This window comes from Bradyrhizobium sp. Kon69, assembly GCF_055807515.1.
Window position 1 is genome coordinate 1 of the sequence record NZ_JBVVOS010000046.1, and the last position, 44,666, is coordinate 44,666.

At 61.4% G+C, this 44,666-nt stretch carries 34 protein-coding genes, 8 pseudogenes and 1 other annotated feature; of the genes and pseudogenes, 25 read left to right on the forward strand and 17 right to left on the reverse strand.

Annotation, left to right across the window (positions count from 1 at the left end):
* The first annotated feature begins 149 nt into the window (after positions 1-149).
* From AC0L3U_RS36320 to AC0L3U_RS36335, 4 genes and pseudogenes are all read left to right on the forward strand, one after another.
* Positions 150-1,214, forward strand: a complete 1,065-nt coding sequence (locus tag AC0L3U_RS36320; RefSeq protein WP_259219173.1) for an IS110 family RNA-guided transposase — start codon at positions 150-152, stop codon at positions 1,212-1,214.
* A gap of 601 nt (positions 1,215-1,815) precedes the next feature.
* Positions 1,816-3,008, forward strand: a pseudogene (locus AC0L3U_RS36325) (IS256 family transposase).
* A 559-nt stretch (positions 3,009-3,567) separates the two neighbouring features.
* The gene (locus AC0L3U_RS36330) at positions 3,568-4,827 is read left to right on the forward strand and encodes a pectate lyase family protein (RefSeq protein WP_259219174.1); all 1,260 of its coding nucleotides are present in this window, start codon (positions 3,568-3,570) and stop codon (positions 4,825-4,827) included.
* Between the two features lie 433 nt (positions 4,828-5,260).
* Positions 5,261-6,190 carry a TauD/TfdA dioxygenase family protein gene (locus AC0L3U_RS36335; RefSeq protein WP_259219364.1) on the forward strand — a complete coding sequence of 310 codons (930 nt, stop codon included), beginning with the start codon at positions 5,261-5,263 and terminating at the stop codon, positions 6,188-6,190.
* 639 nt (positions 6,191-6,829) lie between these two features.
* On the opposite strand, the gene AC0L3U_RS36340 is transcribed toward AC0L3U_RS36335, so the two are convergent.
* The 3 genes from AC0L3U_RS36340 to AC0L3U_RS36350 form a co-directional block, all read right to left on the reverse strand.
* The gene (locus AC0L3U_RS36340) at positions 6,830-8,185 is read right to left on the reverse strand and encodes a carbohydrate porin (RefSeq protein WP_259219175.1); all 1,356 of its coding nucleotides are present in this window, start codon (positions 8,183-8,185) and stop codon (positions 6,830-6,832) included.
* A gap of 1,624 nt (positions 8,186-9,809) precedes the next feature.
* Positions 9,810-11,162 carry an oxygen-independent coproporphyrinogen III oxidase gene (gene hemN / locus AC0L3U_RS36345; protein WP_259219176.1) on the reverse strand — a complete coding sequence of 451 codons (1,353 nt, stop codon included), beginning with the start codon at positions 11,160-11,162 and terminating at the stop codon, positions 9,810-9,812.
* A 1,436-nt stretch (positions 11,163-12,598) separates the two neighbouring features.
* The gene (locus tag AC0L3U_RS36350) at positions 12,599-13,129 is read right to left on the reverse strand and encodes a GcrA family cell cycle regulator (protein ID WP_310473301.1); all 531 of its coding nucleotides are present in this window, start codon (positions 13,127-13,129) and stop codon (positions 12,599-12,601) included.
* A gap of 205 nt (positions 13,130-13,334) precedes the next feature.
* Between AC0L3U_RS36350 and AC0L3U_RS36355 the strand changes: the two genes are divergently transcribed.
* Complete coding sequence (locus AC0L3U_RS36355) at positions 13,335-14,573, forward strand: cytochrome P450 (protein ID WP_259219177.1); 1,239 nt, start codon at positions 13,335-13,337, stop codon at positions 14,571-14,573.
* A gap of 1,020 nt (positions 14,574-15,593) precedes the next feature.
* Positions 15,594-15,706 (forward strand) — a sequence feature (AL1L pseudoknot).
* 47 nt (positions 15,707-15,753) lie between these two features.
* Here AC0L3U_RS36355 and AC0L3U_RS36360 read toward each other — a convergent pair.
* From AC0L3U_RS36360 to tnpA, 4 genes are read right to left on the reverse strand one after another with little or no spacing between them, the layout of a single operon-like run.
* A complete protein-coding gene (locus AC0L3U_RS36360) occupies positions 15,754-16,356 on the reverse strand; it encodes a plasmid pRiA4b ORF-3 family protein (protein WP_259219178.1) in 603 nt (200 codons plus the stop codon).
* Positions 16,353-17,918, reverse strand: coding sequence for an IS66 family transposase (gene tnpC / locus AC0L3U_RS36365; RefSeq protein ID WP_259219179.1), 1,566 nt, complete (start codon positions 17,916-17,918; stop codon positions 16,353-16,355). The genes AC0L3U_RS36360 and tnpC overlap by 4 nt, the downstream gene beginning before the upstream one ends.
* Before the next feature lie 50 nt (positions 17,919-17,968).
* Positions 17,969-18,322 (reverse strand): IS66 family insertion sequence element accessory protein TnpB, encoded by a 354-nt coding sequence (gene tnpB / locus AC0L3U_RS36370; protein WP_259219180.1) that lies wholly within the window; start codon positions 18,320-18,322, stop codon positions 17,969-17,971.
* Positions 18,316-18,738 carry an IS66-like element accessory protein TnpA gene (gene tnpA / locus AC0L3U_RS36375; RefSeq protein ID WP_259219181.1) on the reverse strand — a complete coding sequence of 141 codons (423 nt, stop codon included), beginning with the start codon at positions 18,736-18,738 and terminating at the stop codon, positions 18,316-18,318. Before tnpA ends, tnpB begins: the two co-directional genes overlap by 7 nt.
* Positions 18,739-18,840: 102 nt before the next feature.
* On the opposite strand from tnpA, the pseudogene AC0L3U_RS36380 reads away from it, so the two are divergent.
* Positions 18,841-19,053 (forward strand): annotated as a pseudogene (locus tag AC0L3U_RS36380) (helix-turn-helix domain-containing protein); the annotation flags it as partial.
* 329 nt (positions 19,054-19,382) lie between these two features.
* Entirely contained in the window at positions 19,383-19,598 is a 216-nt protein-coding gene (locus AC0L3U_RS36385; protein ID WP_259219182.1) for a hypothetical protein, read from the forward strand.
* Positions 19,599-20,123: 525 nt separating this feature from the next.
* Here the strand turns inward: AC0L3U_RS36385 and AC0L3U_RS36390 are convergent.
* Together AC0L3U_RS36390 and AC0L3U_RS36395 are read right to left on the reverse strand one after the other, a co-directional pair.
* On the reverse strand, positions 20,124-21,326 hold the full coding sequence (locus AC0L3U_RS36390; RefSeq protein WP_204513591.1) for a diaminopropionate ammonia-lyase: 1,203 nt from the start codon (positions 21,324-21,326) through the stop codon (positions 20,124-20,126).
* A 628-nt stretch (positions 21,327-21,954) separates the two neighbouring features.
* Positions 21,955-22,479: a LysE family translocator gene (locus AC0L3U_RS36395; protein WP_259219183.1), complete on the reverse strand. Its 525-nt coding sequence runs from the start codon at positions 22,477-22,479 to the stop codon at positions 21,955-21,957.
* A 515-nt stretch (positions 22,480-22,994) separates the two neighbouring features.
* Between AC0L3U_RS36395 and AC0L3U_RS36400 the strand changes: the two genes are divergently transcribed.
* Both AC0L3U_RS36400 and AC0L3U_RS36405 read left to right on the forward strand, forming a co-directional pair.
* Complete coding sequence (locus AC0L3U_RS36400; protein ID WP_085357752.1) at positions 22,995-23,213, forward strand: rubredoxin; 219 nt, start codon at positions 22,995-22,997, stop codon at positions 23,211-23,213.
* A gap of 62 nt (positions 23,214-23,275) precedes the next feature.
* Positions 23,276-23,920: an FMN-binding negative transcriptional regulator gene (locus AC0L3U_RS36405; RefSeq protein ID WP_204513592.1), complete on the forward strand. Its 645-nt coding sequence runs from the start codon at positions 23,276-23,278 to the stop codon at positions 23,918-23,920.
* 282 nt (positions 23,921-24,202) lie between these two features.
* Here the strand turns inward: AC0L3U_RS36405 and pdxR are convergent, their stop codons facing one another.
* Positions 24,203-25,735, reverse strand: a complete 1,533-nt coding sequence (gene pdxR / locus AC0L3U_RS36410) for a MocR-like pyridoxine biosynthesis transcription factor PdxR (RefSeq protein ID WP_204513593.1) — start codon at positions 25,733-25,735, stop codon at positions 24,203-24,205.
* An 810-nt stretch (positions 25,736-26,545) separates the two neighbouring features.
* A complete protein-coding gene (locus AC0L3U_RS36415; RefSeq protein ID WP_259219184.1) occupies positions 26,546-27,442 on the reverse strand; it encodes a LysR substrate-binding domain-containing protein in 897 nt (298 codons plus the stop codon).
* Positions 27,443-27,551: 109 nt separating this feature from the next.
* Between AC0L3U_RS36415 and AC0L3U_RS36420 the strand changes: the two genes are divergently transcribed.
* From AC0L3U_RS36420 to AC0L3U_RS36440, 5 genes and pseudogenes are all read left to right on the forward strand, one after another.
* A complete protein-coding gene (locus AC0L3U_RS36420) occupies positions 27,552-28,301 on the forward strand; it encodes an SDR family NAD(P)-dependent oxidoreductase (protein WP_259219185.1) in 750 nt (249 codons plus the stop codon).
* 25 nt (positions 28,302-28,326) lie between these two features.
* Positions 28,327-29,178, forward strand: coding sequence for a transketolase (locus AC0L3U_RS36425; protein ID WP_259219186.1), 852 nt, complete (start codon positions 28,327-28,329; stop codon positions 29,176-29,178).
* A complete protein-coding gene (locus tag AC0L3U_RS36430; RefSeq protein ID WP_259219366.1) occupies positions 29,175-30,185 on the forward strand; it encodes a transketolase family protein in 1,011 nt (336 codons plus the stop codon). The genes AC0L3U_RS36425 and AC0L3U_RS36430 overlap by 4 nt, the downstream gene beginning before the upstream one ends.
* 185 nt (positions 30,186-30,370) lie before the next feature.
* Positions 30,371-30,776: pseudogene (locus tag AC0L3U_RS36435) on the forward strand (TRAP transporter substrate-binding protein); the annotation flags it as partial.
* Positions 30,777-31,009: pseudogene (locus AC0L3U_RS36440) on the forward strand (4Fe-4S ferredoxin); the annotation flags it as partial. It abuts the pseudogene before it with no gap.
* 27 nt (positions 31,010-31,036) lie between these two features.
* On the opposite strand, the gene AC0L3U_RS36445 reads toward AC0L3U_RS36440, so the two are convergent.
* The 3 genes from AC0L3U_RS36445 to AC0L3U_RS36455 all read right to left on the reverse strand — a co-directional run bounded on the left by AC0L3U_RS36445 (position 31,037) and on the right by AC0L3U_RS36455 (position 31,986).
* Entirely contained in the window at positions 31,037-31,441 is a 405-nt protein-coding gene (locus AC0L3U_RS36445; protein WP_259219187.1) for a hypothetical protein, read from the reverse strand.
* A gap of 15 nt (positions 31,442-31,456) precedes the next feature.
* Positions 31,457-31,657 (reverse strand): hypothetical protein, encoded by a 201-nt coding sequence (locus AC0L3U_RS36450; protein ID WP_204513598.1) that lies wholly within the window; start codon positions 31,655-31,657, stop codon positions 31,457-31,459.
* Between the two features lie 245 nt (positions 31,658-31,902).
* The gene (locus AC0L3U_RS36455; protein WP_473284514.1) at positions 31,903-31,986 is read right to left on the reverse strand and encodes a hypothetical protein; all 84 of its coding nucleotides are present in this window, start codon (positions 31,984-31,986) and stop codon (positions 31,903-31,905) included.
* A 292-nt stretch (positions 31,987-32,278) separates the two neighbouring features.
* Between AC0L3U_RS36455 and AC0L3U_RS36460 the strand changes: the two are divergent.
* Positions 32,279-32,527, forward strand: a pseudogene (locus tag AC0L3U_RS36460) (cytochrome P450); the annotation flags it as partial.
* A 143-nt stretch (positions 32,528-32,670) separates the two neighbouring features.
* Here the strand turns inward: AC0L3U_RS36460 and AC0L3U_RS36465 are convergent.
* Entirely contained in the window at positions 32,671-33,012 is a 342-nt protein-coding gene (locus AC0L3U_RS36465) for a hypothetical protein (protein ID WP_473284997.1), read from the reverse strand.
* Positions 33,013-33,218: 206 nt separating this feature from the next.
* Here AC0L3U_RS36465 and AC0L3U_RS36470 point away from each other — a divergent pair, with 206 nt between their 5' ends.
* The 9 genes and pseudogenes from AC0L3U_RS36470 to AC0L3U_RS36510 all read left to right on the forward strand — a co-directional run.
* Positions 33,219-34,421 (forward strand): cytochrome P450, encoded by a 1,203-nt coding sequence (locus AC0L3U_RS36470; RefSeq protein ID WP_259219189.1) that lies wholly within the window; start codon positions 33,219-33,221, stop codon positions 34,419-34,421.
* 94 nt (positions 34,422-34,515) lie between these two features.
* Positions 34,516-35,805 (forward strand): cytochrome P450, encoded by a 1,290-nt coding sequence (locus tag AC0L3U_RS36475; protein ID WP_219682274.1) that lies wholly within the window; start codon positions 34,516-34,518, stop codon positions 35,803-35,805.
* A 1-nt stretch (position 35,806) separates the two neighbouring features.
* Positions 35,807-36,114, forward strand: a pseudogene (locus tag AC0L3U_RS36480) (ferredoxin).
* Positions 36,101-36,946 carry an SDR family oxidoreductase gene (locus AC0L3U_RS36485; RefSeq protein WP_310473303.1) on the forward strand — a complete coding sequence of 282 codons (846 nt, stop codon included), beginning with the start codon at positions 36,101-36,103 and terminating at the stop codon, positions 36,944-36,946. The pseudogene AC0L3U_RS36480 and the gene AC0L3U_RS36485 overlap by 14 nt, the downstream one beginning before the upstream one ends.
* Positions 36,946-38,289: a cytochrome P450 gene (locus AC0L3U_RS36490; RefSeq protein ID WP_219682276.1), complete on the forward strand. Its 1,344-nt coding sequence runs from the start codon at positions 36,946-36,948 to the stop codon at positions 38,287-38,289. Before AC0L3U_RS36485 ends, AC0L3U_RS36490 begins: the two co-directional genes overlap by 1 nt.
* A gap of 106 nt (positions 38,290-38,395) precedes the next feature.
* Entirely contained in the window at positions 38,396-39,394 is a 999-nt protein-coding gene (locus AC0L3U_RS36495; protein WP_259219368.1) for a polyprenyl synthetase family protein, read from the forward strand.
* 215 nt (positions 39,395-39,609) lie between these two features.
* On the forward strand, positions 39,610-41,160 hold the full coding sequence (locus AC0L3U_RS36500; RefSeq protein WP_259219190.1) for a hypothetical protein: 1,551 nt from the start codon (positions 39,610-39,612) through the stop codon (positions 41,158-41,160).
* Positions 41,157-42,059, forward strand: coding sequence for a terpene synthase family protein (locus tag AC0L3U_RS36505; RefSeq protein WP_259219191.1), 903 nt, complete (start codon positions 41,157-41,159; stop codon positions 42,057-42,059). Before AC0L3U_RS36500 ends, AC0L3U_RS36505 begins: the two co-directional genes overlap by 4 nt.
* Before the next feature lie 19 nt (positions 42,060-42,078).
* Positions 42,079-42,309, forward strand: a pseudogene (locus tag AC0L3U_RS36510) (type 2 isopentenyl-diphosphate Delta-isomerase); the annotation flags it as partial.
* Positions 42,310-42,637: 328 nt separating this feature from the next.
* Here AC0L3U_RS36510 and AC0L3U_RS36515 read toward each other — a convergent pair.
* Positions 42,638-42,925, reverse strand: a pseudogene (locus AC0L3U_RS36515) (aldehyde dehydrogenase family protein); the annotation flags it as partial.
* A gap of 434 nt (positions 42,926-43,359) precedes the next feature.
* Here AC0L3U_RS36515 and AC0L3U_RS36520 point away from each other — a divergent pair.
* Entirely contained in the window at positions 43,360-43,947 is a 588-nt protein-coding gene (locus tag AC0L3U_RS36520) for a GNAT family N-acetyltransferase (RefSeq protein WP_219682280.1), read from the forward strand.
* 485 nt (positions 43,948-44,432) lie between these two features.
* Here AC0L3U_RS36520 and AC0L3U_RS36525 read toward each other — a convergent pair.
* On the reverse strand, positions 44,433-44,666 hold a 234-nt coding region (locus AC0L3U_RS36525), incomplete at its 5' end, for an SbmA/BacA-like family transporter (protein WP_473364862.1).

Consider the following 44,666-nt stretch of genomic DNA (forward strand, 5'->3'; position numbering starts at 1 on the left):
GCACAAGAACTTCACGATGAGTCCTCGTGGAGATGAGAAACCGTGCGCTGTGTGCTTGACTGGGGACATCAGAATGGAATGGTCCGGCCGTGCTCCGGCCCTGCCAGCACGAGAAGCTGGCAAGGGGCGCCCAAGACAAGGAGCACGCCATGTCTCAGAAACTCGACGCTTCGCCCGCCGTCATCGGCATCGATATCGGCAAGAACTCGTTCCACATCATTGGCCAGAATCAGCGCGGCGGCATCGTGCTGCGGCAGAAGTGGTCGCGCGGCCAGGTGGAAACGCGGCTCGCCAACCTGCCGCCGTGCTTGATCGGCATGGAGGCCTGCGTCGGCGCGCATCACCTCAGTCGCAAGCTGCAAACGCTTGGCCACGACGCCCGCTTGATGCCGGCGAAATACGTGCGCCCCTATTCGAAGGGACAGAAGAATGACTTCCGAGATGCGGAAGCCATCGCCGAGGCGGTCCAACGCCCGACCATGAAGTTCGTCGCAACCAAGACCGCCGACCAGCACGACCTGCAGGCGCTGCACCGCGTGCGCGAGCGATTAGTCGGTCGGCGCACCGGCGTCATCAATCAGATCCGTGCGTTCCTGCTGGAGCGGGGCATCGCCGTGCGGCAAGGCCTGCGCTCCCTGCGGTCCGAGTTGCCGGGTATCCTCGCGACGCGCACCGATGTGCTCTCGCCTCGCATGTTGCGCATCATCGAGGATCTGGCGGGTGACTGGCGCCGGCTGGATGAGCGTATCGAGGACCTCTCCAGCGAGATCGAAGCATTGGCCCGTCAAGACAAAGGCTGCGAGCGACTGATGACGGTGCCCGGCATTGGCCCGATCATCTCGAGCGCGATGGTGGCTGCGATCGGCACTGGAGACGTGTTCTCGAAAGGCCGCGACTTCGGCGCCTGGCTTGGACTGGTGCCGAAGCAGATATCGACCGGCGACCGCACGATCCTCGGCAAGATATCAAGGCGCGGCAATCGCTACCTGCGCGCGCTGTTTGTGCAGGCCGCGTGGGTTGTGCTGGTCAAGGTCAAGGGCTGGGAGCGCTATGGCCTCAAATCTTGGATCGAAGCCGCCAAGAAACGATTGCACCACAACGTGCTAGCGATTGCGCTCGCCAACAAGCTCGCCCGGATCGCCTGGGCGGTTCTCAACAAGGGACGCGCCTTCGAGTGCGTCAACACGGAGGAGACGGCGTCCCGAGCTGCCTGATCCTCGCACCGTGCTCGGGGCCATCAAGGCGCGGCCTGACCGCGGTAGAGCAAGACGTCAGGACAGCACGACGGCCGGCCTTGACGGCCCTTGCGCGCGGCGCGTCTGCGCGCGCAGGCCGGGACAAAGGAACGACCGCCAGGCACGAACTAAGGAACAGCACGAAGTGAGGTGCGATCGATGACGTAACCAACATCCCTTACCCGCCGAGGTCTGCGAGAGGAATGAGACAACGATGGAGGATCGGTCTTCCCGGCGCATGCGAACACTGGTGACCCGAATGGCCCGTTCGAGGCCTGTCCGCTAATTAGCTCGAATGCGCGCTGATACCCATGATGGCCCGGAGCACAACACGCTCCAATCAGAGGCCGGATACATTGATGCAAGACCGCATCTGCCAGGTTGACGAAACCTCTTGCAACGCGCGGCCGGACCATACATTCGGGTCATGTCCCCGGTGGTGGTGTAGCTCGGTAGAGCAAAGCCGCCCGGACGCGCGCCCCCAATAGCGCCGTAGCGGGCGGGCGGCTTTGCGGTGGTCACCGGCAGTTCTCCGGTAGGATCGGGTTGCGACACACCAACGCAACCAGAGGAACCACCGATGACCGACGAGATGATGAACCTGCGCACGCTGGTAGAGAAGACCCCGACGCCGATCTGCTCCGCGAGATGATCGGCTTTGCCGCCCAGCGCCTGATAGAGCTGGAAGTGGGAGGCCAGACCGGGGCGGCCTATGGCGAGAAGAATCCCGAACGCCTGGCCCAGCGCAACGGTTACCGCGACCGGATCTGGGAGACCCGTGCCGGCGCCGTCGAGCTGCGCATCCCCAAGCTGCGTAAGGGCTCCTACTTCCCAGGGTTCCTGGAGCCGCGCCGCATGGCCGAGAAGGCGCTCACCGCCGTGGTGCAGGAGGCCTATGTGCAGGGCGTTTCGACCCGCTCGGTCGACGATCTGGTGCAGGCCATGGGCATGACCGACATCTCCAAGAGACAGGTGAGCCGACTGTGCGGCGAGATCGACGACAAGGTGAAGGCCTTCCTCGCCCGTCCGATCGAGGGCGACTGGCCGTATCTGTGGATCGACGCCACCTACGTGAAGGTGCGCCAGAATGGCCGCATCGTATCTGTCGCAGTGATCGTCGCGGTCGGCGTCAACAGCGACGGCCGGCGCGAGGTACTGGGGATGAACATCGGCCCCTCCGAGACCGAGACGTTCTGGACGGCGTTCCTGCGCAAGCTCGCCTGCCGCGGCCTGCGCGGCGTCAAGCTGGTCGTCTCCGACGCCCACGAGGGCATCAAGGCCACCGTAGCCAAGGTGCTCAATGCCAGCTGGCAGCGGTGCCGCGTCCACTTCATGCGCAACGCGCTGGCGCATGCCGGCAAGAGCGGGCGGCGGGTCGTCTCCGCGTTCATCGCCACAGCCTTTGCCCAGGACGATGCCGAGGCCGCCCGCACTCAATGGCGCAAGGTCGCCGACCAGCTCCGGCCAAAGCTGCCGAAACTCGCCGGCTTCCTCGACGAGGCCGAGACCGACGTGCTCGCCTATATGACCTTCCCACCGCAGCACCGCACCAAGCTGCACTCCACCAACCCGATCGAGCGCCTCAACGGCGAGATCAAGCGTCGGACCGAGGTGGTCGGCATCTTCCCCAACGAGGACGCCATCGTTCGCCTCATCGGCGCGATCCTGCTCGAACAGAATGATGAATGGGCCGTCCAGCGCGTCCGTTACATGACACTGGAAACGCCCTTGAGCGATGATCCGAGCGTCAGCCTCACGGCGATCGCCAGCTGACCGGCCCGGGTCTCGCCGGCGAACGCGGTGATACACCGCCAGCTACACCACGCCACGGGACACGATCTCTTTCGCCCAGGATATTTCGAATCTTCGTGTCAGGGGGATCTGTGTTGAACTGGGAAAATCGTTTCAGAATGGCCGCCGAACAGCCTAAACAATGCATCTCGCCGGCACCATGCAAGCGCTCGATCTGAGACAGCTCTGGGACGCCATGCGTGGACTTTTGTCCTCTATCAACGCTCGATTGGCCGTCGCATCTTGTTGAGATGCTGACGGCGCCTTACGGTGAGCTGTGGGAGTCCTGCTTTGATTCTGACGGGGCTCTCGAAGCATCGACCCCTGCTTTCATCGGCTGTGATTATCCAATGGCTACCCAGATCCACGCAGCTGGTAGGAAGCCTGGGACTGCACACTTCGGCTGTCGTGTAGCATGGCTCCGATATTCCGAGGCTGCCTTATTGAGGACGATCTGATGGCGTTAACGCCGCATGCTGATGGACTGTTCCAGTTCAGCCGGTCCTCGCGGATTTCCGCGTAACAGAGAGAGCATGTGACTGTGAACGACACGATGAAGCACATCAGGCGTTCGTTACGCGTGTTCGGCGGAATTGCTCTCGTCCTCGGCGTCTCGTCCGTGCTCGGACCTAACAATGTGCGATCCGAAGCCCTCAAAGGCTTTGGCGTTGGAGCGACGGGCGGCCTTGGAGGCGAGGTAGTTCAGGTCAGATCAGCCAAAGATCTGACGTATGAGCTGTGTCGTTCCTACAGCTTCGGGTACTGCAGTAACAATACCCCGCGTGAGATCCAGGTAATAGGAACTATAGACTTTACTGCCACGGAAGGGCGAGGCGAAGGGCAGGGTTGCCAATATGGCCGTGCTTGTTCGGCACCTTACAAGCGTGAATCCCTTCTTCTTATGGATGGCAACGACGCGCATTGCGATGGGAAGGAGAAGATGTTGGTCGGCTTCGACAGGGCCGGTAAGCGTCCGCTGGAAATCGGCTCAAACAAGACAGTGATCGGTGTTGGCCCGAACGCTACAATGAAAGGGAAGGGGCTGCGCCTGAATGCGGTCAGCAACGTCATTATTCGCAACCTGACCATCGGTGATATCAATAGCGGCGTGATATTTGCCGGCGATGCTATTGCAATTGCACGAGCCGACCTGGTTTGGATCGACCACAACCGGTTTCATAACGTCGGGCGGCAGATGATTGCCGGCGGCTTTGGCCCGACGACGAACATTACGATTTTCTGGAACGACTTCGATGGCAGCGATACCTATTCCTCCTATTGTAACGGAGAGCACTATTGGAATCTCCTGTTTCTCGGTGTCCCGCAGACGATTACCATCGTAAATAACTATTTCCATGAGATCTCGGGGCGGGCGCCGCACATTGACGGTGCGCAGGGCATTATTCATCTCGCTAACAATTACTTCCACAATACAAATGCGCAACAGAGCGGCGGATTTTTCCATGCGGTGGACGCTGGACCATCTGTGCAAGCACTGATCGAGGGTAATTACTTTGACAACATTGAAACACCTATAAAGACTGGTAGTGGACATATCTTTGGCTTCCTAGGCAAAGCCAGCGCGACCGTGCAGAGCATCTGCTTCAGCGTGCTCGGACGTCGGTGCATCGAGAACATCGCGATCCCAGTGCCGCGGATCAACGGCTTTCGCCTGGATCAAACCGTAATTCAATCGTTTGGAGCTCTTCCAAGGTCATCTATTCCTCTTCCATTTTCAGCGGAGGATGTTCCGGCAGTGATCACGGCCAGGGCAGGTCCCGGACACCTTGAGAACCGGTGATAGCTCGTTCGCAGACGCGGCTCGAGACTGGGCCGATTGCCGCAAATAGTTGGCCAGAAGGCGCGTACTGGACGAGAACGGCACGCATGCCGGACCTTGCACGCGGGCGGTATGGCCTTCTTCGGGTGCCGAGCTTTAGAATCCCTGTCGATTGTGCGCGCTATGCCTTTCGCCGCCGGCCTAGGCGCTCGTCTCAGATTGTTACGTCGGGTTTTGGTGGGGTCGGGTTGAAAAGGATGGGAGGCGGCATCGACTTCATGGCAAACTGTTCGAATTATCATCCGATCCGCGACCTGACGGACGTTCACAGCTCCGTTTTCCGTCTGGCATGGTGCTTGCTCAAGAGCACCCGTAGCGCGAGGTTCGCCTTCGAAACCGAGTGACACGCGCCCTCGTCCGCGTAAAGAATCCGCAAAACCTGGAAAAATTCGCGATGAATGAAACAGCTTCGAGCGAGAGTGGCATTCCACCGACCGACGTCGTCGAGCGCGCAGCGCGCATCGGTGTTGAAATCAGAAATATCAAGCTCTCGGGTGATTTGCCGAGCAAAACCGTCGCTGCGATCAACAGCTTGCTGCTCGAACACAAGGTGATCTTCTTCCGCGATCAGGCGCATCTTGACGACCCGGAGCAAGAGCGTTTTGCTGCTTGTTTGGGAAAGCTGGTGCCGCATCCGACACTCGGTGCGATCAATGGAACGACCTCGATCATCGAGCTTGATTCCGCGCGCGGAGGTAGCCGGGCGGATGTATGGCACGCCGATGGAACCTTTCTCGCGGCGTATCCCAAACTTGCGGTGCTGCGAGCCGTTGTGATCCCATCGTCGGGCGGCGATACGATTTGGTCGAACGCCGTGGCCGCCTACCTAGATTTGCCGCGGCCGCTCCAACGGCTTGCCGACGAACTCTGGACCGTTCACAGCAACGCCTTCGACTACGCTGGGACCTGCCGTGTTCGCGAAATCGACCAGAAGCATTTTGACGAAGTCTTTACCAAAACGATTTATGAGACAGAGCATCCGGTGGTCCGTGTACATCCCGACACCGGCGAGCGCGCGCTGGTGCTCGGCGATCTGGTGCAAAGGTTTGTCGATATTCCGAAACGCGACGGTCAGAAGCTGTTTGATCTATTCCAGTCCCATATCATGGCGCCCGAAAACACCGTACGCTGGAGCTGGAAAGAAGGCGACGTCGCGATCTGGGATAACCGCGCAACGCAGCATTATGCGGTCAATGATTACGGTGATCAGCATCGCGTGGTTCATCGTGCCACAATCGATGGTGACGCGCCCGTCAGCGTCGATGGCCGATGCAGTGTAACGCGCCTCAAGTCGACGAAATACCCCTCCACGACAGTTGCCTAGCAGCTCGGCAATTCATCGATAATGCACTGCTCTTATCGAATGTTCGCGCGAATAGATATTTGCGAAGAAAAGTTCACCGAGCAGAACGCCGCGCGCAATTGGATGGGAGGGGCTAACGCGCCGCAGACTCGCGAGCCGACCTCCTTGCTGAAGTGAGATGCTGAAAGCTCATCTCAAGCCAGCGGAAATTGATTCAGTATTCAAGTAGCGCAAGTCATCCGGCCGCGGCAGCTTGATTTGCCGCGGAGGATACGTGTCCGCCGACCTTGTGCATCGGCTTTCGGCCAGCGTCACAACCGTCGGGCAGAAATAGCGCGAGTCTGAGGCAGCGAAGCAATGTGGCTGCCGCAAGAGCAGCATTCGATTGAACAAATGAGCACCAGAGATCAATTCCGCGGCCGGAGGGTGTAGATCTTGCGCAATACGACGCGGCCTACCGCTCGTAGACGAAGCAGCAAGGCTCTAACCTACCATTCCCAACAGCATACTACCTTGGACATCACGGCTAAGTTTACGCGGTACCCGGCTTCGCGTCAGGAGCACAGCGATACCCAAATCGCCGTGATGAGTGGGCCCAAGCCGTTAAAAAGGACGATTGTGATATCGACTACATTGCCAATTCATGCGAGTCTCAAGGCCTTAAAAAAACACCGACGTAGATACCAATATATTCAGGGCGTGTCCCGTTTGTGGCGTGTAGGTAATGCTTGTCGGGTGATTGATGTACGTCAGCCCTACGGTAGTATATATCCCGGGCGCCAGATGGGCCGTATACAGTCCCGAAATTGCCGTGCTGTCGCGGTGCGCCAGCTGCTCTTTGGCCATTGCAGCGTCCACTGCGAAGTGGCTCCAGATGGTGTTGCTGACAACAAGACTCATCTGATCAGTGGGCCGGCCGTCAAATAGGCCTTTCGCATACAGGCGAAGCTCGTAATACTGACTAGCCCTATTCAGGTCAGGCGGAGCGTACATCGCAGAGAACCCGCCGTAGATTCCGCGAGATGCCGAGCTGTAGGCGGCAGACTGCCAGAATTGCTTGTCCGCAGCTACGTAGTAGACGGTGTTCGCCTTGGCTGTTGCTTGCGTCGGATGCCCTAGGTCCGTGTAGCTGCTGTTGTTGAAGCCCGCGCCAGCCCGCAACCACGTCTCCAGCACACCTGGAATAGGCTTGTTCCTATACGCAAGTTCATCAAGCAAAAGAATGCCTGCGTCGCGCGTGCTCCAGTTCAGGCCAGTGGGATTCTCGCTTACATGCGCATATTGACCAGCTGGACTGACCGAGCGCTGGATTGAGAACTTGTTATATAAGCGATCATCAAAATTGTACTTGAGGTTAAGAGCAGGCGTTGGCGCCCAATTGTTGCTTATGCCTGCTTGAAAAAGCATTTTCGACGAGGGTCCAAACACCTTGTCGCCGGCGCCCGCAAACTCATGTTGGTTCCTGAGATAGCCCACTTTGAGCTCGATTTTCCTGTCGAAGAAGGTTTGATAGTAAGAAAATGCATTGAGTCCCAGTCGGTCTGGCCCGGCGCTCTTCCATGTCCAGTATTGATGCTCGGCTCCGACCACGATCTGGCCATCGGAAATGCCGAACCTAGCGAGGTCATAGGTCACGATCATCGAGTTGACCGTACTAAATGTCGGATTCTGGCCAACGTATTGCTGATTGGCGATGGTGCTTCTGGAGGCATTGCCGAGCTCATCGTTGACAAACGTGTTTAGAGTCCAGCCAGCAAATCCAATCCCGAGGTCCGAAAGCTCGGATCTGACAGAAGCTACGTCCTGATTTATCGTGTCCGCAGCACCAGGAGCAGTGAACGCGCCACCTTTTTCGCGGAGGTTATCGAGTTTTGCGAATGGATCGGTCTGCGTTTGGATTCCGCTCTTGGCAGTCTCGATGGCACTGTCGCGCTTTGTCGTGGACGTAGCTGTTTTCGACAGGAAGCTCCCAGAAAGGCGCGCTGCTCCCTTGGGCCGCCCGCTTCGGAATGTCATGGCCGGATCCGAAATTGTTCTGCTTGTTGCCTCGTCGAGCTCATCGGGGCTGTGGCTTCTTGGGCCAGAGATCTCGCCACTCCGCGCGGCCGAACTGCTGGCGAGACTAGCTATCAGACAAAGGACAATACGACTTCCTGGCTTCGCAGTTGGTCCAGACATGAAAGCAACAACGCCAGCCGGGTGTGCTTGCATGAATAGCTGCGTTATAACGCAATGATGCATGGTGATTTTCGCGTCCGTCGATTTGAATAAAGTGCACTTCCACTGACGGCCTAGAGCGGATGTCAAATCTTGCCCCTCAATGCGGTGGGTGACGCTTGACACCAGGTGGCCTATCTATGTCAGCGAGACCGCTCAGCCTTGCGCGCTATCACCACAGCGGCGCCGCTTGGCCTACGTGTGGGTACACAGCGCAAAACGACCCAGTCGCTCGGTCGTTAATCGAAGGCGAGCTTCTGCTGCAGGGTGTCGACATTGGCGGGCTGGCTCGGTGTGCGCGTTCGCTAGCAAGAGATTGGTGGCCGATACACGGAGCCCAGCGACCTTGCGACAAACCTGCTGGCAAAACGAAAGAAAATAGTTTTGAACAGAGAGCAGCGGCAATAGCGGAGCTCGCACAACAACACGCCCGATCCAAGAAACGCCGCTCGCAGCTCGGCCGATGGGATGAAGCACAGGCAGGCAGCAGGGGCTAACATCCTTGACGGCCCGTAAGCTCGCCGCCACAAACTCTCGAGTGGCTCTCATGGGAAGATGGAGAACACGATTGGAGACAGTTTGGTACCTGGGGACGGCGAGACAAAACATCCATCAGCTCCATTGATCGATGAAATCTATATCGCGTGGCGACTTCTTATGCGGCCGAGCGAATTTCACCGCCACTGACTGGCATGTGTCCGTGGTCTCCATCAATTGCTAGGTTTGGTAGTTGACTGAGCGGGAGGTCGGCTGTCGCTGCGCGAATCGCAGCTAATGTGTCGCTCGACTCCACAGCGCCCCGGCGTTCACGGCCGATCGGTATGGCAGCGTCGACGGGTGAATTCTAGGCGTCGCTTCGATGCACGTCGCGCGAAGCTCTTACGGGGAAAGATCTTTTCGAGAACCGTGATCCCGCCGGATCTGGTTATAGTTGTTGCGCTCGACTATAGTTTGCGCCGTATCACGCAGTATTTCGGCTGCCACCGCTGGAGCCAAGGGTCAGATGTCCTTGTTCATCCCGACGGGCTCGATCAGGGTTTTCGATCCGGAAGCCCCTAAACGCCGAGATATCATCATCTCCGACGACATAAGATGATCCGTTCTCGATCTCCAGTTGGTTGGCGGCGTCGCGCAACCAGTCATCGTCCCCATCGACGTCCGTGGCTACACGGCTAATGGCGGTGATGGGATGAAACTTGTATGGTCATGCTGCTTGGGCGAGGAGCGTTGTTGTCGGAGTGTCCAATTCCCGGCAGCAGTGCGTCCAGCTCGTCTTCGCGCCGCGGGCCAGGGCGAGTCTCCGCCGCACAGCTTCGCACGGCGTCGTTGACCGATTTGGAGCTGGTTGTGAGTGTGCCAGGTGAGCGAACGCATTCCTCAGGCTTCCTGGCGCGTGCAGCAAAACGTGATGCATTTCATCCAATCATTGCGTTGGCTGGTCTGAACAGAGGGGGGCGCGAAGATAACAATCGAATGCGGCTGCCACAGCCCGAGTGAGAAAACGATGCTCCGGCCTCACGCGGATGAATCCCTTTTCCATTTCGACGATCCCATCCTCAGCGAGCATTGCCAAGCGTTCGCCTGAACCGAGGAAACCCACCGGCTCAAATCCATGAGCATCGCCAATTGCCGCCACGTCGACCTCGAAATCGCACATTAGCCGCTCAATGATCGCGGCCCGGACGCGGTCTTCAAGGCTGAGACAGTAGCCCCTTGACGTCGCCAGACGGCCGGCGTTGATTTGGCCGCTGTAGGACCCCGCTGTAACTTCGTTCTGGACGTAACCCTCGCCAAGCCGGCCGATCGCCGACGGTCCGAAGCCGATCACTTTATTGCAGGTGTCGGCCGAGTAACCGAGTGAATTCCGCCGCAGGCGACCGGCTTTCTGCGCCAGCGCGAGCTCATCGTCCGGCAAGGCGAAATGGTCGAGTCCGATCTGGCGGTAGCCAGCTGCAGTCAGTGTATTGGCCATCGCGGCTGCTTGTTCTGCACGGGCATGGCTGTCTGGCAGCGCTGCCTCGTCGATCAGGCGCTGATTCTTCTTGAAGGAAGGAACGTGCGCGTAGCCGAACACCGCAAGCCGGTCTGGTCGCATGGCCAGCGCCGTTGTCGCGGTCTGAACGCAGGACTGCACCGTCTGACTTGGCAGACCGTAGATGAGGTCGAAGTTGACGCGCATTATTCCATGCTGCCGCAGCGATTCGACAACGCGCTCGGTTTGTGCCTCACTCTGGACCCGGTTGATGGCTTTTTGGACAATTGGATCGAAGCTCTGGACGCCGAGGCTCGCGCGGTTCACGCCGGCAGCCGCCAACCCTTCGCATGTGGCGAGCGTGAACGTGCGCGGGTCGATCTCAACAGCAATGGCGGCCGTGTTCGAAATCGCAAAGCGGCGGCGCAGAAGCTCCATCAACCGCCGGAATTCCGTTGGCTCGATGAGGGTCGGCGTTCCACCGCCAAAGTGGACGTCGCTCACAGGCAGCGGTTGCGCAAGGTGCGCCGCGACCAAATCGATCTCCTTACGAAGAACCCCCAAAAAGTCGAGGATAGGAGAATGCCGGCGAGTGATGCTTCGAGCGAAGCCACAATACCAGCAAATCGATCGGCAGAACGGAATGTGGAAATAGAGCGACACCGATTGATCAAGCGGCAGATGCTGCAGCCATCTCTCACAGGCGTCGGCGCCGACTGCTTTGGAGAACTGGGCTACAGTTGGATAGATGGTGTACCACGGAAGGCGAGCATCGTAATACGTGCTTAAGATCGAGGTCTGCAAGGATTGTTATCCCATGTTTACGAAGTTTTCCGTCGCAAGCGAATTGTCTTGCATCCCTTTGCTTGCCAAGGGCGATCGGGACTGTCGCTAGGCAATTGGGAGCTTGCGTGACGGCCGATCTGCCGAAGAAACGCGCTGTCGGATAACAATCCGCTCCCCTCGGACACAGAGAGAACAAGTTCTGCAAGCGAGATACTCGGATCAACACGGCCACGGCGAGGTCCCCAATTCGTCCGCCTCGATAGTCTTATTCTTTGGCAACGAGACACCCACCAGGGCCGTTTATGCTGCTAGAGCTCGAACTGCTCCACGATTGACTCGTGCGAGGTTCAATGACCAACATTGATACGGTCCCGTATTCTCCATCAACTGACAAGGTTGGTAGTTGATTCTGCGTGCGTATTCCCCATCGGTCCAGGAATAATGCGTCCGCTTGGCTCCGTCCCGGTACGTAGTGAAATTCGCCAATGGAGGGATTGTCGGTGGGCGTCTTCATGGGTCCCTCGCAGAAGAAGTCCTTTCATGCGTCCGTTACTCGGCGGCAATATCGCTACGAGCGAAACGTTTCTATCGGCGGCTCTCGCGCAGCTGGCGTGAGGAAATGAGCCGGGTAGGTGAGCGAGAACGGATGGGTGCAATTGAACAGCCGGCCGCCTCAGAGGCGCCGCCGGTTTTGCACAGACGTCAAGGCACCTACGTTGGTGTTAGCCGTTTTCGTGTGTCTGTGCACCGCAGGAGCCGACCTTTTAAGCGACGTCAGGCAATATCTCGCGAGGGCAGCTCGTCAAGCCGCTCCAACGCTAAGCATGGCGTCGCCCGACCACAGGCCATTCTATACGAGGTTCTTTCGGGAGAACGGGCGAGCGATCGAATAGTGGAGCTATCTGGTACTCACCGCTTCACCTTCCTCCGTTTCATCTCCGCCGTCAGCTCAAACCTATCGAAGCCGGCGAGGAAACTCGCGCCTTCGTCTAAACCCGGAAGGTCCGATCACAGTCGGAGCACCACCGGGCTCACCCCCGGACACGTCGTACCTCGATGATTTGCCGAGTGTTCAGTCCCAGGCCAGCTCTCCACACGTCGGTCGCAGATATCGAAAGTGGTTGAGGATCAAGCGGCTTCACTCGGCTCGTGTAGTTCGTTGGGCGCGGCGTTGTGCCGAAAGTTCCGAACACCGGCGCAAACGAGGACGGCGGGCGCTTCCCCAAAAACGCGTACCCGAAAACGAGGCTCAACAAGCAGAATGCTCTCTTCTCTCCAATTCAGCGCATCCGGCCTCTTGAAATTGGATGACTTGATGTACGATCGATCCCTCCTGCCGCGAACGTTCTACTGGAGGCCACTGTTCGTCGGATAGGCACAAATCGCGCGAAACCAATAGCCCGAATGAACCGACTACGGCGGCCTAGACCCGGGAGATCGCGGCGCCCATAGCTCTAGACGGTATTCCTGACCGCCTCAGCTAGGATTGCGTAAAGGTGCCGCTTGCTCATTTCCTGAGGCCGCGTTTCTAGCGCCGTTTGCGGCCGCTTCTTTCGGACGCGATCGCGGCGGGCAGCCATCGACGTCGGCCCTCGCTTGGGGACCGATCTAATCTTGGGTTTTGCTGTTGGTGGCTTGTGACCTCGAGTGAGACCCAACCGAGTCAGCCTGCCGCAAACGGCGTTGCGACTGCACTCGAGATGACCTGCGACCTGCGCGGCGCTCTGTCCCTCGGACCAGAGCTGTTTCAGCTGTGCCAATTCTCTTCTATCCCAGCGCATGGAAGATACTTTGTTGCCAGTTCGGACGTCCGTCACCTCGCGCAATGTAAGTGGTCGAGTGGCAAAGGGGCTGCCTGCCCGAGAAAATGACGATAAGCGGCTGGGTGCCACAGCTGCGAGTACTTGCGGCTTGATGTTGACTACCACAAAGGACGCGTTCGCGCGCCTCCCAATCCTGATAGGGGACTTCGCTCGCCTTTCCATTATTCTTCGTCGACAGTGACCGAACCAAAGTCCGTAGCATGATTTCAGATTCCGGAGCTCGCGCGAAGTCGAGCCATGAACATGCGTGACACATCGTTAGTGCACCACCCAAGCTCGTCGTGTTTCGAGCGAGCTTCCCCGCGAACTCTAGACAGCGCACTCAGCTGATCCAGCAAAAGTGCAGGCCAATGTCAGCGAGACAATCATGACAGCGTTATCGGCAGAAAGCGCCTGCGAGAGCACTGATATCCCGCTGAGCCGCCTTGATGTAAGCGAACCCAAGCGCTTCGAGGATGATACCGTTTGGCCTTATTTCGAGCGGCTGCGAAGGGAAGATCCCGTCCATTATTGCGAAAACAGCCCATACGGACCATATTGGTCGATAACAAAATACCGCGACATCATAGCCGTGGACTCAAATCACACAACATTCTCATCAGAGCGAAGCGTCACAATAGTCGACCCTCCGGAGGAGTATTGGACCCCCAGTTTTATCAAAATGAATCCTCCTCGCCATGCTCAGCAGCGTAAGACTATCAGTCCGATAGCGGCATCGGAGAACTTGGCAAACCTTGAAGGCTTGATCCGCTCGCGGGTTCAGAAGATTTTGGACGGTTTGCCGCGCAACGATACCTTCAACTGGGTCGACAGGGTCTCGATCGAGTTGACGACCCAAATGCTGGCCACGCTGTTCGATTTTCCATTTCAGGATCGGTGGTTGCTGACCTACTGGTCGGACGTAGCTGCCTTGACCCCACAAATGGGCGACCAGATCGACAGCTGGGAAAAGCGAAAGGTGGTGCTGTCGGAGTGCCTGGACTATTTTACGAGGCTTTGGAGCGAACGGATCAATTGTGAGCCGCGCGGTGACCTGATCTCGATGATGGCGCATTCACCGGCGACCCGAAACATGGAGCCCCGCGAGTTCCTGGGGAACCTCATTCTGCTGATTGTTGGAGGTAACGATACTACGCGCAACTCAATTACGGGGGGCGTCTTGTTCATGAGCCAAAATCCATCCGAAATGCGAAAACTCCGGGATGATGCTTCGTTGGTGTCCGGCGCGGTATCCGAGATTATACGATACCAAACGCCCATTGCACACATGCGCCGGACCGCTGTGGATGATTTCACGATAGGCCACAAGCGAATCAGGCGAGGCGACAAAGTTGTGATGTGGTACATCTCTGGCAACCGAGATGACGAGGTCATTGCGAGAGCCAACAGCTTCATCATCGATCGGGAAAATGTACGGCAACATCTCTCTTTCGGATTTGGGATTCATCGCTGCGTGGGTAGGCGCCTTGCCGAGCTGCAGCTGAAAATCCTGTGGGAGGAGATGCTGAATCGATGTTTGGAGGTAAATGTGGTCGGCGAACCGGAGCGAGTTCAATCGAATTTTGTGCACGGTTATTCCGCACTGCCGGTGCAGATCCCAGGTTAGTCTCGGCTGCGGCCGACCTTCAACACTGTCATGCCGTTCAGAGCCGGCGGTTAGGACCAACGACTTTCTGGAGACAGTTCTCTAGGTAAAGTTCACCGGCGTTGCGTGACGGGCTTACGGTTGTTTCGAAGGTTGCGGGCAGAGGCCGCTATCGCGTCGAGGATTTTGGCCGGGCGGCTACGATACTCTTCACGGCCTGCAGGAGCCGTGCCAGCGTTCAAAGTCTCGGGAAGCAGTCCGTCCAGTCGATGAACTGAATGACCAGACGGGCCATACGAGGGGGGCTCACTTCATGTGAAGACGAGGACAAGCAGGCTCGAGCAGAGTAGCGCAAATCCGGCTGCGGTCAGCCCGAGGAAACTGCTGGAGACAAGATCATGACTGCCCATGAACGACCTCTGCGGCGAGGAATAGAGATCTGCAATCGCCGCTCCGCTTCCCTTTCTGGCCAATCTCGGCATTGTTATTCAATGAGCCGCATAATTCCTGCTGGTCTCGGGGCACGGCGCACTTTTCCAGCAAGATCGAGCGACAGTTCGCCGCGTTCCGGCGGGCATCCTCGTTTTGTGCTCTCGTGGTTGCAAACGGATCGCTCCGCCAGAAGCTGAGTAGACCAGAGCATCTTGACAGCAAAACTCACTCAATCGTGCCGTCAGCGTTTGAGCGCTTGCAGGATTGAGCGCCCATCTGAACCGCCGCCGCGGGTTTGGCGGAGGCTCCAAGTCTTGAGAAGGTGGAGCCATGACAAGCAAGACGACGACAAATGTTCACCCGAGCCCGAGCCCGAGGGGTTCGTATAGCTCTGTATCAGGCCAACGAGCACAGGTCGCGCTGGACGACGGTGACTTCCATTGCGGCCAAGATTGGCTGCACGCGCAGACCTTGCATGACTGAGTCAAGAAGGTTGAGATCGACAGTGGGCAGCGGGCCGGCGTTCCGACCGAGCTGGCCGAGAAGCCCAAGGCTCTGGAACGGAAGAACGCGAGCTTCGCCAGCCAACGAGATCCTGCGTAAGGCAAGCGCTTATTTTGCGACGGCGGAGCTCGGCCGCCGGTCCAAGCCATGATCGCATCGACGATGATCGTGCGGGGCATGGGGTCGAGCCGATCTGCAAGATGTTGCCGATCGCCCCCTCGACCGTAAGCGTAGCGCTGCGGCCCTTTTGAATGACGCTTGACGTCTATTTTGTTCGCGTGGCGCGTCGCCGCGGTTTCCATGTGTCGGACAACGCGTTGACGGCGGCCTCGAGGGCCTTCCGGTCGATCACGTTGGGATCGAACCGCTCCGGGCCCCAGCGGCGCATATGTTCGTGCTCCGGATGAGCAGGGTCGCTGATGGCGTCGAGGTATTCGGCATAGCCAGGCGCACCGCCGACGTCTTCCGGAGGACAACGACCGGCGGCCTCGAGCAGGAAGGGCATGCCCTCCGTCGTGGTGTTGTCGAACCATTTTTCGAGCTTGATCACATGGTCCCAGCTGTCGCCGAAGTCATAGAGATAGTGGATCGTCTTGGCGCCGGTCTCTCGAACGATATCGCAAAGCCGCGCTTTACGGGCATCCATGGGCTGGTGGCCGTAATCATTGTCGGAGTCGGGAATCCCCCAATGTGCCTCACCAGCGAAGAACTCGAAGAGGTGACTGTTCGTCCAGCCGAATGCCTCCTGAAGCGTCAGATGCAACCGTTCAAGGCGCAGGGTAACGGGTACGACAAGGCGACGCATCACCTCCGGCTTCACATCCTTGAGAGTTACCTTGATCCGGACCGCGGTCGTGTTCAGGCTCATGCCGCCAGCCTCGGATGGTGTGCATGCATCGTGTAGATCCATGCCCAAGGGAGCAGTTCGTCCAGTCGCGCCGCAGGCCAACCATTGACGAGCTTCGCGAGAACATCAGCGAGCCAGTGCTCGGCACTGACGCCATTGAGCTTACAGGTCTCGATTAACGAAGCCAGAACTGCCCAATTCTCGGCGCCCTCGTCGCAACCGGCAAAAAGGGAGTTCTTAGCATTGAGCTTGATCGGCCGCATCGCGCGCTCGACAGCGTTCGTGTCCATCTCGATGCGCCCGTCATCAAGATAGAGCGTCAAGCCGTCCCAGTGACGCAGCGCATAGCGCAGAGCCTTCGCCGTGTCGCTCTTCTCGGCAAGATGATCAAGCATTGCCTCAAACCATTGCTTCAAAGCTGCAGCCAAAGGCCGGGCATGCGCTTGTCGACCCGCGCGACGCTCGGCATCAGATCGGCCGCGGAGTGCTTTTTCGACCGCGTAGAGCTGGGCGATGCGCTCGAGCGCTTCGCGGGCAACTGGAGCTGGCGCCGGAGCAGCTTCGCGCTCGATCTTCACAAACTGGCGCCGCAGATGGGCCCAGCAGAAAGCGAGCGTCCCGGACAGGGCGTCCGCACGCGTCCCTCGGGTCATGGTCTTGTAAGCCTGATAGCCATCGCAATGGATGATGCCGCGATAGCCTTCGAGCAGTCTCAAGCCATGAACGGCCCCACGGCCCGGTGCATAGGCATAAACTACTCCGGGCGGATCAGGCCCGGCCCAGGGCCTGTCATCGCGTGACAGTGCCCAGAAGTAGCCAGTTTTGGTCCTGCCGCGCCCCGGATCCAACACCGGTGCGGGGGTCTCGTCGACACAGAGCTTCGAAGAGGCGAGCAGAAGCTGGCGCAGACGATGCCACAAGGGCTTCAATTCTTGGGCGGCATAGCCGACCCAGAAGGCAAGCGTGGAACGGTCGATGGCGATACCGTGCGTCGTCAGCATCTGCGCCCGGCGGTAGAGCGGCAAATGCCAATGATACTTGGCGTCGATCACATGCGCGACGAGCCGCTCGGTCGGCAGTCCTCCCCTGATCAATCGCTCGGGAGCAGCATGCTGGAGGACGACGCCGTGACAGGCGCGGCAGGCCAGTTTGGGGCGGCGGGTGACGATGACGCGATACTGCGCCGGTACGACGTCCAGCCTCTGGCTCTCATCGTGACCGATCTCAAAAAGGTCGCCTGCGCAGCACGGGCAGCAGGTTGCAGCGGGCATCAGGGTCTCGATGATGCGCGGCAAATGCTCCGGCAGCCTGCCACGATTGGCCCTGCGCTCGGCAGCTCTCTTCTCGCGCGTTTTGGGATTGGCGCGGTCCTCGGCTGCCTTGAGAGCCGCGACAGCCTGATCGATATCCTCCAGAACAAGCTGGAGCTGATCAGCGTCAAGCTTTTCCGAGGATCGACCGAACTGCGCGTCTTTTGCAAGCTTGAGCAACCGCTCGAGCCTGGCGCAGCGATCCAGCAGAGCCGCGGCAAAGGCACGCAACTCGGCTGGATCGCTCGGCAGCTCATCAGGCAAATCACTCATTGGCCCGATTCTGCCATGCTTCGCGCCCCGATGCAGCGAAGATTTGTGTCCTACGCAAGCGCTTTCGGATGCGGGATTCGAGGCGCATGCATGCGTGTCCAATCCATGCCGGCCAAAAGCGCGGACAACTGCGCGGCGTTCATTCGCATGACGCCGTCAACGACCGGCGGCCACTTGAAGGCGCTGCCCTCAAGCCGCTTCCAATACATCACGAGGCCACTACCATCCCAGACAACGATCTTCACCCGATCAGCGCGCTTCGCACGGAAGACCACCGCCACGCCCTCCATCGGATCGTGGCCCAGCGTCTCCTTCGCCAACAGCGCCAGGCCATCCGCGCTCTTCCTGAAGTCTACAGGTCGGGTCGCAACGTAAATCATGAGGCCAGCGGGAGCCGTCAGCATGAACGTGTCCGGCGCAACGCAACAAACACATCACTCAACACAGCAAGGCCAGGCGTCCCTCGCACCTCAACTCGTGCCCCATGGAGCTCAACCGTCACAACGGCTGCTTCCGGCGACCCGGAGGGAGCTGCAGCCGCCGATGGCGACGATTCCGACACCAACGGCACAAACGACAGTGCACCCGCCGCAGCTGGCAGCACCAGTTGACCTGAACGCGCCCGGCGCCGCCAGTCATGCACCTGCTGGGGCCGGCAGCCATGGCGACGTGCGACATCTGTTACGATCGCGCCCGGCTCGAGACTGTCCGCGACAATCTGCGCCTTCAAATCATCTGGCCACTGTTTCCGGCCGCCGCCGGCGTACACTTCTATGCGCGGTGACAACGGTCGTCTTATGTCGTCCGAATGGTCGTCCATTGTGAGCACCCTTGCAGAAGATGACTCTTCTAGCGGCGCTCACAGGTCTTCGCACAAACAATCTGATCGGCCTCGCAGCCCCGCTTACCCTCGACCTGCCGCGGAAGCAGATTATTCCGAAAGGCGGGCGACATGCCACCAGCGATGTTCAGATCTTCGGCAAAGGCGGTCACGGGGCAATAGCTCTCATTGGTAGAGCGCGAAGGGATCGCGCCTCTCAAGGTGCAGGGCCAATCGATCCAACAGATTGGACGTCGCCTGGGGCGGGCTGATTCGACAGTCTCGCGTGAACTGCGGCGCAACGGGCGCCCGCGCCGAACCAGAGGGCCGTGGCCGCCCACGTGAGGACCATAGCGCCCGCGTGAGGCTGGGCCGGCGCTCAGGGAAATGCGGTTGGCGAGAGCCCGGAAATCCGAGCCGAACGGGACGTTTCCGTCCTCTTCGCAAGGAGACGATTCGAACGCGGCGGGATCGTTTCGAACGCAAGCGCCGCGCGAATTGCGAAGATACCAAGCCGCGTCAAACAAACCATGAATTCACTTCTGCACGCGAGAGGCTTTTAGCCGCTCGACAAATGTGCGCTATACCGAGTGCAAAGAGGGCACTAGCCTTATCGCATTATCCGTCGAAAGGAGAGATGGAGCGTGAGCGAATTTACGGGAGAGGTTCAAGCGAATATGGGCCTGGTCTTGGATCAGGTCTGTGCGGGACTGCCGAATGGCGGTGACCACGAGAGCCGTCGGTATGTCGCTGAGCAACTGATTCAAGCGGTGCGGGCGGGAAAAACGACTCTGGGGCAGCTGACCTCTGCGGGACGTCGCGCTGTCGTCTATCTGAAGAATGCGCCGAAATCAGCCTAGCAGTCCCTTGTTGCCGGCCCGATCTGCCCTGCGTTCGCTCGCAGGCAACCGCTTACCCGACAGACCTCGTGGCGTTAGGGCACGTTGACGGGTGGCATGGGCGCGGTCGGGCGCGGCATGAACGCGCTTTGGCGGTGGCCGCGTGCCGCCAGCATGATCGCGAAAGCCGTGAGAACGATCAGGAGTCCACGCATATCGACAGATTACTCGGAGAGCTGTATCGCAATTATGAAACGGCTCATAGCCGGTGTGCCGAATCAAAGAAAATGAAGCTGTTGTATCATTCGATGAGGCGAACGGACGCGGTTGGACTGCAAAGCGCCAAAGTCATAGCGCTTGTTCTTGCGGCAAGACGGCAAAGCCATGCCTTTTGTGCCGAAAACGTGCGTACGGGCCTCGTTGGAAGCAGAAATCTGCGGCGGATTTCAATCGTAGGATCAATCGCTGGATGCCTTCGTTCTTGGCCTTCTGTTGGGCTTTCGTCCCCGTCACGAGTTCACCGAACGGGCCGCGGATCATGAGCGTCTAGGCCTCCAAGCTTCTCCTGACCACTTGCGATAGAGACTGACCCACGAGCTGTTCGTAAACGCCAGGATCCGTCGCACCCTCGGTATTGATGAGGAAGACCCGTGCGTCAGGTTCAAGACCAATCAGGCCGCGCAAGGTCGAATCGGCAGCAACTTTCAGCAACCCTGCCAGACCAACCCCGCCACTTTCGCCTGCAACGATAGCCGGATCACCGTCCCGGGGATTGGCCAAACGGTTCATAACCGCGACGGCGTCCTCGTCATCGACAATCATAAAAGCGTCGGCTGCGCGCGAAAGGATGCGCCAAGCGACGAGCGAAGGTTCGTAGCACTCGAGCATCGCCATCACTGTCGGCTGCCCATGAGCTACCTTGACACGATGCCCGGTTCGAGCGCTTTCAAACAGGCACGCTGCGCGCGATGGATCGACAACCGTGAAGAACGGGCGATTATCACCTAACAACACCGAAAAATGTCCGGCGACCGCTGCGGCAAGTCCACCGACTCCTGCCTGGACGAAGACGTGGGTCGGAGGTTCGGGCAACTGTCGTAGTGCTTCAGTCAGGAGCGCGGTATATCCCTGCATTACCAGACCAGGAATACGCTCGTAGCCCGGCCAGGACGTGTCAGACACCGTGATCCAGCCGTTCTCTGCGGCAACTCGGGATGCTTCGGCAACGGAGTCATCGTAGTTGCCGCTGACGCGGATCATCTGCGCGCCATGTCGGACGATTGCTGCGCTACGCTGATCGCTGACGCCCGAGTGAATGAATATAGCGCAGTTCGCCCCCACTAGCTGAGCGCCCTGCGCTACGGACCTGCCATGATTGCCGTCCGTGGCGCAGGATACCGTCATCCCCCGTGCTACGGCCTTCACCTCAGGTGCGTGAAGCTCCGAGATGTCGACAGCCCTGCCGAGGCGCGGAGTTGCTGCTTCTAAGACGAGCCGGATCACGGCATAGGAGCCGCCCAAAGCCTTGAAACTGCCAAGGCCGAGCCGGTGACCCTCGTCCTTGACTTGGATCGAGCCCACGCCAATCTCGTTGGCGAGGCCCGGCAATGAAATCAGCGGTGTTTCCTTGTGGCCATTGCGATATCTAAGAAACCGCTCCACCTCGCACGCAGCTTCGCAACTCAGCATGTTGGCATCCGCACCATCCAAAGGCGCCCGGTGGTCAGTGCGATGGTTAAGAAGCAACATGGTTCGAGTTCCCGGGGCGCAGATCTAAGCATCGCGGCGATGCGCTTGTCGAAACACTAGCGGGAATCCCAGCGATGTCACGCCTTCTCGCTAATCCGCAACAAATGGGAGGCCGCTCTCGATGACGACCCTGACGGTGCTCAGGATCGGGCGAATGATGCCTGATGTTTGAAGATCCGGCGGGAGGGCGTTGCGGACATCGCTCACCCGTTCCGCGCTGCACTCCTCGTTTCGAGCACGAGGAAGGATGACGATTTCTAGGCCGTGGACACGAACTCGGTTTCTCATCACGTATCCAGATCCACCAGCACGAGAGCAAAAGAGGCTGCAGAGGCAAGCGCGTTGGATTGCGGTGGCGGGCCCTGCTCCCGGCCGGTTGATGCGTCCCTTCATGTTCTGCCGGCCCGGACGGCCAAACCGCGGCCGAAGTCGAACCAGCATCGACGCTGGTCGTGATCGCGTTGCACGGTGAAGCAAGGACCTCCGGTGGCAAGGCGTCCTTCGTAGCCGAATGGAGACTCTGCGCGCTATTCGGACGCGGAAGTTCGGCAGCGGTGAACTCGTGCGGCCTGCGAAGAGTAGCGTCGGCCCCAGCCCGCAGATGATGGCGCCTGATGCCTATCGCGCCTTAACGAAGAATGAGGGCCGTTTTGCAAAGCCATCCCTCGTCTTTGGAGCCCAATAGGTCACAATCAGGTCTACGCTCGTGTTGAGTCCGACCGAAATGAGCCAGGACGATGAACTGCATGCTGACACTCCCAGATGGGTCGACGAGTTGCGGGATGAACACGAGAAAGCATGCGGCTGTCTTCGGGTTCAGCGCCTCTACGACGATGCCCTGGCGAAAAGCAGAATACGCATCTGTCGTCTGCAATTCTATCGGATCGACGCTTGCCTCGCGCCACGCCTTGATCCCGAGCCAGATGAGATATAGGCCTCCGGCGATCTTTAGCAAGGTGAACGCTTGTGCGCTTGCGACAACACGGGCAGACAGACCGACGGTGCTGCCGAAAACGTGGACAAGCCCTCCGGTACCCAGGCCAACGCTCGATGCGAGCGCTTCATTTCTGCCGCCAGCAAGCGTCCGGGCCACAATATAGAAGAGACCCGGGCCCGGCGTGACCACCACAAACAATGCCACGGCGAGGAACAAAAAAGAACGTATGCGAGTCGAACATTGCTCAGCCCGTTAATCGTTTCAACTGACGTTCGCGGCGCCAATCTTCGTGCATGATGGCTAGACCCGTTTCACGCCTGAGTGCAATTGCACAAAGCTCAGGACTGCAGCGGCCGTGTGGCTCGCTGCAAAGCCATTTGTAACGCCGCCGGCCGCTGGACGGTTCTGGCTCATTTGCGCTCTTATCGGAAGTGATGGAATGCACAGCCGACGCCTCGCAGGCCTTTGCCGATGAAAGCGGCGGCGCGTGGCTGAGGGACCCAAGGCTTCGCGGTCATGGCTGTCCAACAGTCGGATGACCAGTTTCGGCTGCTCGAAGAAGGAATGCACTTCTTCTCTGAGAGATCTTCCTACTGCCGGGTTGACGGCCTTGACCAAAACCAGAGGACGTCAATCTGGTACAGCAAGAATGCCGCAGACTGGCTCTATGGAATGAACCAGTTCTGGCCTACATCGGTCTCATGAATGCTCCACAGCATAGGCGACCCGAGATGAGCAATGAAAGCGCTCACCTGCACTCTGAAACAGCGATCGGCGCACCGGTTTACAAGACCTGGATGTGCGCGCTCTGCGGGGTTGTTTACAGCGAGCGGGAGGGATGGCCGGACGAGGGCATTCCGCCGGGCACTCGCTGGGAAGACGTCCCCGACGAGTGGATCTGCCCCGATTGCGGTGCAGACAAGAGTGAATTCCAGATGACCGAGGTCTGAACGAAATCCCGTTGATGCTGCGAGCAGCGTGCGCGGCATTCATCAATTGCCAGGGAGCTAGCATGTACGTCCCCCCACATTTCGCCGAGTCGCGCCCCGAGGCGCTTCACGATCTCATCAACAAAAATCCTCTCGGCATCCTCTTTACCAACGGGAAGAGCGGGCTCGACGCAAATCACCTACCTTTCGAGTTGCACGCGAAGGAAGGGCAACAGGGCGTGCTTCATTCACATGTGGCTCGCGCAAATCCCATTTGGCAGGATATCGCTACGGGGAACGAGGTGCTGATCGTATTCCGCGCCGGGGATGCCTACATCGCGCCGAACTGGTATCCCAGCAAGGTCGAGTTCAAGAAGCAGGTCCCGTCCTGGAACTATATGGTGGCTCATGTGTACGGACGCGTGACGATCCGCGACGATGAGCGTTACGTTCGTGGCATGGTCGCGCGGCTGACGCGCATCCATGAGGCGAAGCAGGCCGATCCTTGGAAGATGACTGACAGTCCCAAGGACTACATCGATACGATGCTCAAGATGATCGTCGGAATCGAGATCGAGATCACACGACTCGTTGGCAAGTCGAAGCTTAGTCAGAATAAAGAGGTCCGGGACATTCTCGGTGCAGGGAACGCGCTCAAGGCCCAGGGCAAGGATGTGATCGGCGATGCAATGCTGGCCGCCGCTGTGGCCAAAGCGGAGCAGGCCTGACTCATATCCGACGGAGCGACATGCTCGGAGAAATCGTGGCGCAACGCCCTACTTGTGATCCTCGGGTATGGCGGGGCCAAGCCCATCGGCGGCCCTGCGCAAGCATGGATAATCTCATTCGCCCTACGATCGTCTGCCGCTGGCGAAAGCTCTGGTTGGAGTCAAAAACTGGAGATCAGTGCGCGTTCTTCCCGGCGCGCTGCGGAGCACCCCAACCCAATGTTCAAGTTCGCGGCGAGCGCCGATTGCTGCGAAAGAGACCTGAGCGCGGCCATCCAGATATTATCTGGCAGTTTCCATCCGTGGGCGCTTGGACAGTTTGGCCTTTCTGTTCGCGCGGACCGATGCCTCAAGGACACCTTTCAGGCGGACTGCGGCCCCCTGCAATTCCGCGACGGAAAAGCCGCCGAAGCCGAGCATTAGACCGAACCGAGCAGGCGCATCTTGGTACATGGGCGAGATCGGTCGCACAACCAGCCCGGCCTTCTGTGCTTGCTCGGCTAGCTTGACGTCGTCGAGGCCGGCAGGAAGCCAAAGCACCAGGTGCATACCTTGGTCGCTTGGTTGGAGCGCTGTCCAGGACGGCAGCTCTGTCTTAATGGCGGAGATCAGGGCCGCGCGCCGTTCTGCGTACGCGCCCCGGATGCGCCGTATGTGAGCTTCGAAATAGCCCTCGCGCATATATTGCGCGAGCACATATTGATCAGCTGTCGGAGAATGGCGGTCAATAAGAGCACGGGCGCCTGCGAATGCCTCCACCAGCGGAAGGGGAACGATGGCGTATCCGATCCGCATGGAGGAAAAGAGCACTTTGCTCATCGTCCCGAGATAGACGACACGTGTAGGATCGAATCCCTGCAGGGACGGAAATGGATGTCCCGCGTAGCGAAGTTCGCTGTCGTAATCGTCCTCGACAATCCAGGCATTGTTTTGACGGGCCCAGGACAGCAGAGCCGTGCGTCTCGCCATGCTCATCGGCATGCCGAGCGGATATTGATGCGATGGTGTAACGAACGCGACCCGAGCCTTCGAGCATCGGACGAGGCCTTCGTGGACGTCGATGCCCTGCGCGTCGACGGGAATCCGAGAGGTCTGGACGTTGAAGTTTCCGAGAACCGCGACAATACCGGGATAGGCGGGGTCTTCCGCCCATACTGCGTCTCCGTCCGCAAGAAGAACGGTTGCAGCCAGAAAAAGACCCTGCTGCGTACCCGCCGTGATCACGACCTGGCCGGCCTCGCATTTCACTCCACGGGCTTTACGAACGTAGTCAGTAATCGCGAGCCGCAAATCAGGCAATCCTTTCGGGTCGATGTATCCCGACGGGGCAGCCACGCGCAGCGCTCGGACGCGATTACCGAGACGGCGCCACTTGTCATCCGGGGCGACCGCGCCTGCCGGATGAGCGATTGCAAATGGCATCGTCCCTTGGGGCCGAAGAGTTTGCACGACCTCTGCAAGACGGGCGACGTTCTCCCGCAACACAAGGCCGATCCGCGGCGGCTCGATGAATGCCTGCGGTGGGCTCACGAGTTCGCTGTCGCCATTGACGTTCGCCACGATCGTGCCGCCTCTGGCGCGCGCTTCGAGGTAGCCTTCCGCATGTAGCTGACCAAACGCCTCGATGACCGTACCCCTCGCGAGTTGGAGCGATGCAGCGAGGGTGCGGGTGGACGGTAGCCGTTCGCCCGGCTTCAAGATCCCGTTTGATATCGCCTCGCGAAGTGCCTGCGTGAGTTGTTGTCCGACCCGGCCTGCGGTCTTGTCGAGAGAACCCAGCGAGGGAATTGCGATGATGTTTCGGCGCCTTGCCATTGCCGTTCTGGTCTACCTATCCGCTCGTACTTTGAAGTCCAGAATAGACCAACTCTGTGAGTCATTGAAAGAAATCGTCACATACCGCTCTACCGCTCGGCTTTGACATCCCAACCCCCGACCAGTGATGGCCTTGCGGGTCAGCTACCATCTCCCCATGACGTAGGTAGGCCGGCCCGAGGGCCGTGGAAGATCGCCTCGTTGAATCAAGGGGCTGAGCATCTTCGTTGTTGAGAGGCTATCCAGTTTCGAAGCCCATCGAAAGTGTGAAATCCATCGGCCGCGTAGCAGCGGACGTCCGGAAGGAAGGCCTGCATCAATTCGGCGAGCGCATGTCCCGGATTGAGGTCCAGCACCCCTGCTGACCGCCAGCTCTGCCAGGGCCTCCAGGGTCGCCGACCAGTCGATGAGGCGCGCGACCTGGCAAGCGAGCTTCACTGTTGCATGGCTTGGGCAGAAGATGCGCTCGCCGTCGCCTCCTGCGAGCAGAATCCGCTGGCTTGCGATCGGCTCGCGCCTGCTGGCGTCGAGCGCCTCTTGGAACGGTTTGCAGGCGCGCGCGAGCCGTGACGTGTGGGAAGTGATCTCAATGCTGTCTATATGTTGAACGCGGCTGCGGCGCTCAGGCGCTACATCGATGATCGCCTTGTAGAGATGGATCGGCGAGCATCAACGATAGCTCGCTGCCAGACCAATGAAGAATGCATGATTTGAGGTTCTCCGCAGGCGCGGGACGCCCCGGCGGCGAAGGTTGCTGTTCGGCGCCAAGCAGAGGTTTGCCCTGAACCAAGCTCCAGCCAGACCTGCAGTTCATCGCGAGGAGCGGGCGTGTTCGCCGTCGAGTTGCGCGAGCAGCCAGTCTGCAAACGCGCGTACGGCCGATCTTTGTCGGCTGGCGCGCGGATAGATGAGACGGTGACCGACGTAACTGATATCGTTCGCGCGTCCCGCCAATGGGGCAACCAATCGCCCATTGGCCAGTTCACGCTCGGCCAGGAGGGTTGATTCCAACGCCACTCCCAATCCCTCCGCAGCGGTCGCAATTGCAAGAAAGCTCCGATCGAACCTCATGCCGTGGAGGGCGGGGGCTTCTAATCCGTTCGCGGCGAACCATTGATGCCACTGCACCTGCTTCACGTCTGAGCGGATGAGCGTCTGATCGAGCAGATCAGCGGCCTTCCCTATCGATTTTGCGAGCGAGGGAGAGCAGAGCGGGGTAACCGTCTCTTCCGGTAGAGGAACAATCTCGACGCCTTCTGCGCGCGGCGGACCGTAGACGATATCGATATCGAAATCATCGTTGCTGAAGCGCGCATAATCCGTGCTTGCGGCCAATCGAACCTCGAGCTTCGGGTAAGCAGCGAGAAACTGCGCAAGCCGTGGCGCCAGCCATTGCGCAGCAAAGCTTGGGGCGGAGTGGACGCGCACCAGTTGCGGTCCGCGCGCGGCGACTTCCTCAACGCCGCGGCGGAGCTGATCGAACGCCGTCCCGGTGTGACGCATCAGATTTTCGCCGGCTGGCGTGAGCCGCACAGAGCGCGCACTGCGCTCGAACAGAACGGTCCGTAGCGTGGCCTCCAGCTTGCGGATCGCGTGACTGACGGCGCTCGGCGTCAGGTGAAGCTCATTCGCCGCATCGCGAAACGATCCGGTCCGGGCTGCGGCCTCAAAGGCACGAATTGAGGATATCGGGATCTTCGAGAGCATCCGATAAGTGAACCAGATTCATCGATCCGTGACAACTGTGCGTTGGTACGGCAGGCCTCCGCGAGTCATTCCTAATCCAGCAAGGAAGAATAATTTGCGGGAGGAATTGATGCTGCTCAGCGGTAAGACGGCAATCATTTCGGGCGCGGCCTCGCCGCGGGGCATCGGGCTTGCAACCGCGCGGCGGTTCGCCGCCGAGGGCGCTCGGGTGGCCATTCTGGATATCGACGCGGGCGCCGCGGCGGACGCTGCGGCATCGCTTGGAAAGTCCCACATTGGACTGGCGTGCAACGTCGCCGACAAATCGCTCTGCGAACAGGCAGTCACCCGCGTGATCGAAACCTTCACAGGCATCGATATCCTGATCAACAATGCCGGGATCACACAGCCGGTCAAGTTCCTGGACATTTCGCCGGCCGATTGGGATCGAATTCAGGACGTCAACCTCAAGGGTATCCTGTTTCTGTCGCAGGCGGTGATCCCGAATATGCGCGCACGAAAGTCCGGGTCGATCGCGTGCATGTCGTCCGTCTCGGCCCAGCGCGGTGGTGGCATTTTCGGCGGCCCACACTACTCGGCTGCGAAAGCGGGGGTCCTTGGCCTCGCCAAGGCGATGGCGCGGGAGTTCGGCCCTGACGGGATTCGCGTCAACTGCGTCACGCCCGGCCTGATCGGCACGGATATTACGGCAGGCAAGCTGAACGATGAAATGAGAGCGAAAATTCTGGAAGGCATTCCGCTCAATCGCCTCGGCACGGCAGAAGACGTTGCCAGTATCTACACCTTCCTAGCCTCCGATCTATCTGCCTACGTCACGGGTGCCGTGATCGACGTCAACGGCGGCATGCTTATCCACTGAGCCCAGCGAGATAAGGTCCAGATCGATGGAAACGCCCACCAATACGCTTATCAGCGCGCCCAAGCTAGCGGACCGCGCCTACAATATCCGCCGCAATGCGCTGCGCATGGGCGAAGTCCAGGGGCAGGGTTATATCGCGCAGGCGCTGGACATATCCGATGTTCTCGCCGTGGCCTACTTCCACGCCATGCGTTACCGGCCTGAAGATCCGTCATGGGACCGCCGGGACCGCTTTCTGCTCTCCAACGGACATTATGCCATCGCACTTTACGCAGCTTTGATCGAAGCGGGAATTGTCCCGGAGGAAGAACTCGAAACCTATGGCAGCGACGAGAGCCGCCTGCCGATGTCGGGCATGGCCTCCTACACGCCCGGAATGGAAATGTCGGGCGGATCGCTTGGCCTCGGGCTGAGCATTGCCGTTGGCATGGGCCTAGGACTTAAGCGCAAGAGATCCGAGGCGCGGGTATACACGTTGTTTTCCGATGGCGAACTCGACGAAGGCTCCGTCTGGGAAGCGATCCAGTCGGCAGGCCACTACAAGCTCGACAATCTGATCGGCATCGTCGACGTCAACAATCAGCAGGCGGATGGTCCTTCCACGCAGGTCATGGCCTTCGAGCCGCTGGTCGACAAGCTTCAGGCCTTCGGCTGGTTCGTGCAGCGGATCGACGGCAACGATCTCGATGCCGTGGTTGCAGCGTTCGACGCCGCCAAATCCCATCCCGAGCCCAAGCCGAGGATGATCGTCGCCGACACTCTGATGGGGAAGGGCGTTCCTTTCCTGGAACAGCGCGAGAAGAGCCATTTCATCCGCGTCGAGCAGCACGAATGGCAGCTCGCGCTTGCCGCGCTCGAAGCCGGGAGGCAGGCATGAAAACCGTCAGATCAGCACCTCAGCCTGGCAAGCCGCGCCTGACCACCTCCGCCATGATCGCGTCGATCGCGTCCGAGGGACAGAAGACGAAGCCTGCGCCCTTTGGACACGCGCTCGTCGAGCTCGCACGCCACCGCCCTGAGGTGGTCGGCATGACGGCCGACCTCGGCAAGTACACCGACCTGCACATCTTTGCGAAGGAATTTCCGGACCGCTATTACCAGATGGGCATGGCCGAGCAGCTTCTGTTCGGCGCCGCTTCCGGCCTCGCCGCTGAAGGCTTCATGCCATTCGCCACTACTTACGCCGTGTTCGCATCGCGGCGGGCATACGACTTCATACACCAGACAATCGCGGAGGAAGACCGAAACGTGAAGATCGTTTGTGCATTGCCCGGCCTGACCTCGGGCTACGGCCCGAGCCATCAGGCCGCAGAGGATCTCGCGCTGTTTCGTGCCATGCCGAACATGACGGTCATCGATCCCTGCGATGCCCACGAAATCGAGCAGTTGGTGCCTGCCATCGCGGCGCATGGGGGGCCAGTCTACACCCGCCTGCTGCGCGGCCAGGTGCCGATCGTTCTGGACGAGTACGACTACAAATTCGAGCTCGGCAAGGCCAAGCTGATCCGTGACGGGAAGGACGCCCTGGTCATTTCCTCCGGCATCATGACGATGCGTGCGCTCGAGGCCGCGCAAACCTTGAGGGGCGACAGCGTTGATATCGCGGTGCTGCACGTTCCGACCATCAAGCCGCTCGACGCCGAGACGATCTTGCGTGAAGCCGGTAAGTCGGGCCGCCTCGTCGTCGTTGCCGAGAACCATACAACGATTGGCGGTCTCGGCGAGGCGGTTGCCGCACTTCTGATGCGTTCAGGCGTTCATCCGCCTTTCCGCCAGATCGCATTGCCGGACGAATTCCTTGACGCTGGCGCACTTCCGACACTGCACGACCGCTACGGGATTTCCACCGCAGAGGTCGCAAGGCAGATCAAGCAGTGGCTTTAGTGCACCGGCGCTAAGCGCCAATCAAGGGAAGCCCCTTGAGGAGCTACGCCCGCCGTATATTGCGGCGGCGAGCGATGGCTCTTGCCCAAATGCCGGCGATCGAAAGCCGGTGAAGAGCCCGGAAGGCTGCACGCCAGCGCAGCTTGCAGTCGGCAGCAACGTCAATGCAGGATCAGGAGTAAAACATGATTGTCTCGAAGCCCGGAATCATCAGCCGCCGTTCGCTGTTGAGGGCGGCTACGGCCGTACCTCTCTGCAGGATTCTGACCCGTCCGGCGTCTGCCGCCGAGTTCGTCTAGAAGTTCGCGACCGGACAGGATCCGACCCATCCGGTGAATATCGGCGCAAGAGGCGATCGACCGATCCGCGAAGCGACGAGCGGCCGGCTGGAGATCAGGCTGTTTCCGGCCAATCAGCTCGGCTCCGACACCGAACTCCTGCCCCAGGTACGCAGCGGCGGCGTGAGTTCTTCAACCAATCGTCATCGATCCTTGCCACCTGGTGCCGAGCGCGGGCATCGTGAACACCGGCTTCGCATTCGCCGATTACGACAGCGTATGGAAGGCGATGCACGGCAAACTGGGCACCTATGGAATTCCGGTCATTGCCCGTCAGGACGACTGTCAGACCTGCTTCCTTTGCGAGCTTTATTGTCCCGAGGATGCGCTCTGGGTCTCCCCCTTCGCCGATGAGAACAAGCCCGTCGACGTCAGGGCACTCAAGCGAACGGCGCGATGGGCAGCTATCGCCGAGCTGTCGGCTGGACCGACGAGACGCGGGATCGCCGCGGCATCGACCGGAGCTATCTACTCTTTGGTCAATGAGTTGGGCTGCCGCCGCGCCCTGTCCACTTAAGATGCATGCGCTCGCGCGGGTTCGCGGGCTTCGCGGCGGCGCTGGCGCCGTGCGCATCGGCGCTTCGCTCGCTCTGCCGGGAGCGGCAAGGATGGCACTGGTGGCCCGGCCGTTTCCACTAGCACCTTCTCGACCGGTTCGTGTTCGGTCCGGCGCGCCTCCATGGATTCGAGCACGGCTCGTCCCTTCACAGTAATCCTCCAGCCGCCGTTTTGACGCTCAACGAGACCGTCCGAAAAAATGTCGAGCCCGGGCACGCGCGCGGCCAGCCGCTTGGTGCGTTCGGCCCATTCCGGGCCGCTGGTGGCGAGGATTGCCATGTCGCGCTTGAGGTCCGCCATCACGGCGAATCCTTCCGGATAACTCACCAGGATTTTCAAGACTGTGACCTGGAAATTCACCCCGGACCCGCCCGATCAACGCCACATCGTCGGCGCTTCTGTCAGCGCTATCCGGCCGATCTGCCGCAGCTCGTCCGGGGTCGTTTCGCCGGTCTTTGCGGCTTCCAGGATCTTGCAGGCCACGTGGGTGCGAGCGCCGGATTCGTCGCGTGGTAGCTTTTCGCAGACCTCGTCGAGCACCGCTCGCAATAGAGCGGTAGTCGCTTGTTCAAACATGGGTGCGACGCTCGGAAAAACCTGATCCTACCGCAAGTCTTTCGATTTGGGGATTCACGAATGTTAACCAATGAGCTCTGCCGCGCTGCACAAGACCCGCGCCTGCGCCCCTTCCTGAAATCCTGCTCGAAACTGCGCCTCTCAAATCGGCGGGCCGAGTTGCGGCTCAGCCTGCCCCTCACCATGGCGCGAGGACAACGATACTCCCAAGAAGCCGAACCGGCTTTGAAGCGGGCATCTCGCTTTCAAGCAGCGATCGAGAAGTGTTCGAGCTCGCTGTGGTTCGAAATCGCGATCGGCATGGACCTGCTGCGCGTGATGATGTCCAAATCGTTGACTTGAGCCTTCAGCGTGACGGTCCGGGCCCGCGCGGTCCTTGTCCTCCCAGTGCCGCCAGACCTTCTCGATCAGCGGGCCCAACTCGGTGGCCATTGCGTCGAAAGCGCTAAAGATCGGTTGAGAACGTGTTCTCCGCACCAACCGACTTCCGGATCCGGTTCGCGCGGACCTCGGGTGATCAATGCCCTCGATATCCAGTAGTATTACGCGCCGGCCTTGCCGAAATTGGCTTGCAGAAGTCGAGCGACTGATTGCGGACCTCGAGGCAGTGTACAGGCCCGTTCGGCGAATCGCGACGAAACGCGGTGGGAACGGCCCGACCAGTTCGACATCGCCCGGCGCGTTTCGGGACATATCGGCTTCAGCACCGGGATCCACGGCTGCGTGGGGCAGATGGTCGCGCGGCTCGAAGGCGAAGCCGTGCTGGCCGCCTTGGCGGCGAGCGTCGCATCAATCGAGATAACGGGCGAGCCGGTATACCGCGACAGCAGTGGATTGCGGGCCCTCAGCTCACTGCCGGTACGCGTTACGACGAATAGCGCCAGCCCGGGCTCTTTGCAGCGGCTGTCATTGCCCGCCAGGACGGCTGACGGACCTGCTTCCTTTGCGAGCTTATTGTCCCGAAAGGTGTTGTCGTGCAAGCCCCGCTGCTTCCTCGACGTAGTTGCTATAGTTCAGCACGCCTTTCGCATGGAAGTTCGTTGAGCCGAGAAGGGATCTTGTTCTTGAAAATGAGCTTCCCAAGGGCCCGAAGGATCAACGATCGCGTTGATAACGTTTGCGTCGAAAATCAACGCGGGCCCTCTATCAGCCTTGCGAAATACCATCGTCGTCGTCGTGGCGAACCCCAGGCCGGTCACCAGATCAACGCCGGCGGCGAGCAGCGCATCGCGCTGCGAGTCCGTGCTCTGGCGGTCGGAGTCCGACGACACGCGCATGTAGCCAACCAACATAGGCGGATACGCATCGGAGTTAGGTTTCCGTATTGCAGCGCGTGGCGACAGAGTTTTCCGCATGTTTTTTGCGCCGCCAGGCGTTTAGTTTAGGACGCTACTACAAGATTCGGTAGTTGGCTAAAGCCACTTTGAGGCCCTAGGTTCCGGCCGCCGTCCCCGCCGATCATCATCATCGACGAACAGAAGCGAACGCAAGCGCACGTGAAGCCCGCACCGTCTGCCGGTCACCTTCCGCCCTTCCATCGCGTAGAGACTGAAGTGTCACCATGTCCGAACAACCCTTGCCGACGCTGCCGATGTGGCGCGTCGATCACATCGAGCCCTCGCCCAAGATGTTGGCGCTACGCGCCAACGGTCCGATCCACCGCGTGCGCTTCCCGTCCGGGCACGAAGGCTGGTGGGTGACAGGCTACGACGAGGCCAAGGCGGTGATGTCCGACGCGGCGTTCCGGCCCGCGGGAATGCCGCCGGCGGCATTCACCCCGGATTCGGTAATTCTCGGTTCGCCGGGGTGGCTGGTCTCGCACGAGGGGGGCGAGCATGCCCGGTTGCGCACGATCGTGGCGCCAGCCTTCAACGACCGCAGGGTGAAGCTGCTCGCGCAGCAGGTCGAGGCGATCGCCGCGCAGTTGTTCGAGACGCTGGCGGCCCAGCCCCAGCCCGCCGACCTGCGGCGCCACCTCTCCTTTCCGCTTCCGGCCATGGTCATCAGCGCGCTGATGGGCGTGCTCTACGAGGATCACGCGTTTTTCGCCGGCCTGTCCGACGAGGTAATGACGCACCAGCATGAAAGCGGCCCGCGCAGCGCGTCGCGCCTGGCTTGGGAAGAACTGCGCGCCTACATTCGCAGCAAGATGCGGGACAAGCGCCAGGATCCGGGCGACAACCTGCTGACGGACCTGCTCGCGGCGGTCGACCAGGGCAAGGCGACCGAGGAGGAGGCGATCGGCCTGGCCGCGGGCATGCTGGTGGCGGGGCACGAGAGCACCGTCGCGCAGATCGAATTCGGCCTGCTGGCCATGTTCCGCCATCCGCAACAGCGCGAACGCCTGGTCGGCGATCCATCCCTGGTGGACACGGCGGTGGAGGAAATCCTGCGCATGTACCCGGCGGGCGTGGGCTGGGACGGCATCATGCGCTATCCGAGGACCGACGTGACCATCGCCGGCGTGCATATTCCCGCGGAGAGCAAGGTGCTGGTCGGACTGCCGGCGACGTCGTTCGATCCGCGCCATTTCGACGACCCGGAAATCTTCGATATCGGGCGCGACGAAAATCCGCACCTAGCGTTCTCCTACGGTCCGCACTACTGCCTCGGCATGGCGCTGGCCAGGCTGGAACTCAAAGTGGTGTTCGGTTCGGTCTTCCAGCGCTTTCCCGCGCTGCGCCTGGCCGTGGCGCCCGAAGAACTGAAGTTGCGCAAGGAGATCATCACTGGCGGGTTCGAAGAGTTGCCGGTGCTCTGGTGATGCGCGGACGCCCCTGGGAGTCGCGATCTTCTCCGCAATTTGCCGGCGCGCCTGGCGCGCGCCGTTCAGATCAGCCAGCCAACAACTAAGCAAGATGGACGTGCAAGAAACCACAGCAGCATGCCGGGACGCCTTCGCCGAACTGGCTTCGCCAGCGTGCATCGACGACCCGTATCCGTTCCTGCGATGGTTGCGCGAGCACGATCCGGTGCATCGCGCGGCGTCGGGCCTCTTTCTGTTGAGCCGCCACGCCGACATCTACTGGGCGCTCAAGGCCACGGGGGATGCGTTTCGGGGGCCGGCGCCCGGCGAACTCGCGCGCTATTTCCCGCGTGCGGCGACCAGCCTGTCGCTCAATCTGCTGGCGTCCACGCTGGCGATGAAGGACCCACCGACGCATACGCGTCTGCGCCGGCTGATCTCGCGCGATTTCACCATGCGCCAGATCGACGACCTGCGGCCGAGCATCGCGCGCATCGTCGCAGCGCGCCTGGACGGCATGGCGCCCGCGCTGGAGCGCGGGGAGGCGGTGGACCTGCATCGGGAATTCGCGCTGGCCTTGCCCATGCTAATCTTCGCCGAACTGTTCGGCATGCCCCAAGACGACATGTTCGGGCTCGCCGCCGGCATCGGCGCCATTCTGGAAGGCCTAAGCCCGCACGCCAGCGATCCCCAGCTCGCCGCGGCGGACGCGGCCAGCGCCAGCGTGCAGGCCTACTTCGGCGACCTCATAGAGCGCAAGCGCACCGATCCCCGCCACGACATCGTGTCGATACTGGTCGGCGCACACGAGGACGATGCCGACACGCTGTCGGATGCGGAGTTGATCAGCATGCTGTGGGGCATGCTGCTGGGCGGCTTCGCCACCACTGCCGCGACCATCGACCATGCGGTCCTGGCGATGCTGGCGTATCCCGAACAGCGGCACTGGCTGCAGGGAGACGCCGCGCGGGTGAAGGCATTCGTCGAAGAAGTCCTGCGCTGCGACGCGCCCGCCATGTTCAGCTCCATTCCGCGTATCGCCCAGCGCGACATCGCACTAGGCGGCGTGGTGATCCCGAAGAACGCGGACGTGCGCGTGCTGATCGCGGCCGGCAATCGCGACCCGGACGCCTTCGCCGACCCCGACCGCTTCGATCCCGCGCGGTTCTACGGCACCAGTCCTGGCATGTCGACCGACGGGAAGATCATGCTGAGCTTCGGCCACGGCATCCACTTCTGCCTCGGTGCGCAACTGGCCCGGGTGCAGTTGGCCGAGAGCCTGCCGCGGATCCAGGCGCGCTTCCCCACGCTGGCATTGGCCGAGCAGCCCACCCGGGAGCCCTCCGCGTTCCTTAGGACATTCCGCGCGCTGCCGGTGCGGCTGCATGAGCACGGGGGCTGAGATGCGCGTCGTGGTCGACCAGGATCTGTGCGGAACCACCGGGCAGTGCGTGCTGACGCTGCCGGGCACCTTTCGCCAGCGCGAACCGGACGGCGTGGCGGAAGTGTGCGTGGCGACGGTCCCGCAGGTGCTGCACGCCGCCGTGCGGCTCGCGGCCAGCCAGTGCCCGGTCGCCGCCATTCGGGTCATCGAAAGCGACGCTGGCGATGACGAGCGCGCCAGCGCCGACCCCGCGCCTTCTCCGGTGAGGCCGAGCGGCATGCCGCGAAAGACCAACGCAATCCACGAGGACACGATCGGACGGTTTGAAGGCAAGGTGGCCGTGGTGACCGGCGCCGGCGCCGGCATCGGCAAGGCATGCGCCCTAGCCATCGCGCGCGAAGGCGGCAGAGTGGTGGTGGCCGACATTGATGGCTCGGCGGCCATCGCCTGCACCGCGCAGATCGCGGCCGAAGCGGGCCTCGCGCTGGCGCTGGCGATGGACATCGCCGATGCGCAGGCGGTGGCAGCGCTGTTCGAGACGGCGGAGCGGCACTTCGGTGGGGTCGACCTGCTGGTGAACAACGCGAGCGCCATGCATCTGACCCCGCGCGACCGAGCGATCCTCGACCTGGACCTGGCGGTCTGGGATCAGACCATGGCGACCAATCTGCGCGGTAGCCTGCTCTGCTGCCGGCAGGCCATCCCACGGATGATCGCCCGCGGCGGCGGCGCCATCGTCAACATGTCGTCGTGCCAGGGGCTCAGCGGTGACACCGCGCAGACGTCCTACGCCGCGTCGAAGGCGGCGATGAACATGCTATCGGCCTCGCTCGCCACCCAGTACGGTCATGCGCAGATCCGCTGCAACGCGGTTGCGCCGGGTCTCATCATGACCGAGCGTCTCCTCGCCAAGCTGGACGAGCGCATGCAGCGGCATCTGCGCCGGCACCAGCTCCTGCCGCGCGTCGGCCGTCCCGAGGACGTGGCCGCGCTGGTGGCGTTCCTGCTTTCCGAGGATGCTGCGTTCATCACCGGCCAGGTGGTGTGCATTGACGGCGGCATGCTGGCGCATGTGCCGACGTACGCCGACGGTGGCAACAGCCGCGCCGCGCGGCCTGCCGGCAACACCGCCGAAGCGCCTGCGGCGCCGCGCTGCTGATGGACATGCTGCTCAACCCCCTGGCTCGTCGGCACCGGCGGCGGTACGACATCCCGGTCGTGCCCGGCGCTTTCCCCCTGGTCGGGCATCTTCCCGCCATCGTCTGCGACCTGCCGCGCCTGCTGGGGCGCGCGGAACGGATGCTGGGCAGCCACTTCTGGCTGGATTTCGGCCCTGCCGGACACCTGATGACGTGCGTGGATCCGGATGCGTTCGCACTGCTCCGGCACAAGGACGTGTCCTCGGCGCTGATCGAAGAGATCGCGCCCGAATTACTTGGCGGAACGTTGGTCGCCCAGGACGGCGGCGCGCACCGGCAGGCGCGCGATGCGATCAAGGCGGCGTTCCTGCCCAAAGGGCTGACTCAGGCCGGGATCGGCGACCTGTTCGCGCCCGTCATCTGGGCGCGGGTGCAGGCGTGGCGTGACCGCGGCGACGTAACCATCCTGCGCGAAACCGGCGACCTGATGCTCAAGCTCATCTTCAGCCTCATGGGTATCCCCGCGCAGGACTTGCCGGGATGGCATCGCAAGTACCGGCAACTGCTGCAGTTGATCGTCGCGCCCCCGGTCGACCTGCCCGGACTGCCCTTGCGGCGCGGCCGCGCCGCCCGCGACTGGATCGACGCGCAGTTGCGCCAGTTCGTCCGCGACGCGCGCGCGCATGCCGCGCGCACCGGGTTGATCAACGACATGGTGAGCGCCTTCGATCGCAGCGACGATGCGCTCTCCGATGACGTCCTGGTCGCCAATATCCGCTTGCTGCTGCTTGCCGGTCACGACACCACCGCCTCGACGATGGCCTGGATGGTGATCGAGCTGGCGCGGCAGCCTGTGCTGTGGGACGCCCTGGTCGAGGAGGCGCAACGCGTGGGCGCGGTGCCGACCCGGCACGCGGACCTGGCGCAGTGTCCGGTCGCCGAGGCCCTGTTCCGCGAGACGCTGCGCGTGCATCCGACGACCACGCTCCTGCCGCGTCGGGCGCTGCAGGAATTGCAACTCGGCCAACGGCGCATTCCCGCGGGCACCCATCTGTGCATCCCGCTGCTGCATTTCTCGACCTCGGCGCTGCTGCACGAGACGCCTGATCAGTTCCGCCTGGCGCGGTGGCTGCAACGCACGGAGCCGATCCGGCCGGTGGATATGCTGCAGTTCGGTACCGGCCCACACGTCTGCATCGGTTACCACCTGGTATGGCTCGAACTGGTGCAGTTCTGCATCGCCTTGGCGCTGACCATGCACAAGGCCGGGGTGCGGCCGCGGTTGTTGGGCAGCGCCGAAAAAGGCCGGCGCTATTACCCGACCGCACATCCCTCCATGAAAATCCGCATCGGATTCTCATGAGCTGGCATCGCTTGCGCCCGTATGGCGAGGCAGCGACGCCGGCAACACCGCGGCGGCCCGCCGCTCGCCGTGGCCGTCTCCTGTCAGGTACAAGGACATGAACAGCATGCAGACCGGTTCCACGCTACACGACGACCGAACTGGCGTTTCCGCGCTCGGCGGATTGGGCCCGCAAGCGCGCGGCGCTTCCGGCAGGCTGCTGCCGGACATCTGGATGCACGATGGCGTAAAGCGGGTCGAACAAGCGCTCGCGCGCCTTCTCTGCGCCGAAGACAAGGGTGAGACCGAGCTGATGGCGGCGATGCGCTACGCCACCTTGCATGGCGGGAAGCGCACCCGCGCCTTGCTCTGTTTGGCCGCCGGCGCACTGGCCGACACGCCGGCGCACATGCTCGACGACGTCGGCGCCGCCATCGAGATGATGCACGCCTGTACCCTGGTCCACGACGACCTGCCCGCGATGGACAATGACGTGCTTCGCCGCGGCCTTCCGACCGTGCACGTCAAGTTCGGCGAAGCCACCGCGATCCTGGTCGGCGACGCGCTGCAGGCGCACGCCTTCCTGACCCTGGCGAGCCTGGATGCGCCGGGCGACAATCCTATCGCGCTCGTGCGCGAACTGGCGCGGGCGGTGTCCGCCGAGGGTGCCGCAGGCGGGCAGGCCATCGATCTGTCGCTGGTCGGAAAGCACGTCGAGCTGGACAGGATCGTCGCGATGCACCGGATGAAGAGCGGAGCGCTAGTGCGCGCGTCCGTTCGCATGGGCGCGCTATGCGCCATCGCGGAGGATGCCGCGCACGCTGCGCTGTACTGTGCGCTCGATCGCTACAGCGCCTGTTTCGGCCTGGCGTTGCAGGTGGTCGATGACATTCTCGATGCGACAGCGGATACCACAGCGCTGGGCAAGACCCCCGGCAAGGACGCGGCGGCGCAGAAGCCGACCTGCGCGTCGATCATGGGGCTGCAGGCTGCGCGCCAGTTCGCGCTCGATCTGTTGCGCGACGCCGGAGAGGCCATCGTCCCGCTGGGGCCGCGTGCGGAACGGTTGGAGCAGATGCTGCAGCGAGCCAACGCGCACCTGTTCAAGCACGCGCCATGCGCATGAGCGCGCCCGTGCGCATGGAGTCGCCCCTGTGCCGCTGCGATCGGCCGGCGGTAGCGGTGCATGCTGCACCGTGTCCGAGTCCGCGGCGCCGATGGCAGCGGTTGCCCTGCACGGCCGCGGCGCGCTGCGGCCAAGCCTATGCGGCGGACCTGCGACGACGTGCGCGGCGTCTGCCCGATCCTGGTTCTCGTCAACCGTCTGAAGAAAGATCCCGCGTGAACGCGCAGTCCGAACAGATCCTTTCCGAATTGCGCCACCTGCTGGGCGAGATGAGCGATGGCGGCAGCGTCGGTCCGTCCGTCTACGACACGGCGCGAGCTCTGCAATTCCACGGCAACGTCACCGGTCGGCAGGACGCCTACGCGTGGCTCATCTCGCAGCAACAGGCCGATGGCGGATGGGGAAGCGCGGACTTCCCGCTGTTCCGCCATGCGCCCACGTGGGCGGCGTTGCTGGCATTGCAGCGTGCCGATCCTCTTCCCGGCGCTGCCGACGCAGTCCAGGCTGCAACCCGGTTCCTCGAACGCCAGCCCGATCCCTACGCGCATGCGGTGCCGGAAGACGCGCCGATCGGCGCGGAGCTGATCCTGCCGCAATTTTGCTGCGAGGCCGCATCCTTGCTGGGCGGCGTGGCGTTCCCGCGCCACCCGGCGCTGTTGCCGTTGCGGCAAGCGTGCCTGGCCAAGCTGGCGGCGGTAGCGACGTTGCCGAGCGGCCATCCGTTGCTGCACTCCTGGGAAGCCTGGGGGACCTCGCCGACTACCGCATGCCCGGACGACGACGGCAGCATCGGCATCAGTCCGGCGGCCACCGCCGCCTGGCGTGCGCACGCCGTGACACAGGGGAGCACGACGCAGGTCGGGCGCGCCGACGCGTATCTGCAGGCAGCATCGCGGGCGACGCGCAGCGGCATCGAAGGCGTCGTTCCCAACGTCTGGCCGATCAATGTGTTCGAGCCATGCTGGTCGCTGTACACCCTGCATTTGGCCGGGCTGTTCGCGCATCCCGCGCTCGCCGAGGCGGTGCGCGTGATCGTCTTGCAGCTCGACGCCCGCCTGGGCGTGCGCGGTCTCGGCCCGGCGTTGCATTTCGCGGCCGATGCGGACGACACCGCCATCGCGTTGTGCGTCCTGCGCCTGGCAGACCGCGAGCCGGCGGTCGATGCCTTGCGCCATTTCGAAACCGGCGAGCTGTTCGTCACCTTTCCCGGCGAGCGCAATGCGTCGGTGTCGACCAACATTCATGCCCTGCATGCATTGCGATTGTTGGGAAAGCCCGCCGCCGGCGCCAGCGCCTATGTCGAGGCCAATCGCAACCCGCACGGTGTATGGGACAACGAAAAATGGCACGTTTCGTGGCTGTATCCCACCGCGCACGCGGTCGCTGCGCTGGCGCAAGGCAACACCGAATGGCGCGACGAGCGCGCGCTGGCGGCGCTACTGCAGGCGCAGCGCGACGACGGCGGCTGGGGCGCTGGTCGCGCGTCCACATTCGAGGAAACCGCCTATGCGCTGTTCGCGTTGCATGTGATGGACGGGAGCGAAGAGCCGACAGGGCGCCGGCGCATCGCGCAGGCGGTGGCGCATGCGCTGGAGTGGATGCTCGCCCGCCATGCGGCGCATGCATTGCCGCAGACGCCGCTGTGGATCGGTAAGGAACTGTATTGCCCCACGCGGGTCGTGCGTGTGGCCGAACTTGCCGGGTTGTGGCTGGCGCTTCATTGGGGGCGGCGCGCCCTGGCCGAGAGAGCAGGAGCGGCGCCATGATCCTGACCGAACGCGCGCTGCAGCAGGTGCTGGAGTGGGGGCATTCCCTGAACGGGTTCGCCGACGAGCATGCCATGGAAGCGGTCAGGGGCGGCCAGTACATCCTGCAGCGCATCCATCCGAGCCTGCTCGACACCAGCGCCCGCACCGGCCGTGATCCGCAAGACGAAACGCTGATCGTGGCGTTCTATCGCGAACTGGCGCTGCTGTTCTGGCTCGACGATTGCAACGACGTTGGCCTGATCGCGCCGGAGCAGCTCGCCGCTGTGGAGCAGGCGCTGGGGCAGGGCGTGCCGTGCGCGCTCCCCGGATTCGACGGCTGCGCTGTGCTGCGCACCTCGCTGGCCGCACTCGCCTACGATCGTCGCGACTATGCTCAGCTTCTCGACCATACCCGGCGCTACTGCGCGGCGCTGCGCGCCGGACACGTGCGGGCGGCGGGGGCGGAACGCTGGTCCTACGCCGAGTACCTGCACAACGGCATCGATTCGATCGCCTACGCGAATGTGTTCTGTTGCCTGTCTTTGCTGTGGGGGCTGGACATGGAGACCTTGCGCGCGCGTCCGGCGTTTCGCCGGGTCCTGCGGCTCATCTCCGCGATAGGGCGTCTGCAGAACGATCTGCATGGACGCGACAAGGACAGCTCGGCCGGCGAGGCCGACAACGCGGCGATCCTGCTGCTGCAGCGCTACCCGGCTATGCCTGTGGTGGAGTTCCTCAAGGACGAGCTGGCCGGCCATACGCGCATGTTGCACCACCTGATAGCGGAAGAATGCTTTCCTGCGCCGTGGGGAGCGTTGATCGAGGCCATGGCGGCCATCCGCGCGCAGTACTACCAGACCTCGACCAGCCGCTACCGCAGCGACGCCGCGGGGGCAGGCCAGCGTGCGCCGGGCTGAACTTGCGGGACGCGGCGGCGTGCGCCCGCTGCCGTCGCTCCGATCCGACGCAACGCCGTCGCCCGACGGAGCGAGCGTGAGCGACACCGCCCTGAGCCGGTGCAAGGACGACTACCTGGACATCGTGCTGGGTCGGCGAACGGCGCCGGCCACGCTCGCCGGCGGTTGGAAGTATATCGGTTTCGAACACTGCGCATTGCCCGACTTTGACCTGGCGCACATCGAGCGCTGCGCCTGGCTGCTGGCAAGATTATGCGCGACGCGGACTCTATAGCGGTCACCGAGAAACCCGGTACCAAACCTTCCAGCGTCATGCCGACGAAGGTCGCGGAGATGAAGACCGCATTCTGGGCTAGGGTCGAAAAGCTCGTCTTCAGCATCAGGCTCAGCACGGTATTGGCAATGTAGATGTCGAAACCGTCGAAAAGCGTTCCTATGCCGATCAGCAGTATGATGCGGCGATAGAACGGCCCGACCGGCAGTCGAGCAAGACGAGTGCCTGCGTTCACGCGTGTCGACATTGACACTCTCCATTGATGCGGCCCGCCTTCTTCGAACGTCTGCCGCTTGTCGTTCTGTTAGTTCAGCCGCTTCTGGTTGGCCGTGTCGCGATACCAGTCGAACGGCTGCTCGTGCGTGGCGATCATCACGCTCTTGGTCTCGAGGTGGTCGTCGAAGGTCTGGGTGCCACATTCGCGGCCGGTGGCGGCGAGGCCGCCCCAGGGCGAGGCGGGGTCGAGCCGGTGATGATCGTTGACCCAGACGACGCCGGCCGACGGAGGCGGCAACTCGATCCGCGCGGGCGACGTCACGGGTGCGATCGCTGCGGCAAGGCTGAAGGGGAAGTCGTTGGCAATCCTTGGGGCAGACAATCCCAAGCACCTACCTCGGTTGGCAGGTTCCAAATTATACTGCGGTGCTTAGACTCGTCGAGCGAATGCAACTCGCAACATTTGGCAAAACAAGATCACCTTGTAACACAAATCGTCCTTCTCGCTTCCTTCGGAAGGCTGCCAGGCTTGTCGACGCCGATAAAATGAGCCCTTCCTTTCGGAAAGGGCAGGAGCCAGATGACGCTCTCATGGCGAAAAGCACAAGTCCTCGGCAGGCCCAAGGGTCAGGGGCTCGCAGCGAGAACCTTCGTCCGAAGCCGCCGTCGAAGGCGGCCTTCTGAGGCGGGATGAGAGCCGGAGGCGGAAACTAAAGGGGATGAATGTTCGGGGCACATCCATTCCGCTCACGTCCAAGGTATCGGTCCTGTGCTCCAACCTTCAACCCTGCGATCGAAAAGCGGTGCATCATGACAAGAGAGCCGGGCGTCACCTCGGCGAACGCAAGTATTCGGGCAAGAATCGTCTGGACGATTGTCCTTGGCTTTGCCGCCGATCCTTTGATGCGTTGGAGTTGGCCGGACCCTGGGCAATATCTTGGCAGCATGACTCAGTTCATCAAGGCCTGTGGCGGACGAGCATTCGAGCATGGCACAGCATACGTCACGGGAGAGACTCGCGCGGCGGCCCTGTGGCTGCCTCCGGGCGTGCAGCAGGATGAGGATGCGCTGGACGCAATCATGGCGCTGTCCCTGCGCCCTGAAATCACCGAACATATGGCACACCTGCGCCAGGGAATGGCCGAACATCATCCCTCCGAGCCACATTGGTATTTGCCCCTGATCGCTGTCGATCCGAACTGGGCCGGACAAGGGCTTGGCACATTGCTGATGAAGTACGCTCTTCAACGCTGTGATGAGCAGGGCCTCGCTGCCTACCTCGAAAGTTCGAATCCTGAAAACATTCCGTTTTACCAACGCCACGGGTTCAAGATTATTGGAGAGATACAGCACGGTTGCTCACCGCCACTTACGCCGATGTTGCGAAAGACGCGGTGAACGGAATTCGGAGACGCTTCGCATGCTGCGGCTCCCGAAGCGTCCTTGGAGACGAACTGAGGCGCATTGCCTCATCCGGATTGTTACTGGACAACTTCTCGCCGGTGATTGGGTGGCTGCCATCGAATTTTGGGTGGCTGCCATCGAATTTGTCCGGTGGCGTCTATGGTGGGAAAGATCAGCATGGGCGCGCGGCGGCAGGTGGTGTCGGCCGAGAGGGATCGTTGCCGGTCGGCCACCCGGGCGGAAAAGAGGCGCATCTCGATGCGGCATGCGCGACGACCGGCTGGCATCGCAAGTATGCGGTGCGTGCAATTCGGGCACGCGCAACAGTTGGACCGAGGCCGGTCGAGGCACCGCGAGAGCACAAGCGTGGATGTGGGGCTACGATCAAGGACGCGATGACCGCAGTGTGGGGGCGTCGGATCGGGTGTGCGGCAAGCGGCTCAAGGGCCGGGTTTCGTCAACTCCTGCAGCTACGCCAATCATGAGGCTGGCTCCCTTTGTGTCTCGATCGACGGCAGTGGCCCACCGTGGATCTTTGCCTCAAAACTCCGCAGCCGCTGATAGATCGAGATCAGTTCGACAATCGTGCTCCAGGAGTTGACGAGATACTGAAACGAGGTTCGTACTTGCGTGAACGCGTTAAGGATCTGGTTCATCGCGCCGAGGGTGATCCTGCCCGCGATGATTGTGGGCGCAAGCAGCAGATAAGGAAA

Coding starts and splice junctions, on each gene's coding strand:
- AC0L3U_RS36320 (WP_259219173.1), top strand. CDS start 150: ATGTCTCAGAAACTCGACGCTTCGCCCGCCGTCATCGGCATCGATATC.
- AC0L3U_RS36335 (WP_259219364.1), top strand. CDS start 5,261: ATGAATGAAACAGCTTCGAGCGAGAGTGGCATTCCACCGACCGACGTC.
- AC0L3U_RS36340 (WP_259219175.1), bottom strand. CDS start 8,185: ATGACATTCCGAAGCGGGCGGCCCAAGGGAGCAGCGCGCCTTTCTGGG.
- AC0L3U_RS36350 (WP_310473301.1), bottom strand. CDS start 13,129: ATGGAAAGGCGAGCGAAGTCCCCTATCAGGATTGGGAGGCGCGCGAAC.
- AC0L3U_RS36355 (WP_259219177.1), top strand. CDS start 13,335: ATGACAGCGTTATCGGCAGAAAGCGCCTGCGAGAGCACTGATATCCCG.
- AC0L3U_RS36360 (WP_259219178.1), bottom strand. CDS start 16,356: ATGAGCCTGAACACGACCGCGGTCCGGATCAAGGTAACTCTCAAGGAT.
- tnpC (WP_259219179.1), bottom strand. CDS start 17,918: ATGAGTGATTTGCCTGATGAGCTGCCGAGCGATCCAGCCGAGTTGCGT.
- tnpB (WP_259219180.1), bottom strand. CDS start 18,322: ATGCTGACGGCTCCCGCTGGCCTCATGATTTACGTTGCGACCCGACCT.
- tnpA (WP_259219181.1), bottom strand. CDS start 18,738: ATGGACGACCATTCGGACGACATAAGACGACCGTTGTCACCGCGCATA.
- AC0L3U_RS36390 (WP_204513591.1), bottom strand. CDS start 21,326: ATGTTGCTTCTTAACCATCGCACTGACCACCGGGCGCCTTTGGATGGT.
- AC0L3U_RS36400 (WP_085357752.1), top strand. CDS start 22,995: ATGAGCAATGAAAGCGCTCACCTGCACTCTGAAACAGCGATCGGCGCA.
- AC0L3U_RS36405 (WP_204513592.1), top strand. CDS start 23,276: ATGTACGTCCCCCCACATTTCGCCGAGTCGCGCCCCGAGGCGCTTCAC.
- pdxR (WP_204513593.1), bottom strand. CDS start 25,735: ATGGCAAGGCGCCGAAACATCATCGCAATTCCCTCGCTGGGTTCTCTC.
- AC0L3U_RS36415 (WP_259219184.1), bottom strand. CDS start 27,442: ATGCTCTCGAAGATCCCGATATCCTCAATTCGTGCCTTTGAGGCCGCA.
- AC0L3U_RS36420 (WP_259219185.1), top strand. CDS start 27,552: ATGCTGCTCAGCGGTAAGACGGCAATCATTTCGGGCGCGGCCTCGCCG.
- AC0L3U_RS36425 (WP_259219186.1), top strand. CDS start 28,327: ATGGAAACGCCCACCAATACGCTTATCAGCGCGCCCAAGCTAGCGGAC.
- AC0L3U_RS36430 (WP_259219366.1), top strand. CDS start 29,175: ATGAAAACCGTCAGATCAGCACCTCAGCCTGGCAAGCCGCGCCTGACC.
- AC0L3U_RS36450 (WP_204513598.1), bottom strand. CDS start 31,657: ATGTTTGAACAAGCGACTACCGCTCTATTGCGAGCGGTGCTCGACGAG.
- AC0L3U_RS36465 (WP_473284997.1), bottom strand. CDS start 33,012: ATGCGGAAAACTCTGTCGCCACGCGCTGCAATACGGAAACCTAACTCC.
- AC0L3U_RS36470 (WP_259219189.1), top strand. CDS start 33,219: ATGTCCGAACAACCCTTGCCGACGCTGCCGATGTGGCGCGTCGATCAC.
- AC0L3U_RS36475 (WP_219682274.1), top strand. CDS start 34,516: ATGGACGTGCAAGAAACCACAGCAGCATGCCGGGACGCCTTCGCCGAA.
- AC0L3U_RS36490 (WP_219682276.1), top strand. CDS start 36,946: ATGGACATGCTGCTCAACCCCCTGGCTCGTCGGCACCGGCGGCGGTAC.
- AC0L3U_RS36495 (WP_259219368.1), top strand. CDS start 38,396: ATGCAGACCGGTTCCACGCTACACGACGACCGAACTGGCGTTTCCGCG.
- AC0L3U_RS36505 (WP_259219191.1), top strand. CDS start 41,157: ATGATCCTGACCGAACGCGCGCTGCAGCAGGTGCTGGAGTGGGGGCAT.
- AC0L3U_RS36520 (WP_219682280.1), top strand. CDS start 43,360: ATGACAAGAGAGCCGGGCGTCACCTCGGCGAACGCAAGTATTCGGGCA.